Here is a 57,299-nt window from a genome sequence, read left to right as displayed (position 1 = left end):
CGGCGCGCCAGGACCGCCACCGGCACGACACCGCGACCACGACCAGCGCGCCGTGCGCGACGAGCAGCACCGCGCCGCGCGAATGGCAGGCGTAGGCGTACGCGACGAGCAGCGAAGCCCCCACCCCGGCAAGATGCACCCGAACCGCCGCCCGCCGCCCCGCCGGGGCAGGAGCGGTCAGCCAGCGGTGGACGAGCAGCAGCCAGCCCACCAGGATCACCGGCAGGATCGCGTCGGTCAGCGCGAACTCGGAGTAGAACAGCACGCACGGCAGCGCGACCGTGACGTGCGCGAAGACGTACGCCCAGCGCTTACGAACCTGGAACAGGCGCAGCAGCTGGAAGGCGAGCGGCAGCATCGCCGCGCTGATCAGCGCGTTCACGACCAGCGCGAACCGGTACACCGACACGGGATCGTCGCTGATCCAGAACGCCGGGGTCAGCAGGAGCGGGTAGCCGCCCCGGTAGACCGTCCCGTAGGACATGTCCGCGTCGGGGCCACCGGTCAGGACGCGGGCCGCGAACAGGTAGCCGGACTCGTCCGGCGTCGCGACCGGGACCGTCTGCCCCGACCCGAGCCACAGCCGGACGGCGACCTGCGCCGCCCAGCCGAGCATGAACAGCCACGCCCAACGGCGCCCGCCGCCGCGGCGGCGGCGCGGGGCATCGTCCCGGCCCGGCGACGCGACCGGCGGGCGCGCGACGCCCAGTGGCGGAGTGTCGGAGCCCGCCGGGATGCGCGTGCTCATCGGCGTACGGCTCCCCGGGCGCGGGCGTGCTGGGAACGGTGATCCATTGCCGGTCAAGCCTGTCACAGTGCCGCCGGACGGCGGGCCGGTGGCACGCCGGTGGTCAGTCCTCCGACGTGCCGTCCTCGCCGTCGCGCTCGGCCGCCGCAGCCTCCACGTTCCCCGCCGGGACCTTCCCGGTCGCCTTCGTGGCGCCCTTCTCGGCGTCGTCCTTGGCGGCCTTGCGGGCGGCGGCGTCCACCACGCCCGCGGCCTCCTCGGCCGGGTCGGTGAGCGGCGGGTGCTGGCGGCGGCGGATGCCGAGGATGCTGACGAACAGCGACGCGAAGATCGCCTGGAGGCTCATCACCAGCGCGGTCGCGGCCGGGACGACGATGCGCAGCGAGTGCCGCGGGTCGAGCTCGCCGAAGCTGTTGACCCGCCAGTGCAGCAGCGACGCGACGAGACCGCCGAGGCCCGCGACGGCGAGCAGCCCGCCGAGCAGCAGCCCGCGCTCCAGGCTCCACCAGTCGATGACCTTCTGGACCCGGCGGTCGTGCGGGAGGAACCCCTCCTGCATCGCGTACACCTTGGTGAGCAAGGCGAACAGCACCGCCTGGAAGCCGATGACCAGCGCGGCTCCCGCCCCGACCAGCGTGTCGACGTCGAAGGCGATCTCCCCGACCGTGACCGGTCCGGTGGACAGTGCGATCCCCGCGAGCAGTCCGAGCGTCATGAATACAAGGCCCGGGATGAGGAACAGCCACCGGGGACTGAAGAGCATGAGGAAGCGGAGATGACGCCAACCGTCACGCCAGGTGTTCAGATGCGGGGGACGCGACCGCCCGTCCGGGGAGAGGGTGGTCGGCACCTCGCGGATGTCGTAGCCGTGCAGGGTCGCCTTGACGACCATCTCGCTGGCGAACTCCATGCCGCCGGTCTGCAGGCCGAGGCGGAGGATCGCGTCGCGGTCGAAGGCGCGCAGCCCGCAGTGGAAGTCGCCGATCTTGCTGCCGAAGAACAGCCGCCCGACGAAGCTCAGCACCGGGTTGCCGAGGTAGCGGTGCAGCGGCGGCATGGCGCCGTCGGCGATGCCGCCCTTGAACCGGTTGCCCATGACGAGGTCGGCGCCGTCGCGCAGCTCGTCAAGGAACGGGCCGAGCGTGGTGAAGTCGTAGGAGTCGTCGGCGTCGCCCATCGCGACGTACCGGCCGCGCGCGGCGCGGATGCCGCCCATCAGCGCGTTGCCGTACCCCTTGTCGATCACCGGGACGACGCGCGCCCCCGCGTCCCGGGCGAGCTGCTGGCTGCCGTCGGTGCTGCCGTTGTCGGCGATGACGACCTCGCCGTCGATGCCCTTCTCCTCGAAGAAGCCGATCGTCTTGCGGACGCACGTCGCGACCGTCTCGGCCTCGTTCAGGCATGGCATCACTACGGAGAGTTCCACGCGATCTCCTTCGTTACCCCTCGTGACCGTCTGCGGGGCTGTCCGTTTGTCTCGGTTCTTCCGCGCGGCGGCCCGTCATCGTTCATGATGCCTGCCGGGGACGGGTAATGATGGTCGCTCTCGTCAAGAGCACCCGTATCGTGTTGCGCAGTTGCAACCGAAAGGCACTCACCGCCACGGTCGCGGGCGGCAGGCTAGGACGTCAAGCATACGGGCACGGCGGCCCGGAAGGGGTGGGACTGCTGTGACGCTGGCCGGAGAACGCGAACCGCGCTGCGACGGGGACCTCGGCGCCGCCGGGCCCGGCGGCGCCGCCGGGCCGGGGGCCCGGCGCGGAAGGGGAGGTACGGCAGTGGTGGGCGACTCGGCGGCCGCGCACGACACGCCCGGCGGGACGACCACCGCCCCGGATCCGGACGAGGTCTTTACCGACGGTCCGGAAATCGATACCAAGACTCGTCCGAAAAAGGACGAGCCGACGGAAGACTCGTCCGCGGACGACGCCGGGCCGGAGGAGTCGGCCGGTTCGCGGCGCGGCCGACGCGGCCGCGGCCTGTGGGCGCTCGCCCGCCGCCACCCCGCGTTCAGTGTGATCATCGCCACAGCCGCGCTCGTCCGCGTGATCGCGATGCTCGGCTACCAGCCGGTGATGTTCTTCAACGACAGCTTCGACTACCTCCACGTCGCGACCGACCCGTACCCGCACCCGCTGCGGCCGGACGGCTACGCCTTCCTGCTGTGGTTCCTCAAGCCGTTCCACAGCTTCGCGCTGGTCGCGGGCCTCCAGCACCTCATGGGCCTCGGCATGGGCGTGATGATCTACGCGCTGCTGCGCCGCCGGTTCCGGCTGCCCGGCTGGGGCGCCGCGCTCGCCGCCGCGCCCGTCCTGCTGGACGCCTACCAGCTCCAGCTCGAACACCTCGTCCTGTCCGACACGATGTTCACGTTCCTCGTGATGAGCGCGGTCACGCTGCTGCTGTGGCGGGACCGGCCGTCCTGGAAGATCGCGGCGGCGGTCGGGCTGCTCGTCGGGATGGCGTGGCTGACCCGCTCGGTCGGGATGCCGGTGCTGGTCGGCGTGCTCGTCTACATGCTGATCCGGCGCAGCGGCTGGCGGCTGCTCGCGGTCACGGTGGCGGCGTGCATGCTGCCGGTCATCGGCTACATGGGCTGGTACAAGGCAGAGAGCGGCAAGTTCGCGCTCACCGAGAGCAACGGGATCTTCCTGTACGCGCGGGTCTACAAGTTCGCCGACTGCCACCAGATGAAGGACCTGCCGGTCAGCGAGTACCCGCTGTGCACCGAGCCGGAGAACCGGTTGAAGACGTCCCAGTTCGGCATCTGGAGCGTCCAGTCCCCGCTGAACCGCTACACCGGGACGCGGTTCAGCCCCGACAACAACGCCCTCGCCAGCGACTACGCCAAGCGCGCGATCATCGCGCAGCCGCTCGACTACCTGGGCGTGGTCGCGCACGACTTCCTCCGCGTCTTCCGCTGGGACCGGACGGTCTTCCCCGACCCGGCGACGTACGCGCAGTACGAGTTCCGCACGACGAGCAGGCCGCTGCCCGACTGGCACATGGACGGCAACTCGATCGCGTCCGCGGAGGCCAGGGCGTACGAGCGCGGCGACGCCCGCACCCGCGTCGTCGAGCCGTTCGCCGGGGTCGCCCGCGGCTACCAGGACGTGTTCTACCTGCGCGGGTCGATGCTCGGCGTCGTGCTGCTGATCGGGCTCGCCGGGCTCGCCGGGATGTGGCGGCGGTTCGGCGGCGAGGCGCTGCTGCCCTGGACGCTCGCGACCGGGCTGCTGCTCGCGCCCGCCGCGACCGCCGAGTTCGACTACCGGTACGTGCTGCCCGCCGTCCCGCTCGCGGCGCTCGCGGCGGGGATCGCGTTCAGGCCCGCGTCGCGCGCGACGTTCCGGGGCTGGACGCGCCGACTCCGCCGGCGCGGGGACGGCCCGGAGCGGGAGGAGACCCCCGCCCCGGAGCGCCCCGCGCCGCGCGACGCGGCGGAGGTCCCGGCCTAGGCCCGTCCGCGGGTCACCAGGCGTGCATGCGGCGGAGGTGGTACACCATCGCCACGTCGCCGTTGCCGTTCACCTTCTGCGCCTCGCTCTGCCTGCGCCTGCTCGCCGACCGCGCCTTGACGTTCTGGCTCTGGCACTTCGGGCAGGAACGATCCATCCAGGGCGTGGTGCAGGGCTGGCCGCCGAACTCGTAGATGACGGCCTCGTTGCCGTGCCCGTCCCCGCAGTGCCGGACCTCCAGCTCCTCGTCCCAGGTAGTCGTGCAGTTCAGGCACTCGAAGACCCAGGATTCGTGGCTCGACCATGTGTCGCGCACGGCTGTCACCCCCTCCCGATGAAGTCCACCCACTACCCATGATGCGTCTCGCCGAGGCGCACCGATGCCTCTTATTCCCCGAAAGAACCGGTCGGATCGTTCTGATGCCGGTGACTATTTCCTAGCCTTCAGGACCGCGTCGTAGACCACCCGTTTCGGGGCGCCGTTCTCCTTCGCGACCTCGGAGATCGCCTCCTTGCGGGGCGTTCCGGCGTCCTCCCTGGCGGCGACGGCGGCGGCCAGGTCGGCGGGGTCGGTGAGGCCCGCCCGCTCGGGCGCGCCGCCGACGACGACGGTGATCTCGCCGAGCACGCCGTCCGCGGCCCAGGCGGCCAGCTCGCCGAGCGTCCCGCGGCGGATCTCCTCGTAGGTCTTGGTCAGCTCCCGGCAGACGGCGGCGGGACGGTCCGCGCCGAACGCGTCCGCCATCGCGGCGAGGGTGTCGTCCAGGCGGCGCGGGGACTCGAAGAACACCATCGTGCGGGGCTCGTCCGCGAGCGCGCCGAGCCGCCGGGCCCGCTCCCCCGGCTTGCGCGGCGGGAACCCCTCGAAGCAGAACCGGTCGGTGGGCAGGCCGGACGCGACCAGCGCGGTCGTGACGGCGGACGGTCCGGGCAGCACCGTCACCGGCGCGCCCTCCGCGACCGCCGCCTGGACGAGCCGGTACCCCGGGTCGGACACGCCGGGCATGCCCGCGTCGGTGATCACGAGGACGTCCCGTCCGGCGAGCAGCTCCGCGACCAGCCCGGCGGTCCGCGTCCGCTCGTTCGCGTCGTGGTAGGACACGACCTTCCCGGCGAGCGGCACGCCGAGGTCGGAGGCGAGCCGGCGGAGCCGCCTGGTGTCCTCGGCCGCGATCACCGGGGCGGCGGCGAGCGCGTCCCGGAGCCGGACGGACGCGTCGTCGGCCCGGCCGATCGGCGCGGCGGCGAGCAAGAGGGTCCCCATCACGCGCCCCATTGTTCCAGCGCTCTCACCTGGGAAAGGCCGCCAAGGCCCGAAGGAGGGGGGAAATGCAAATATGCTCGCAAGATGGCGACGACGGATCTCGCTCCCGCGGCGGCGCCCGGCTCTCGGCGGCGGCCTCCCCCGCTGCGGGAATGGCTGGCGCCCGCGCTCCCCGGCAGCCCGCTGCTCGGCTGGCTCGGCCCGCTGCTCGTGACGCTCTTCGCCGGCTACCTGCGCTTTCACCGGCTCGGGTCGCCGAACGCGGTGGTCTTCGACGAGACCTACTACGCGAAGGACGCGCTGGCCCTGCTGAAGTTCGGATGGGAGCACAACACCGTCCAGAACGCCGACAAGATGCTGATCGCCGATCAGCACGCGAACATCTGGGGCGACGGGCCCGCCTTCGTGGCGCACCCGCCCTTCGGTAAATGGATGATCGCGATCGGTGAATGGATGTTCGGCGCGACGCCGTTCGGATGGCGGTTCGTGCCCGCCGTCGCCGGGACGCTGTCGGTGCTGATCCTGTGCCGGGTCGCGCGGAAGATGACCGGCTCGACGCTCCTCGGCTGCGCCGCCGGGCTCCTGCTCGCCCTGGACGGCCTCCAGTTCGTCACCAGCCGGGCCGCGCTGCTCGACATCTTCGTCATGTTCTGGATCCTCGCCGGGTTCGCGTGCCTGGTGAACGACCGCGAACGGTCCCGGCGCATCCTCGCCGAGCGCATCGAGGGCGGCGACACGTCGGTGTACGGGCCGTTCCTCGCACATGGCTGGCGGTACGGCGCGGGAATCTGCCTCGGCCTCGCCTGCGCCACCAAGTGGACGGGCGTCTTCTACATCGCGGCGTTCGGGCTGATGGTCGTCCTGTGGGACTACGGCGCGCGGCGCGCGGCCGGGGTCAGGGCGCCGTTCACCGGGACGATGCTGCTGGAGGCGGTGCCCGCGTTCGTCCAGCTCGTCGTGGTGAGCCTCGTGACCTACCTCGTCACCTGGTGGGGGTGGATCTTCAAGCCCGGCGGGTGGGGGCGCGGCAAGGCGTCCGGCAGCATGCTGTGGCGCCCGTTCGAGGCCATGCCCGACCTGTGGCGCTACCACAAGCAGATGCTCGACTTCCACACCGGACTGGACGACAAGCACCCGTACCAGTCCTGGCCGTGGGACTGGCCGATCCTGCGGCGTCCGGTCGCCTTCTTCTACACCCAGCCCGCGGACGCCTGCGGCGCGGGCAAGCGCTGCTCCCGCGAGATCCTCGGCATCGGCACGCCCGCGCTGTGGTGGGGCGCGCTGATCGCGCTGGTCATCGTCGCGGGCATCTGGCTCATGCTGCGCGACTGGCGGGCCGGGGCGATCCTGATCGGCTTCCTCGCCGGGTGGCTGACGTGGTTCCCGTCCGCGTTCTCCGAGCGGACGATGTTCCTGTTCTACGCGACGCCGCTGATCCCGTTCATGGTGCTGGCGATCGTCCTGGTGCTCGGCTACCTGATAGGCCCGGCCCCCGCGGGGGCGGCGGGCGCGCATGCCATACGTCCGGGCCAGGCCCACGACTCCTACCCGAACTCCCCGGCCCCGTACGGCCCGGACCCCTACGAACCGGGCGGCGCCCACGCGGCCCAGCAGACCGCGAGCCTGCGCCGCCTGATAGGCGCCGCCGCCGCGGGCGCCTTCCTGCTGGTGGTCCTGGCGAACTTCGCCTACTTCTACCCGATCCTGGCCGCCCAGACGATCCCCTACACAGAATGGCAAGACCGAATCTGGTTCAAATCCTGGGTCTAACCCCACCCGGCCAGCACGCGGGCTTGGGGTCAGGCGGAGGCTTCGGCGCTCACGGGTGCGGGTTGGGCGGGGGTGGGGAGAAGCGTCCGGCCGCCTAGTAGGCAGAGGGTCAAGGCCAGCAGGCCACCGGCGCCCGCTCCGGCGAAGGCGCCGGGGACGCCCGCGACGTTCTGGCCGACGCCGGCGACGAACGAGCCGAGCGATCCGCCCGCGCCGACCGCCGCGACGACCCACGCGAACGCCTCGGTGACCGTGCCGCTCGGGGCGAGCCGGTCGACGAGCGTGAAGCTGCACGCCAGCACGGGCGCGAGGAACACGCCCGAGGCGAACGCCAGCACCGCCATGACCGCGAGGCCCGGCGCGAGGACGAGCGGCACGTACCCGGCGGCGAGCGCGGCCATCAGCCACGGCAGCCGCCGGTGCGGCGCGCCCGCCCAGCGCCGCGCGCCGTACACGATCCCGCCGGTCAGCGCGCCGCCCGCCATGCAGGCGAGCAAAAGCCCGGACGCGACCTCGCTGTCCTGCCGCTCCGCGTAGGCGACGACGGCGACCGCGTAGACGCCGAGCGCGATCCCGGCGCAGGCGAGCGACAGCAGCAGGACGCGCAGCCCCGGCGAGCGCAGCGGCCCGGCCCAGTCGGACGCGCGCGGCTCGCCCCGCCACCGCCGCGACGGCCCGGACAGCGCGACGATCAGCGTCCCGGCGATGCCGAGCGCGCCGGTGAGCAGCAGCGCGGTCTCGGTGTTCGCGACGGCCGCGGCGACGACGAGCAGCGGCCCCACGGTGAAGAGGAGTTCCTGCGCGGCGGCGTCGAGCGCGTAGGCGGCGTCGACCTGCTCGGGGCCGTCGAGGACGTCCTGCCAGAGCGCGCGGAGCCCGGCCTCCAGCGGCGGGGTCGCGAACCCGGCGGCGATCACGGCGGCGACGGCGACCGGCAGCGGGTCGGCCCCGACGGCGGCGAGCGCGGCGAACCCGGCGGCGGACGCCCACGCGGCCGGGATCAGCACGCGCGGCTGGCCGAGCCGGTCCATCGCGCGGCCGAGTACGGGCTGCCCCGCCGCCGTGGCCAGGCCGAGGATCGCGGCGAGCGTCCCGGCGAGCGGGTAGCCGCCGCCGTCCGACCGGACGTGCAGCACGACGGCGAGCATCCCCATCCCGTTGGGGAGGCGGCCGAGCAGGGTGGCGCCGAGCAGCCGCCCCGCGTACGGCCTCCGCAGAAAGACGACATAACCACGCATCGCGCCCCCGAGTTCCACGATGAAGTCATACGTATTACTCCGCCTTGACGTCATACGTACCACTTGACGGGCGTGCGATCTAGTCTGAATTTGTCCGCGATCAGTCCCGAGGAGGCGCAGGTGTCGGCACTCGGCCGTCCGACCAGCAAGGACGTGGCTCAGGAGGCGGGAGTCTCGCAGTCCACGGTCTCGCTCGTGCTGGGCGGCAAGTGGACGGGCCGGGTCTCCCCCGCCACCGCGCGGAGCGTCCGCAGCGCGGCGGAGCGGCTCGGCTACCGGCCGAACCCGGCGGCCCGGAACCTGCGGCTCGGCACGACGCGGACCGTCCTGCTGATGGTCCCGACGCTCACCGCGCCGTTCTTCGGCCCCGTCTACACGGGCGCGGCGCGGGTCGCGGCCCGGCACGGCTTCGGCGTCGTCGTCGCCACCTGGCCGGACGACACGAACGGCCCGGTCGAGGACGCCTGCCCCGGCCCGCCGTCCTACACCCCGCCGGACGGCCCGTTCGCGTCACCGGACGAGGCGATCGACGGCGTCCTCGCGTCCTCGATGGCGGTGGAGGCGCTTGCCCGGTTCCGCGAGACCCCCGCCGTCATGCTCGACAGCGGCCCCAGCATCCCCGCCGGCCCGACACCGCGCGGCGCGAGACCCGGCGCCCCAGGGCCCGGCGACCACGGGCCCGGCGACCACGGGCCGCACGGCGCGGGGCTTGTTCCCACGGTGGACTTCGGGGTCGCCGAGGGGATGCGGGGCATCGCCGAACATCTGGCCGGACTCGGCCACCGTCGGATCGGGCACGTCGCCGCCGCCGTCGACCAGTGGACGTTCCGCGCGCGGGCCCGCGCCCTCGCCGCCGCCGTCGCGGCCGTGCCCGGCGGGGTGCTGAGCCGGTCGATGTGCGCGATCGACGCCACGTCCGCCAAGAACGCGGCCGGGCGGCTGCTGGACCGTGCCGATCGGCCGACCGCGCTGGTCTGCGACGACGACCTGATCGCGGCGGGCGCGTACAAGGCGGCGCGGGCGCGCGGCCTGGACATCCCCGGCGACCTGTCGGTGACCGGGTTCGACGACGTGCTGCTCGCGACCGCGCTGGAGCCGGAGCTGACGACCGTCCGGCTGCCCGCCGAGGAGCTGGGCGCCCAGGGCATGACGGCCCTGCTGGAGCTCCTCTCCGGCCGCCGCCCGGCCCCCCGCGTCCTGCCCGGCGAACTGATCATCCGCGGCTCGACCGCCCCGCCCCGCACCTGACCCCGCGCCCCGTCCGGGCAGCGGAGTCGGGTATACAGCGGCGCATGGGATCGCATCCGTCTGAGACCGACATCGAGGCGCATCCGGAGAACCGGATCGGGACGGCGCCGCCGCGCACGCGGGCGTGGCGCGGTGGGGAGGTCGTGGCGGAGGGCTTCCCGGTCACCGAGATCAGCGACTACCTGGAGCGGGACGGCACGGTCGTCTGGCTCGACCTGTGCGGCCCCCGCCAGGAGGACCTCCGGATCATCAGCGACGAACTGGGCCTCGACCACGTCGCGGTGGAGGACGCCGTCTCCCGGCACGAGCGGACGAAGCTCGACCGCTACGACGGCTACATCTTCGTCAACATGTACGTCCCGGTGGTGCACGGGGCCGAGCTGACCCTGCGCGAGCTGTCCGCGTTCGTGGCCAAGGGCGCGCTGGTCACGGTGCGGCAGGACGGCGGCCTGGACGTCGACACGCTCATCCGCCGCTGGGACGAGAGCCCCGGCGCCGACATCGACGGCGCGGGCGCCGGTTTCCTCCTGTACGGGATGCTCGACCTCGTCGTCGACCTGCAACTGGCGGCCGTCCAGGCATTGGACGAGGAGGCCGACACGGTCGAGGACCTGGTGTTCGCCGACGAGTTCCCGGTCAAGGAGATCCAGCACCGCAGCTACCAGCTCCGCCGGAACCTCGCCGGCCTGCGCCGGATCGCGCTGCCGATGCGCGAGGTGCTGAACTCCCTGCTCCGCCGCGACAACCGCCTGGTCGATCCGAAGCTCGTCCCCTACCTCCAGGACGTCTACGACCACACCCTCCGCGTCGCGGAATGGACGGACGGCCTCCGCGACCTCGTCGCCGACCTGCTCGACACGCGGCTGGCGCTCCAGGGCAACCGGATGAACGAGGTGATGAAGAAGGTGACGAGCTGGGCGGCGATCATCGCGGTGCCGACCGCCGTCACCGGCTTCTACGGGCAGAACGTCCCTTATCCGGGGTTCTCGAACCACACGGGGTTCGTGGTGAGCACGGTCGTCATCATCGTGTTCAGCGTCGGCCTGTACCTGATCTTCAAGATGCGCGACTGGCTGTGACCGGGTGTCGGCGCAGGTCAGACGGCGTCAATATCAGGACACCTATCGAGCGCGCCCGATATCAATATTGGACATGACGTCGCCCGTCCTGGTCTGCTCTCCGGCATGACGAGACTCGCTCCCGGGCTCCGGACGTCGTTCGGCGCCTCGGTCCTCGCGCTCGCCGTCCTCACTCTCGCCGTCCTGTCCGGGTGCGGCGGGACGGCCTCCGATGCCTCCCCGAAGCCGCGGAGCAGCGCGTCCCACAGCGGCGCACCCGCGGAGGCGCCGTCCCAGCAGGCGGTCGCGGCGAAGCTTCGCGCGCTGGAGAAGGCCCGTGGCGTGCGCGTCGGCGCGTACGCCGTCGACACCGGCACGGGGAGCCTCGTCTCCTACCGGGGCGGCGAGCGGTTCCCGTTCGCGTCGTCGTTCAAGGCGATGGCCTGCGGCGCGGTCCTGCGGAAGGCGCGCGACTCCGACCCGGCGCTGATGGACCGCGTCATCCGCTACGAGAAGAGCGACCTGAGCGATTTCTCACCGGTGACGAAGAAGCACGTCGGCACCGGCATGAGCGTCGCCGACCTGTGCCACGCGACGATCACCCAGAGCGACAACACGGCCGGGAACCTGGTGTTGAAGCTGATCGGCGGTCCGTCCGGCCTGACCGCCTTCCTCCGTTCGCTGGGCGACACGTCCAGCAGGAGCGACCGCGCGGAGCCCGGCCTCAACCACTGGCGGCCGGGCGAGCAGCGCGACACCACGACGCCCGCCGCGTGGGCCGGTGACCTGCGGGCCCTCACGGTCGGCGACGCGCTCGCCCGGCCCGACCGCGCAAGGCTCATCGGCTGGCTGAAGGCAACGGTGACCGGGGACGAGCGCATCCGCGCCGGACTGCCGAAGTCCTGGACGGTCGGCGACAAGACCGGCACGGCGGGCGTCTACGGCAACGCCGTCGACATCGCGATCACCTGGCCGCCGGACAGGGCCCCGCTGGTCATGGCGATCCTGACGACGCGGCCGGGCGCGGGCGACGCGGCCGACGAGAAGGCCGTCGCCGAGACCGCCCGCATCCTCGCGGACGGCCTCGGCGGCTGATGCCTCAGAGCCCCTTCAGGAAGTTCGCGGCGATGGGCGCGGCGGCCTCCGCGCCCGTCCCGCCGCCCTCGACGATGACGGCGAACGCGACGTCCTTCCGGTAGCCGATGAACCAGGCGTGCGTGGGCGGGTTGTCGCCCTGCCCGAACTCGGCGGTGCCGGTCTTCCCGGCCGTCCCGGACGGGAACGCCACGCCGGACGCCGTCCCTTCGCTGACCACGGCGGGCATCAGCGTGTGCAGGGCCCGTTCGACGGCGGGTTCGAGCTTCTTCGGCGGCTCCGGCTTGCGTCCGCCCGCGTCGGCGGCCCGCGCGGCGTCGGCGGCGGCGACGAGGCGGGGCGAGCGCCAGGTGCCGTCCGCCGCCGCGGCGGCGACGCCCGCCATGTTGAGCGGGCTGGTCAGCACCTGGCCCTGGCCGAAGGACGCGGCGGCGAACGCGGTGGCGTCCTTGTTCGCGGGGAACGCGGCGCGGACGGCGGGCGACCCGGCGATGATCGGCGCGTTGAAGCCGAACTGGGCGGCGACCTGCGCGAGCCGCTTCTCCCCGAGCTTGTCCACGGCGAGGCGCGCGAACGTCGTGTTGCAGGAGTGCGCGAACGCCTCGCGGAGCGGGATCGACCCGAAGTCCTCGTGCTTGTAGTTGTGGAACGAGCGTCCGCCGACCGTGGTCGTGGCCGGGCAGGCGACCTTGGTCCGCTCGTCCATGCCGCCCGCGACGAGCGCCGCCGCCGTGACGACCTTGAACGTCGAGCCGGGCGCGTACTGGCCCATCAGCGCCCGGTTGTAGCCGCCGGGCTTGTTCGCCACGGCGAGGATCTCCCCGGTGGACGGCCGCAGCGCGACCATCGCGGCGGGCTTGCTCGCCTCGCTCAGGGCCTTGCCCGCCGCGGCCTGCACCTTCGGGTCGATGGTGGTCTGAAGGGGCTTGCCCTCGGCGCCGCCGAAACGCTTGAGCGTCTTCACCGGCGTGCCGTCCGCGCCGACGATCTGCACGGCGAGGGCCGGGGTCCCGGCGAGGCGCCGCTCGTACTGCCGCTGGAGGCCGTCCAACCCGACCGGGTCGCCCTTCCGGTAGGGCGGGCCGAGCCGCTTCGCGGCCTCCGCGGACGCGGCCCCGACCGGCCCGGCGACCTGCTGCGCGGACCCGGACGGCGAGCTGCTCAGATCGCTGCCGTCCGCCGCGAGGACGGCCGCCCGGTCGGGCCAGGCGCGGGCGGAGCGCAGCCGCTCGCCCTCCTTGAGCCCCGGGTACAGCAGCTCCGGCGACCACCGGACGCGCCACTTCCCGTCCCGCTTCACGAACGGGAGCGCGGCCTGGTACGTCCAGGTGCGGTCTCCGGCGAGCCGCAGCTCGGCGGTGTACGCGCCGCCCGCCGCGCCGTCCTTGACCTTGCCGACCGAGGCGACGGCATAGCGCTGGCCGGTCACCCCCAGGTCGTCGCGCTGCCGCGCGAGGCGCTGCTCGAAGTCGGCGGGCGGACGGTCGGTCAGCGCCCTCATCGCGGCGTGGTCGGACTTGCTCCAGGCCGCGAGGTAGAGCCGCGCGGTCTCCTTCGGGTCGTCGCCCCTGGTCAGGAACCACACCGTCCCCGTCCCCACGAGCACGACCGCCGCCACGGCGGCGACGGCGGCGATCACACGGGATCGGCGCATCGTCGGTTCTCCCTTCCCCCTCCGGACGAGGGGTCCCCCTTTGATTGAGTGCACAAGGAGACCAGGCTCGACGTGAAATGTCCAAGATTAATATCTATGTCAGATAGATATCCGTTTCGATATGATCGCTGCTCGTGAACGTCGTGGGGCATCTGCGGTGCTTCGTCATGGTCGCGGAGGAGCTGCACTTCGGCCGCGCGGCGGAGCGGCTCGGCATGGCCCAGCCGCCGCTGAGCCAGCGGATCAAGCGGCTGGAGCGGGAGCTCGGCGTCCGGCTGTTCGACCGGTCGAGCCGGAAGGTCGAGCTGACCGCGCCGGGCCGCCTCCTGCTGGACGAGGCCCGTGACATCCTCACCCGCGTGGACCGCGTCTACTCCGTCGCCGAGCGCGCCCGGCTCGGCGAGTCCCGCGCCGTGCGGGCGGGCGTGCCGAGCGACCTCGGCGGGCCGATCGTCGCCGCGCTGATCGCCGCGTTCCGGGCGCGCCGCCCGGACCTGCGGCTCGACCTGCGCGAGGCCGGGACGGCCGAGCAGGTCCGCGCGCTCGCCGAGGGCGCGCTGGACGCGGCGGTCGTCCGGCACCCGTGCGACGCCCGCGACCTGGAGCTCGGCCCGATGCTCGGCCGCCCGCTCGGCGTCCTGCTGCCCGCCGGTTCCGGCCTCGCCGCGTCCCCGGAGGTGCATCTCGCCGACCTCGCCGGGCGCGACCTCGTGCTGCCGCCGCGCGCGGAGGCGCCGGGCGCGCACGACGAGCTGCTGGCCGCCTGCCGCAGGCACGGGTACGCGCCGGGCGCCGTCCACGAGGCGCGGCATCCGGGGTTCGCGCTCGGGCTCGTCCTCGCGGGGACGGCGGTGGCGCTCGTCCCCCGCGCCGACGACACGGCCGGGACGGCGTGGCGTCCGCTGGTGGGCGAGCCGCTCGCGTGGCGGACGTCGTGCGCGTGGCGGCGCGCCCGCGACCCCGAGCACGCCCGCGCGATCGCCGACTTCACGGCCGTCGCGACCGCCGTCCTGCGCCGCGAGGCGGGCATGACCCCGCTGGACGCCGCCCCCGCCCGCAGGATCGTCCCGCGTCCTTCGTCGGGGTTCCTCGCATGAGCGAAGCGAACCGGGGGGCGTGGGGGGTCGCCCCCCACAGGGAAACGGCATGAGCGAAGCGAACCGGGGGGCGTGGGGGGTCGTCCCCCCACAGGGAAACGGCATGAGCGATATCACCGAGCGGATCGAGGGTGAGTTCAAGGCGGCCGGGGTCACCGGGTGGCTGCACGCGGTGGACGTCGACACCGGCCGGGAGGTGTCCGTAGGGGCCGATGGGCCGGTGGTGCTCGCGTCGGTGTTCAAGGTGCCGCTGCTCGTCGCGTTCCACCGGCAGGCGGCGTCCGGGCGGCTCGACCCGTCCGAGCAGGTCGTCCTCCGCGCGGAGGACCGCACGGCCGGGCCCACGGGGGTGTCGGGGATGCTGGACGACGTCCGCATGTCCCTCCGCGACCTCACCTTCCTGATGATCACCGTGAGCGACAACGCCGCCGCCGACCTCGTCCTGGACAGGGTCGGCCGCGACGCGGTCAACGCGACCTCCGCGGCGCTCGACCTCCCCAACACGGTCGTCGAGGACAGCGGACGCGAGCTGCACGAGAGCCTCCTCGCCGACGCGGGCGCGGCCACATTCGGCGAAGTGTGGGCAAGGCTGGACGAACCCGGTGTGCGGGAGAGGCTCCGCGTCCTCGACCCGCTCCGGACGAGCCGCAGCACCCCCCGCGAGATGACCCGCCTGCTGTCCCTGATCTGGCGGGACGAGGCCGCGCCCGCCGAAGGCTGCGCCGCTATGCGCCGCCTGTTCGGGCTCCAGGTGTGGCCGCACCGGCTGTCGTCCGGGTTCCCGTACGACGACGTCCTCGTGAGCGGCAAGACCGGCACGCTCCCGACGCTCCGCAACGAGGTCGGCGTCGTCGAGTACCCCGACGGCGGGCGCTACGCGGTCGCCGTGTTCACCAGGTCGCTGCTCCCGATCGCCGTCCTGCCGCAGGCGGACGCCGTGATCGGGACGGCCGCGCGCCTCGCGGTGGAGACTTTGCGCGTCCCGTAACGCTCCATAGCACGAACCCGGCAGGCCGATACCGGCGATTGGCCGTGCCGTCGACCCGGCACCTGCTCCGGAAACGTAGGCTGTACCCCGTCTTTGATCGTCCTTGGGAGAGTTCTTTGCGGCTGCCGGAGCATCTGGAGCTACTGCTCACCGACGAGCCGGTGCTCGACGTCTACTCGTACGGCCCGTGGCGCGTCCCCGACGGGCTGTTCGAGGAGATCTCGGCGCGGATCGACGGGCTCGCGGCCGACCCGCGCGCCGCCGACCTGACCACCGACGAGCACAAGCTCCTCACCCTGCCCGCCTCGCTGGTCACGGCGGAGATCTTCGGGATCCTCGCGTTCCTGCCCGGCGGCGGCGCGATCAAGGCGGGCTCGTACTCGCAGCTCCCCGAGCGCCTGCTGAACGGGCACCTCGTGAACCCGGGCCCGCTCAGCACCCGGATGACGCGCTGGGACGCGCCCGGCGGCCGATGGCGGCCACCGGTCGACTGGCTGATCGAGGCGCCCGAGCGGGAGCTGGCGATCGAGCTGGCCCGCGACTGCCTGGCCGCGCTGGAGGGCATCGAGCCGCTGGAGGAGCGGCGCAAGGCGCTGCTGCGCCTCTACGACGACGCGCCGACGTGCGACGTCAACCTGCCGAAGATGGAGCTGCGGGAGAACTGGCACGCGCACGCGGGCGACGACATCGTCACGGCGGTGCCGGAGCTGCTCGGCCCGGTCGGCTACCTGGAGTGGGCGTGCGGGGGGCTGCTGTCGTCCTTCGAGCACCTGATGGAGGCGGCTCCGAGGGACGAGAACGCCGAAGTCCACCTGATCCAGCTGCTCCTCCAGGGGAGCATGGAGCACGTCCCGGCGGAGCTGTCGGTCGCGCTGGGCGAGGACCGCTACCGCGAGTTGCAGCGCCGCTTCCCGGCCGAACGGCGCGGGTTCAAGCCGGGCGCGTGGCAGGAGCGGACGCGCGCATGGCTCGTCCGCGCGCTGGTCGCGGGGGCCGCCGACGCCTGCCGAGGCTGGCTCGACATGGCGATGCGGTTCATCGCGATCGTGCAGGGCCTGCCGGGCGACCCGTGGTTCCCGAAGGCCGAGTGGATCCCGGTCGGCCAGTTCCAGACCGACCTGCGCCGCCTGTACGCGCCGCGCCGCCGGGTCGTGAACCCGCTGACCGAGACGTTGAAGAGCGTCCCGGCGGACGCGGCGGAGGCCCGTCCCGAGCCGGGCGGCGGCCGGTCCGAGATCGCGACGTCGCTGGTCGGGCAGGGCGAGCTGGTCGCCGCGCTGGACGAGCTGACCCGCGGCGACGCGCCCGTCCGGCTGCTGGTCGCGGGCCCGGACGGCACCGGCAAGCGCGACGCCGCGCAGGAGCTGGCGAAGGCGCTGTCCCTCGGCCGCGACCCGCACTGGGTGTCCGACAACCTGTTCACCGGCCAGCGCCTCTCGGACGCGGTCGCGAAGCTGCACGCCGACGCTCGCGACTGCGCGGGCGACCGGCTGCTCGTCATCGAGGGCCTGGACGGCATCGTCACCGACCCCGGCAACGGGGAGGCCATCGCCGCCGAGCTGCACCGGCTGCTCGCCGTCCACCCCGACCTGCATCTCGTGGCGCTGTGCGACACGGGCGGGGACGAGCGGATCCGCGAGATCAACCCCGTCCTGCCGCAGCGGTTCCGGGTGGTGAAGACGCAGCCGTTCACCCCGGACGGGCACGCGGAGCTGTTCCGCCGGGCGCTGGACGCGCGCGGCGCCCGCGCGACCCGCCAGGCCGTGGACGCGGCGGGCGAGCTGCTCGCCGCGACGCCGCCGATGCAGACGCTCCGCAACGCCCGGCTCGCGCCGCACCTCGCCGACCAGGCCGTCGCCATCGCGCAGGAGCGGGCGGCGAAGAACGGCACGACGGAGCTGGTCGTCCGCAAGCAGGACATCCCGGAGACGCTCGACACGTCCCGCAGCGCCGGGAACCCGCTCGCCGAGCTGCACGACCTCACCGGGCTCGACACGGTCAAGCACGAGATCGCGCTGCTCGTCGCGGGGACGCACGCGGCGCGGCTGCGCGCCGAGTCCGGGCTGCGGATCACGCCGCCGACCCGGCACATGGTCTTCACCGGCAACCCGGGCACCGGCAAGACGATGGTGGCCCGGCTGCTCGGACGCATCTACAAGCGGCTCGGGGTGCTGTCGTCCGGGCATCTGGTGGAGGCGTCCCGCGCGCACCTCGTCGGCGAGTACATCGGGCAGACCGCGCCGCGCACCCGCCGCCTGGTGGAGCGGGCGCTCGGCGGCGTCCTGTTCATCGACGAGGCGTACACGCTGACGCAGTCGCCGCTCAAGGGCGACTACGGGCACGAGGCGATCGCCGAGCTGGTGAAGCTGATGGAGGACCACCGCGACGACCTCGTGGTGATCGTCGCGGGCTACCAGCAGGAGATGGCCGAGTTCCTCGCCGCGAACCCGGGCCTCGACTCGCGCTTCCCGAAGCAGATCCACTTCCCGGACTACTCCGACGACGAGCTGATCACCGTGTTCGGGCAGCTCGCCGCAGCGGACGGGTTCCGGCTCGCGGACGGCACCGAGGACGTCCTGCGCGCGATGCTGCGCCGGGCGCCGCGCGGACCGTCGTTCGGCAACGGCCGGCTGATGCGCAACATGCTGGACGTGGCCGTCGCGAACCAGGCCGACCGGGTCGCGTCCGTCGCCGTCGCGGCGAAGCGGATCACCCCGCAGGAGAAGGGCGCCAAGCCGGTCAAGCCGCCGACGAAGCGGGAACTGATCACCCTCACCGCCGAGGACCTCCCGCCGCTGCTCGAACACCCGGAGGAATTCTTCGGCTTGTACCTGTAACTGGGTATGACCTGAGATGGCTTCCCCGCCCGCCGACGGCGAGGAGGCTTCCATGGGCCGCGACGAGCGGCTGCTGCGCGGTGTCGCCGACCGGGAGACGGCCCGGCTCCGGGACGGGACGCTCCCCTGGTCCCGCTGGCTCGACCAGGCTGTGGTGCACGGCCGCCGCCACGACTACACCGGCATCCTGCTGATCGGCGCCCAGTGGCGGGGCGCGGCGGACGTCCGCTCCTACGAGGAGTGGCGGTCGGCGGGACGCCAGGTCAGGAAGGGCGAGACCGGCATCCGCGTCCTCGGCCGGACGGGCGCGCCGCGCGCCGTGTTCGACGTGACGCAGACCGAGGGCCTGCCGCTCCCCGCACCGGGCCCGCCGCCGCCCGGCGCGGGACGCCACGTCGCGGCACTGACGGCGAACGTCCCGGACCGGGTGGTGCGGCGGGTCGAGGCCGACTCGATCGCGTTCCTCGTCGCGTCCTGGCTCGGGCTCGAACCGGCGATGCCCGCCTTCCCGGACCGCGCGTTCTGGGCCGGGCCAAGCCTGGGCGACCGCATCCTGCGGACGGCGCGCCGCGTGCACGGGCGGGCGTCGGGATCGTCCAGGGACGGGATCACCGCCGACGCCGAACGCTTCTTTCGCACCAGCCTCGACGCGAGCTGGGTGCCCGCCTACCTGGCCGAACGCGGTTTCCCAGCGGGCGTGCAGGCGCGCTGGCGGATCGGGTACGCGCCCGCCGGACGGCGCGTCCTCACCGAGCACCTGCGCACGCGCGGCCACCCCGACGACGCGATCGTCGCCGCCGGGCTCGCCCGCCGCGACCAGGCCGGACGCCTCCGCGACACGTTCCGCGACCGCGCAGTCTTCGCCATCCGGACCGTGGACGGCGCGGTCGCGGGCTTCATCGGACGCCGCCGCGACGACGCCCCCGGCCCCAAGTACCTCAACGGGCCTGACACGTCCCTCTTCCACAAGGGCGAACTGCTGTACGGGCTGCACGAGGCGCGCGACCGGCTCGCGGCGGGCGCGCGTCCGGTGGTGGTCGAAGGGCCGCTGGACGCGATCGCGGTGACGCTCGCGGGCCCGACCGAGTACGCGGCTGTCGCGACCTGCGGGCTCGCGCTCACCTCGGCGCAGCTCGGCGCGCTCGCCGACACCGCCGACCTCGACCGGGCGGGCATCCTCGTCGCGCTGGACGGCGACCCGGCGGGACGCTCCGGCGCCGTCCGCGCGTGGGAGCGGCTCGCCGGGCTCGGCGGGCCGGTCGAGCTGGCGGCGCTGCCCGTCGGACGCGACCCCGCCGACGTCCTCCGGGCGGACGGACGCACCGCCCTTCTCCAAGCGCTCCGCGGCCGCGCGCCGCTGCTGGACGCGGCCGTCGACGCCGCGCTCGCCCGCGCGGGCGGGACGCTCGGTACGCCGGAGGAACGGCTCACCGCCATTCGTGCCGCGTCCGGGTTGATCGCGTCCCGTCCGGCGGAGGCGGCGCGTCAGGTCGTCCGGATCGCGTCGAGGACGGACGTGCCGCCCGCCCTCGTCACCGAGATCCTCCTCGAAACCGCCAGCCCGTGACCGCCGCCAGCCCGTGACCGCCGCCAGCCCGTGACCGCCGCCAGCCCGTGACGACCGTCAGCCCGTGACGACCGTCAGGCGGGCGGCGGCGTCGAAGAGGAGGCTCTCGGCGCCGCGCCGGGTGACGAGCTGCGCGCCGACCGGCAGGCCGCCGACCGTCCCGGCGGGAACGCTCAGCGCGGGCAGCCCGAGCACGTTCCACGGGCAGGTGAGGCTGACCAGCGTCGGGACGTGCGGCCCGAGCGGCCCCTCCGTCTCGCCGATCTTCGGCGCGGTGATCGGCAGGGTCGGCATGGCGAGCAGGTCGTAGCGGTCGAGGAGCCCGTCGACCCGGCGGGCGAACTCCTCCCGCTCCCGGAACGCCCGCACGTACCGCCAGCCGGGCGTCTCGGCGGCGCGCTCCAGCCGTTCGAGCGTCGGCCGCTGGTACAGCTCCGGCGCCTCGGCGACCCGCTCGGCGTGGACGTCGTACGCCTCGCTGTCCTGGATGAAGCGGAAGACGCGCCGCAGTTCGGCGAAGTCGAGCGTCTCGGGCGGCGCGTCCGGGAACAGCGCCCGGACGGCCGACTCCACCTCGGGGTCGATGGCCTGCGGCTCTATCCACGCGACGCGCCCGCCGTCCGACACCGGGTCGATCGGGGCGACGAGCGCCTCGTAGGCGACGCGGCAGTCGCCCGCCGACCCGGCGAGCAGGCCCACGTGGTCGAAGGACGTCGACAGCGGGAACACCCCGCCGGTCGGGATGGAGTTGTAGGCGGGCTTGAACCCGGCGATGCCGCAGAACGCCGCCGGGATCCGCACCGACCCGCCGGTGTCGGTGCCGAGGGCGAGCGGGACGGTCCCCGCCGCGACCGCGACGGCGCTGCCGCTGCTCGACCCGCCGGACATCCGCTCCCGGTCGTGCGGGTTGCGGACGGGCCCGTCCACCGTCACGTCGCCGCTCCCGCCGTAGGCGAACTCGTGCGTGCCGGTCTTGCCGACGATCACGGCGCCCGCGTCGCGGAGCAGCCGGACGCAGTCGGCGTCGGCGTCCGCGACGTGCCCGGCGAAGTGCGCGGAGCCCATGCCGGTCGGCAGCCCGGCGACGTCGATGATGTCCTTCACCGCGACCGGGATCCCGTGCAGCGGGCCCCGGTCGGCGCCGGCCGCGAGTTCCGCGTCCGCCCGCCGCGCCGCCGCCTCCGCGCCCGCGCGGTCGACGGTCACGAAGGCGTTCAGCTCCGGATCGACCGACTCCAGCGCGCCCGCGAGGAGCCCGGCCGCCGACTCGTCCCCGGACCGCAGCGCGCGGCCGAGGTCCGTCAGCGTCCGGCCGGTGAAGAACCCGCCCATGCCATCTCCCTGTGTACGACCCTTGTATACGGCCCGTGTATACGACCTTGTGTACGACCTGGCTGTTCCGCGTAGCATCGCAGAACCGCCGGGCCTGGAGGGGCGCACCGCCGGACGTGCCGCCGGTCGCGCTGCGTCGTCCGTTCGTCGCGGAGCGTGAGCCGGTCGTCGCAGGGACCGGACCGCCGGTCGACCGCGCCCCCGGACCCGAATACCTACGCGCCGGTAAGCGGCAGGCTTCAACGCACCTAGTGAGACGCTCCCACCGGTTCGCTGGGGGGCGGGGCGGTCGCCGCGCCGCCGCTCGGCGCGGCGACCGCCCCTGTAACCGGTGACGTCCTCGACCAGGTGGGAAGTGAGCCACGGCGGCGCAAGGCGCACCCACGCCGCCGTGGCTCCGTTACTCCGGTGCCCTTCCCGGACGGTTGAGACCGCCGATCGCGGGGACGTGCCTACGTCGTGACCGACGAAGAACCGCGACGGATCGACACGTACTGGCGAGCCGCGAACTACCTCTCGGTGGGCCAGATATACCTCCTGGGCAATCCGCTGCTCCGCGAGCCGCTCACCCGCGACGACATCAAGCCGCGCCTGCTCGGCCACTGGGGCACGACCCCCGGCCTGAACTTCTGCTACGCGCACCTCAACCGGGTGATCAAGAAGCGCGACCTGGACATGATCTACGTCATGGGCCCGGGGCACGGCGGCCCGGCGGCCGTCGCGAACGCCTGGCTTGAGGGGACCTACAGCGAGGTCTATCCGGACGTGTCGTACGACGAGGCGGGCATGCGGCGCCTCTTCCGGCAGTTCTCGTTCCCCGGCGGGATCCCGAGCCATGTCGCGCCGGAGACGCCGGGCTCCATTCACGAGGGCGGCGAACTCGGATATTCGCTCGCGCACGCGTATGGCGCCGCGTTCGACAATCCGGATCTCGTCGTCGCGTGCATCGTCGGTGACGGCGAGGCCGAGACCGGGCCGCTCGCGGCGAGCTGGCATTCCGGCAAGTTCCTGGACCCGGTGAAGGACGGCGCCGTCCTGCCCATCCTGCACCTCAACGGATACAAGATCGCGAACCCGACCGTGCTGGCGCGGATTCCGGAGGAGGAACTCGTCCAGCTTCTCGACGGGTACGGGTACATGCCGTTCCTGGTGACCGGCGACGACCCCGCGTCCATGCACCACAAGATGGCCGCCGCGCTCGACCAGGCCCTCGACGAGATCGCCGAGATCCAGCAGGGCGCGCGCTCCGGGCGGACGTCGGAGCGGCGGCGCTGGCCGATGATCGTCCTGCGGAGCCCCAAGGGCTGGACGGGCCCGAAGGAGGTCGACGGCCTCCCGGTCGAGAACACGTGGCGCTCCCACCAGGTGCCGCTGTCGGGTGTCCGCGACGACCCCGCGCACCTCGCGCTGCTGGAGGAATGGCTGCGCTCGTACCGTCCGGACGAGCTGTTCGACGGCGCGGGCCGCCCGGTCGAGGAGATCCGCGCGCAGGCCCCGGTCGGCGAGCGGCGGATGAGCGCGAACCCGCACGCGAACGGCGGGCTGCTGCTGAAACCGCTGGTCCTGCCCGACTTCTGCGACTACGCCGTCCCGGTCGATGCCCCGGGCAAGGCGGTCACCGAGCCGACCCGGCAACTCGGGACGTTCCTCCGCGACGTCATCCGGGCCAATCCGTCCAATTTCCGCATCATGGGTGCGGACGAGACGGCGTCCAACCGCCTCAACGCCGTGTTCGACGCGACCGACCGCGTGTTCCAGGGCGAACTGCTCCCCACCGACGAGCACCAGGCCCCGTCCGGACAGGTGATGGAGGTGCTGAGCGAGCACCTCTGCCAAGGCTGGCTGGAGGGATATCTCCTCACCGGACGGCACGGCCTGTTCAACAGCTACGAGGCTTTTGTGCACATCGTGGACGCGATGTTCAACCAGCACGCGAAATGGCTGAAGGTCACCCGCGCGCTCCCGTGGCGACGCCCGATCGCGTCCCTCAACTACCTTCTCTCCTCGCATGTGTGGCGGCAGGACCACAACGGCTTCACTCACCAGGACCCCGGTTTCCTGGACGTCGTCATGAACAAGAAACCGGAGATCGTCCGGGTCTACCTGCCACCGGACGCCAACACCCTGCTCTCGGTCGGTGACCATTGCCTGCGCTCCCGCGACTACGTGAACGTCGTCGTCGCCGGAAAGCAGCCCGCGCTCGACTGGCTGTCAATGGACGAGGCGATCGCGCACAGCACACGCGGAATCGGCATCTGGGAATGGGCGTCCACCGATGGCGGAGCCGATCCCGACGTGGTGCTCGCGTGCGCGGGCGACATCCCGACGCTGGAGACCCTCGCCGCCGTCGACCTACTCCGTCAACTGTTCCCGGAACTGCGCGTCCGAGTGGTGAACGTCGTCGACCTCATGCGGCTCCAACCGCCCAGCCAGCACCCGCACGGAATGCCGGACCGCGACTACGACGCCCTTTTCACCACCGACAAGCCCGTCATCTTCGCCTTCCACGGCTACCCATACCTGATCCACCGGCTCACCTACCGCCGCGCCGGACACGACCACCTGCACGTCCGCGGCTACAAGGAAGAAGGAACGACCACGACTCCGTTCGACATGGTCATGCTCAACGATCTGGACCGCTTCCACCTGGTCATGGACGTCATCGACCGCGTCCCCTCCCTGGGCGGACGGGTCGCCCACATCAGGCAGCGCATGGCAGACGAACGCCTCCGCCTCCGCGCCTACACCCGCGAACACGGCCAGGACGCCCCCGAAATCCAGAACTGGACGTGGCCGCATTGAGAGTCCTCACCGTCAACCCCGGCTCCAGCAGCCTGAAGATAAGCCTGCTAGACCACGACGACTCCGTCCTCTCCGAAGACTCCGGCGCGGGACACGAAATGGCGGACCTCGCCGCCGGAATGCCGAAGCCCGACGCGATCGGCGTCCGCTTCGTGCACGGCGGCACCGACTACACCGAGCCCGTCCCGATCGACGCGGCCGTCACCGAGCGGCTGCGCGACCTCGCCGATCTGGCCCCGCTGCACCAGCCCGCGTCCCTGCACGCGCTCGCGGAGATCACCGGCGCGCTGCCCGGCGTCCCCGCCGTGGCCTGCTTCGACACCGCCTTCCACGCCACTCTCCCCGAGGCCGCCTCGACCTACGCGCTGCCCGCCGAATGGCGCGAACGGTACGGGCTGCGGCGCTACGGGTTCCACGGCCTGTCGTTCTCCTACGCGGTCCGCCGGACGGGCGAGTTGCTCGGCGTCCCGCCGCCCTCGCTGCGGATGGTGGTGTGCCATCTCGGCTCGGGCGCGTCCCTGTGCGCGGTCGCCGAAGGACGCTCGATCGACACGACCATGGGCTTCACGCCGCTGGAGGGGCTGGTCATGGCGTCCCGGGCGGGCAGCATCGACCCGGGCATCCCGCTGTGGCTGATCAAGCACGGGCTCTCCGCGCAGGACGTCAACTCGGCACTGGAAAGCGAATCGGGGCTACGCGGCCTCACCGGGACGGGCGACATGCGCCGGATCCGTTCCCTGGCCGAGCAGCGCGACATCACCGCCCTCGCCGCCCTGGACGTCTACCACCATCGTCTGCGCGCCTGCGCCGCCGCCATGACGGCGTCCCTGGGCGGCCTGGACGCGCTCGTCTTCACGGGCGGAGTCGGGGAGCACGACGCGGCCGTCCGCATGCGCCTGGCGGGTGACCTGGCCTTTCTCGGTGTCGGCGTCGACCCGGACCGCAACGCGGCCGCGGACGGCGACACCGACCTCACCCACGCGGGCGCCACCGTCCGCACGCTGGTGATCACGGCTCGCGAAGACCTGGAGATTGCCAACGGAGTGCGCCGGTGTTGCGACCATTACAAACTGTACTAAGCAGACACTTTCCGACATACAGTTTCCCGGTGGAGCAGACGACCGAGCCCGAGGACGCCGTCGCCGACCGGCTGGCGGACATCCGGGCCATCACCGACCGGGCATTCGCCCACATGGACATCGACGAGTTCCTCGATGCCCTGCTTGAGCGCGTCCGCCAGTCGCTGGGCGCGGACACCGCCGTCGTGCTGCTTCTCGACCGGCAGAAGCGGTTCCTCGTGGCGGCGGCCGCCAAGGGGATAGAGGAAGAGGTCATCCAGGCCGCGCACGTCCCGCTGGGATACGGCTTCGCCGGGCGCGTCGCCGTCGAGCGGCAGCCCATCGTCATCCACGACGTGCGCAAGGCCAACGTCTTCAACCCGCTGCTGGTGCAGCGCGGCCTGCACTCGCTCCTCGGCGTCCCGCTGATCTGCGAGGGGACGCTCGTCGGCGTCATGCACGTCGGGACGGTGACCCCGCGCAGGTTCCGCCCCGAGGACGTCGAGCTCCTGCAGCACGCCGCCACGCCCGCCGCGATGGCGGTGCAGGTCATGCTCGGCCGGGCGGAGCGGGCCGGAGCCATGGAGCTCCAGCGCAGCCTGGTCCCGGCCGCCCTGCCGGAGATCCCCGGGATGGAGCTGAGCGCCCGCTACCGTCCGGGCAAGGAGACCGTGGGCGGCGACTGGTACGACGTGTTCACCCTGCCGTCCGGCGAGATCGGCGTCGTGATGGGGGACGTGGCGGGGCACGGCCTCCCCTCCGCCGTGGTCATGGGCCGGATGCGCAGCGCGCTCCGCGCCTACGCCCTGGACACGACCGACCCCGCCGAGGTCCTGCGCAAGCTCAACCGCAAGATGCTCCACTTCGAGCCGGACGCGACGGCGACCGTGCTGTACGCGGTCTTCGAGCCCGGCATCGAGCGGGTGCGGGTGTCCTCGGCCGGGCACTGCCCCCCGGTGCTCGCCGTACCGGGGTCCCCGGCGCGCTGCCTTCCCGCGGAGACCGACGTCCTGATCGGCCTGGAGGAGGTGCTCCCCCGCCGGACCACCACCATCGAACTCCCACCGGGCGCGCTCATGTGCTTCTACACCGACGGCCTGGTGGAACGGCGCGGAGAGTCCCTGGACGTGGGCATCACCCGGCTGCGCAAGGCGGTGTACGCGGGCCCGCCGGAGCAGGTCGGCGCGGCGGTGATGTCGTCCCTCATCGGCCGCGACCTGGCCGAGGACGACGTGGCCGTCCTCCTCCTGCGCCGGGCCGAGGCTACGGAGACCGGTTGAACGCGCGGTCGCGCAGGAGGTCGTCCAGGAAGTCGGCCACCTGCGCGACCGCGTGGCACGGATACTCGATCGAGTACAGGATCTGGTAGACCCACCGCCCGTCCTCCCGATTCGCCGTGACGCTCAACGCGGTGCCCTCGTGTCCCTTGGCGAAGACCCACAGCGTCGGGGGCCACTCCACGTAAATCTTCAGATGAGCCCATCCGCGATCGCTCATCTGGGACGCCAGTACGTCCAGATGGTGTTCCGCTGTGGTGTGGCCGTGCCGGATACGCCACCACCACACCACACCGGGCCAACGCGCCACCTTCATCCGCCGAGCCGCGCCCACGTCACCTTCCCGCCATCGGCCAGTGGCCGGACACCCCACTCCTGGACGAGCACACCCAACATCAGGAGCCCGCGACCCGATTCCGCAGTGTCGTCCCAAGCTTGGACGACCGGAAGCACAGCGGAACGGTCTTCGACCTCCACCCGGAGACCCTCCTCCAAGAGAAGTCGTACGGAAACACGTTTCGTGTCGGTGTGCTTATGGACGTTCGTCACCAATTCGGTGACGACGGTACGCGCGACGTAGTCGTCCCCTAGGCAACGCCTCTGATACAGAGCGGACACCCATTTCCGTGCAACTTCTGGCGCGCGCGCGGAAGATTCGATTGAGATCACCCCCAACACCATCCCGGTTTCGATCATGGAAACCTCCGAATTTTTTTTGGTTCGAGAATCCGGTGGCAGAAATGATGCATCCTGTGTAACGCTGTGCAATGAGAAAGCCACGATGCGTGTCCATGCGTGACACGGCCGTGGCCACTGCCGCCCATGACCGGCCATCGCCGGTCATTCGAGCCCAAGGGAGAGAGCGATGGGACAACGGCCGAACGACCTGCGCCCCTGGGAGTCGCCGAACGCGCTATTCGGCTCCGAATTGCGCCGATACCGGGAGGCGGCGGGCCTGAGCCTCGCCGCCCTGTGCGAGATGATCCGCGACCAGGCGCCCTACGCGAAGAGCACGATCGGCGGCATAGAGCGCGGCGAGACGCGCCCCGACCGCATCCTGGCCATCCAGGCCGACCGCGTCCTCGACACCCGCGAGGCCCTCGTCCACCTCTGGGACGGCCTCTACAAGGGCACCAACGTGGTCCCGGCCTGGTTCACCGACTGGGCCATCCAGGAGCCGGAGTTCAACGCCATCCGGAGTTACCAACCGCTGGTCATCCCGGGACTCCTCCAGACCCCGGCTTACGCCGCCCACCTGCTTGACAACGACGAAGCCGCCGTCGAGGCGCGCATCGCGCGGCAGGACGTCCTCACCCGTGACACCCCGCCAGACCTCATGTACGTGATGGATGAGAGCGTGCTCCACCGCGGCACCGGGAGCCCCGATTTGATGCAGGAGCAACTCCAGCGCCTCATAACGGCCTCCTCCCGTCGCGTCCGTATCCAGGTAGTCCCGCTCTGCCTGCACGAAGGCACTAGGGGAGCCTTCGCCATCGGAACGCTGCCGGATGGAAGCGAGGTAGGGTACAAAGACAACGCGATCTCGGGCGACACAACGACCGATCGCCTCGAAGTCACCCGGCTGACCAAACTGTTCACGTCGATTCAGTCCGCTGCGTACCCTGTGAGCCAATCCCTCGAACTCATAGCGAAGGTGACGACAGAAAAATGGACCTGAGCACCCCCACTTGGCGTAAGTCCAGCCACAGCTCCGGAAACGGCGGCGACTGCGTCGAGGTCGCCCGCATCAACGACACCGTCGCCATCCGAGACAGCAAGGACCCCGAGGGGCCCAAGCTCCTCCTCCCCCTTCCCGCCCTCGCCTCCCTCACCCGCCACATTAAGAACGCCTGACCCTCGCCGACGCCCCCCGTCTGCCTTTCCAGCTGAGAATTCGAACCCGCCTCCGTCCCTGGAAAACGGAGGCGGGTCCGCTGCGCGGCGGCGGTCCGCGCAGGCCAGTGGTCAGTGTTCGAGGACGATGGTCAGGACGGCTCCTCTGAATTGCCCGGACGCGAACCAGCCGCGGTGCCAGCTTTGCAGCGGGGTCGCGGCGCCGTACATCCGGAAATACCAGAGCGGGTCTCCGGAGTCGAGCGTGTCGCGGAGCTCGCCACGGGCGTAGTTCTCCATGGTGATGTAGTCCGTACCGCTTTTCGCGACGACTCCACCGAAGTGGTATTCGAATCCTTCCCATTTGCGCGCTCGCTCAGCCTCCTGCTCGGCGTCGCCATATCCGATCGTGCTGATGGACTGGCCGGGGTCGGGCGCGGGTGCGAACTCGTTGAATCCCAGGCGCCTGAGCGTGTTCTCCACCTGTTCGGGGTTGTCGCGCATCAGGTCCTGGAAGGCGCGGCTCATCGCCTGGCTGAGCTGGTCGTATGCGGCCCTGTTGTTCTGGTTCATGGCCGCCGTGATGCCGTCCTCGAAATTGTTGCCGGGGGCCAGCTCGTCGACCAGACTGCCAAGGATCTTGAAGTATCGGGTCGTGCCCATGGTGATGTTGTGGCTGCCGGTGACGAACTGCGCCATGGCGTTGCATCGCTGCGGTGTGCGCGCGTCGAGGCCCTTGGCCCTCGCGCCGCCGGTCCCGGGCACCTGGACATCGGGCATGACCTCGAACAGGCGCCTCTCCCGTCCGCCGCCCTCGATCCTGAGGTACTTTCCGGTCTTGGTCAGGCGCACTCTTCCCGCGCTTTCCGCAAGGAGATCGTTGGATTCCTTGATCTTGGCCTCGGTGGCGAAGAAATGTTTGGGCTCGGCCCCGTCGACGGGGTCGTGCGTCGCCAGATCGAAGTTGTCGGAGATGGCCAAGGAGACCGCGCCCTCATAAAGCAGGTGGGGTTCGGGTGGATCCGTGCTGTCGTAGTAGCTGTCGTTGGCATTGACGCCCTGCCGGATGAAGAACTCCTCGTCCCCTGACCGGTCCTCGCTGGAGCCGAACTTCCGCTTGCGCCATTTGCTCGGATAGTCGGCGGCCCCCGGCTCGACGACGTGATAGCGCTGGACGCTGGCCGTGTACGCGGCCGCCTTTCGAGCGATGGTCGCCTCCCCGCCCGCAGACGTCTCGGCGGCCGGACCGTGGCCGCCCATGACGCGTGCCGCGTTGAGTTCGGCTTCCCGCTCGAACCGGTCGGAGGGGTCGGAGAGTCTCAGCCCGTCGCCATTGTCCGTACCCGCCACGGGGCCGCGTCGCTGCTGGATGACATGGGTGAGTTCGTGGGCGAGGGTGTGCTTGTCAACGCCTCCCTTGCCGATGACCACGTCGTTTCCCGAGGTGTAGGCGCTGGCTCCGATCTCCGCCGCCGACCGCTCAGCGGCCGCGCCGGTGTGCAAACGGACATCACCGAAGTCCGCCCCCATGCGCGACTCCATCTCCGCACGCAGCGGCTCGTCCAGCGGCCTGCCGGGAGTGCGCAGAACCGCGTCCACCTGCGACCGCTGGACGGTCTGCCCAGCGCCAGGCCCGTGGCCATGCCGCGCGGACTGGATCATCCGGGTCACCGCGGTGTTCCCGGCCAATCCCTGCAATTCCGTGATTCCATGAAAGGAAGGGTTCGCCGGACCGGAAGCCTCGCCGTTCTTGGAGCGTGAGGGAACTCTTGTGCTCCGGTCGGCGCGCCGCTCATCAGGCTTCCGGGCATGCTGCATGCGGTCGTCTCCCCTAGGTGGACGCGTCCTGTTTCGGAGTCTGCCCGTCGCGAGAAACGCCGATCAAGGGACACGACCCGAGATCGCGAGATGTGCCCCTTTTCCTGTCCCTCCGGTCCCCCGCGGTTGCCCTAACGTCCCCCCTGCCCTGGGAAGGGGCTTATCACGACCTGGTTAGGTCGGGCGACGCGCTCCAACCTCTACTTTTGGGTTCACCACCGATCGCGCCTCGGCCGCCTGTCAGCGGGGGACGGCAGCCGAGAGGGAGAGGTGGTGATTGGCAAGTGAAGTATCTGTTCATCGTGGTCGCGACCCTGATGAGCACGATCGTCGCTCTCGTCGCGGCGCTGCTCAAGAGAGCGGACGGCGCTTCGGTCTCAGCGACGATCTTGTTCGGCGGCGCGGCATTCGGCGGAACGCTCGTCCTGGTTCTGTCGGTGCTGAGCCTGCTCGGAGCATTCGACCCCCGAGCAGCCGAACAAAAGAAGTAAGCCCGCCCCCACCCTCCCCGGGTGGGGGCCCACGGGCCAACACCCCCCGCCACCGCGGCTTCCCGCCCTGCTTCGTCATGGAGCGCCTCCCGTGATGTTGGTTCGGCGTCCGTGAGCCGGAATAGTCGCGAAGGCGACTTGACCGGCTCCTGAATCGGAGCGAACCTCGCCCCTGAGGCGCAACGATGCGTAACACGAGGCAGGAGGTCTCGATGACTGGTTTACGGTTGGTCGCTATCGACCCGGGCACCGATGGCGGGCACTGTCCCGCGCTGCTTGTGGACGACGCCACCGGCGACCTGCTGTTCCAAGGACCACAGGTGACGTCCGAGAGCGAGCTGGCGGAGGTCAACGGGCAGAGCCCCATTGGTCCCGGCGAGATCGTAGGACGTATCCCGGCACGGATGCGGGGCGTCCTGTTGAAGGCACTGACGGAGGAGGCCGATGCGGACACTGGAACTGAGAGGCTTTGACGAGCTGATCAGCGGATGTACGGCGCAGGCACTTCACCTGGAGATGCGCGATGCTTACGTGCCTTCCGATCCGTCCTTCCGCGCATTCACCGGCAAGGGCCCGGCCTTCGACCGCACACAGCGGGAGAACGATTGGCACGCCCTCATCGCTCCGGCCGTGGCCAGGGGCGTATCGGTCCGCCGAGCCCGCGTCGTTTCCGAGCCCGTGACGCCGTACATCAGGTTCGAGCATGCCGTCACCGAGTCGATGAACCTGGCCGCCGGCGAGCAGGTACGTTGGCTCCCCCGCCGCCAAGCTTCGGACCTGGCACTTCCCGGTAACGACTTCTGGTTGTTCGACGACCGCCTCATCCGCTTCCACCACTTTGCCGGCGATGGTGAACACATCGTGGACGAGCTGACCGACGATCCGGCGGCGATCAAGCTGTGCGCCACGTCCTTCGAGGCCGTCTGGGATCGGGCCGTCGACCACCGGGAGTACCGGATCGGCTAGACCGCTGCCATGCCCTCGTCACCTTCTCCATCGTCCAGCGTCCAGGCCGCCCGCCGGGCTCTCGCTGATCGCCTCCGTGAACTTCGCCTGGCCGCAGAGTTGTCCGGAACAGACCTCGCCGTCGCAGCCGGTTGGCACAAGAGCAAGGTCAGCCGCATTGAGAAGGCTGTTCAGCCGGTCACTCAAGCCGACATTCGGACATGGTGCGAAGCTTGCAGGACTGAGGACCAGATAGACGACCTCGTTGCGTCGTTGCGTGCCGCTGAGGGCGGCTATGTGGAGTGGCGGCGGCTGGAGCCGACAGGGCTCCGCAAACTCCAACAGTCGTACGTTCCGCTCTACGAGCGGACCCGTTGGATGCGGGTCTACCAACCTCACGTGATCCCGGGCCTGTTCCAAACGGACGAGTACGCACGAGCCCTACTCGAAGCCATCACAAGCTTTCGTAACATCCCGAACGACGTTGAGGCCGCGGTCAAAGCCCGGCTTGCCCGACGACGTGTGCTGACGACTGGCGGACATACATTCGTGTTCTTGATCGAGCAGTGCGTTCTCGATTATCAAATCGGTGGACCTTCAGTCCTGGCGGGCCAACTCCGCCACCTGCTCAGTGACATGTCTCTGCCCTCGGTGTCCGTGGGCGTCATTCCCTCCGACGCCGCCCGTCCGATGTGGCCGGTCGAGGGGTTCACGGTCTACGACACGACGCAGGTTCACGTTGAGTTGCTCACCGCGAACGTCACTGTCACCGCGCCAAGCGAGCTGGTCACCTACTTCAGGGCTTTCGATGATCTGTCTGCCCTTGCCGTCTACGGACCTGGGGCCCGTGAGCTGATCAACGATTCTCTGAGGAGGCTCGAAGCGGACTAGCGCGACTCGGGCGCAACAAAGCGCAACTTCGTGGACCGCTGCCCTCACAACAGGTCACCGTCGTGTGACACGGAGCTTTGCTCTTCACCACGCAGTGGGCCACACCCCGAGGAGGAGTCGATGACGGTCACGATCGAACGGGTCGAGCAGATCGGCCGGAACCCGCGTGAGCTGGTTCCGCCGTGGGCGTACGAGTTACTGGTGAAGGACTTCCGCAAGAAGCACCACAGCTCGCACCCCTACACCGAGCGAGTGATCGGCCAGAATCTCGTCTTCCTGAAGGCCGCAGGAAAGATCCGGCGCGAGTCGCGGCGTGACCCGCGCGCGTACGTCAGGATCGTCCCGACCCGGCCCGTGGACGAGGCGTGGCACGAGGCGCTCCAGCGCACCGAGGTGTACCTTCCGATGAGTCTCGCGTTCGCGGACTCGATGATCCACCACCGGCCCGTGATGGACGATGACATCCGGTCCGGGGCTGCGCTCGCCCGCACGATCCCCTACCTCAAGGCCACCGGCATGTACGTCGACCCCGAGTTCTGGGACGACGAGTCCGGATCCTCCTGCTGCCCGCCTGAGTGCAACGACCAGAGCGGCCGTGGGTTGCTCGGGAGTTGGGGAGACCTGATCCCCGACAGAGCGCTGACCATCCAGTTCTGAAGGAGCCTCATGCGGAGCGACTGGACGGACCTGCCCCAAGAGCTGCGGATCGAGATCGAAACCCAGACAGGCCCGATCAGCTCCATCGATCCGGCCCCGACGGGCAACCACGCGGACATCGCCTCTACCCTGCACAGTCCGGAGGGCCTCACCTTTGTCAAGGCGGCCCGGAAACTGGCGGACAGGGACGGTCCCGAAGTCATGTCGCTGCGCCGTGAGGCGGCCGTCAATCCGCACGTGTCCGGATTCGCTCCCCGGCTTCGATGGCAGGCCGAGGCCAGGGAGTGGGTCGTCCTCGGATTCGAGCACGTAAGCGGCCGACGCGCCGACTTCACACCGGGATCTCCGGACTTGACCGTCCTCGCCAAGACCATCCAAGCGATCCAGACCACTCCATGCCCCGACGTGGTCCGGATGATGGTCGAACGGCGCTGGCAGTCGGCCGCCGTAGACGTCTCCCGCCTGGCCGGCACCGCGCTACTCCACACCGACCTCAACGAGGAAAATTTGATCATCACGCCTGAGGGGCGTGCCTACGTGGTCGACTGGGCGTTCGTTTCCCGTGGCCAGGCATGGATCGAACTCGGCCTCCTGATCCCTTGGTTGCTCAAGGCAGGCCACAGCCCACGAGAAGCAGGCGAGTGGGTCTCTCAGTTCGATTCGTGGAACGACGCGGAGCCATCCCACGTCGACTTGTTCTCCGAGATCTTCGCCGAGAAGTGGCGGGGCCACAGCGAGACCAACTCCGCCGCCTGGGTCGCCGAACACGCAGCGCTCACCAAGCAGTGGGCGACCTACCGGCTGAGAAACCGAAAGTGACCGACTGGACCTTCGTCCTGCCATGAACCCGGTGCCGACGACTGCGAACCCTGATCATCACCGCCCACCTGGCTCGAAGTAGGTCGTTTGGGACCAAAGGATTTGGGTCGAGGGACGAAGGTCCCTACTTGGCGCAGGTCAGTGGGCCGACCATCGTGTTACGGCGCTCCGTGACGAGGCGGACGCGCGGCGGCGAACGCCCTTCGCTTCTGTGTGCAGGAGGAATCATGAGTGCAGCCCCCGATGTCGTCCGGTCCGCCTACGTGCAGCTCGCCGTCACCGATCTGGCCGCGTCGCGCTGGTTCTGGGTCGACATGCTCGGCATGCACGTCCAGCACGAGGACGAGGACGCGCTCTACCTGCGCGGCTCCGATGAGCTGACCCATCACTCCGTCGTGCTGCGCGCCGCGCCCGTGGCGGCGCTCGACCACCTCGCCTACCGGGTCCGCACTCCCGAGGACGTCGACCGGGCAGAACGGTTCTTCACCGAGTTGGAGTGTCCCGTCCGCCGTGTTCCGGCGGGGACCGGGACGCGCGGCGTCGGGGACGCCGTCCGCGTCGTCGACCCGCTCGGCGTCCCCGTCGAGTTCTTCCACGACATCGCCCGCGGCGAGCGCCTCATCCAGCGCTACGACCTGCACCGAGGCGCCCAGATCGCGCGGCTGGACCACTACAACATCTGCACCCCCGACATCCCCGCCGCCTACGAGTACTACAAGTCGCTCGGGTTCGGCTGCTCGGAGACCATCGAGGGCGACGAGCACGAGCTGTACGCGGCGTGGATGTTCCGCAAGCCGACCGTCCACGACGTCGCGCTGACCCACGGCCCCGGCCCCTACCTGCACCACATCGGGATGGCGACGCACGAGTCCCACCAGGTGCTGCACACCGCCGACGTCTTCGGGGCGCTCGGCAAGGAGCACCACATCGAGCGCGGGCCAGGACGACACGGTGTCTCCAACGCCTTCTACGTGTACCTGCGCGACCCCGACGGGCACCGGGTGGAGGTCTACACGTCCGACTACTTCACCGGCGACCCCGACTACGAGACGCACCGGTGGAACGTCAACGACGACCGCCGCCGCGACTTCTGGGGCAACGCCGTCATCACGTCCTGGTACAAGGAGGCCAGCCCCGTCCACGACCTGGACGGCCACCTCCAGCCGATCGCCGAGGGGAACCTGGACGAGTCCTCCATCAAGGTCGGCGCCGACGGCCTCGGCATCGTCAAGCCTTCCTGACCAGAAGGCCGAGACCCCGCGCGTATCCCGTCGAGTGCGTCGTGTCATGGGTGATGGCTCGGATTCGCCAGAAGGGCCGCGCGTTACAGGCCGGAACGCGCCAATGTCGAGGGGAGGTGATCTTCGGGCGTCTGGGCGGGTGCCGGCGTGTGGCTTGAGGGGGCGCGGCTGGATCGGTCCGCGGGGCCGGGAGGCGTGCCGCCTTGCTGGTCATCGCGTTGCGGGACGGTCTGGTGCCGCGGTCGAGCGTCGGACCGATCCACGGTCGGGCCGCGCAACCTGGCCATCCATGATCGTTTTTGTCGGGTTTCCACCGGGAAACGCGCTATGGGCCGCTAGCCTGGAATGCTGGATAATCCGCTTGTATGGACGCTCAGGAGTACGCCGTGGCAGCAGCCGAGGACATCCCCACCGAGATTCACCACGACGTGCCCACGGCCGCCCGCATCTACGGCTGGGCCCTTGGCGGCAAGGACCACTACGAGGCCGACCGGCACTTCATGTTGCAGAACCTGCCGGAGTTCCCCGAGTTCATCGACCTGGCCAGGCAGAACCGGTTGTTCCTTTACCGGGCCGTCCGGTACTTGGCGCAGGAGGCCGGGATTCGGCAGTTCCTCGACATGGGCTGCGGGTTGCCGACCAATGACAACGTGCACCAGGTCGCGCGGAGGTTCGCGTCCGATACACGCGTCGTCTATGTCGACATCGACCCGATCGTGCTCGTGCACGCCCGCGCGCTGCTGGCCGACGACGACTCCACCGCCGTGATCACCGCCGACATGTGCGACCAGGAGACGATCCTCGCGCACCCGGACGTGGAACGTCTCATCGACTTCGACGAGCCGCTCGCCGTCCTGTTCCTGTCGGTCGGCCACCACCTGCTCGACGAGGACGACCCGGGCCGCATCCTGAGCACCGTCATCGACCGCGCCGTCCCCGGCAGCCACCTGGCGTTCACGCAGATCGTCTGCTCCGACGCCGAGCGCGCCGCCGACATCGACGCCCGCTCCAACGGCGCCGGTCTCCGCTGGCGGACCCGCGACCGCGCCGAGACCGACGCCCTCCTCCCGGCGGGCCTGGAGCCCGTCGAGCCCGGCCTGGTCGACGTTGTGAACTGGCGCCCCGACCTGGAGCAGCCGCGCCTCGCGCCCGTCCCCTCCGAGCTGAAGCGCTACGCGGGCGCCTCGAAACTGGGCCGCGACCTCACCGAATACGGCGGCGTCCTCCGCAAGCCGTAGCGCGCGTCAGTGGGGGTCGGCTTTCCGGCCCAGGGTCTCCACGGGCGTCGCGCCGGGGCGGCTCCATTGCGGGACGGGACGGCTCGTCGGGCCGTTGGTCGGGTTCCCATCCGCGTCGGAGCGCCAGTACCAGCACGCGTGACCGCCCTCGGGCCAGCCTTCGGGGACGTCCTCCCACGCCTCGCCGCGCCCGTAGGGCGTCAGGTCGAGCAGGCCGAGGGAGGGGTTCACCCGCTCGTTTCCGCGTCCGGTCGTGGAATAGGTGAGGAAAGTGCGGTCGCCGTCGCGCAGATAGGCGGTGATGTATCCCATCGGCCCGCCTGCCGGGCCGTTTATTCCGCGCACCGAATACCAGGGCTCGGTGTAGCCCATGAATTCGAGGTACGGGGCCACTTCGTCCCATGGGCCCGTGGTCAGGACGGAGTACGAGACGCCGCGTGCGTTGAGGTAGACGGCGTCCTTGATAGACCAGGCCGTGGTGGTGCAGCCTTCGCATTGGCCTTGGTGGGGCGCTCCGTCCCACCACATGTGCTTGTAGACCACCAATTCGTCGCGGCCCTGGAACAGGTCGAGGAATGGGACGGGACCGTCCGCGCCGACGACTTCGACCGTCCCGTCGAACTCGACCATCGGGAGGCGGCGGCGGGCTGCGGCGATGGCGTCGCCCTCGCGCGTGTGGGCCTTCTCGCGGACGAGCAGTTCGTCACGCGCGGCCTGCCAGGTGGCCAGGTCGACGATGGGCGGGCGGCCGGGCTCCGGGGTGTTCGGCATGGCGTCCTCCGTGGTGTCTCCAGCGGTCATGGAAACAGACCCGCCCTCCGCGCGGAACTCATCGCGGCGAACGGGGTTAGGGTCGGGCGCGTGGCGGGGAACGTGTGTCGGACGTGCGGGAAGAGTCTTGCGGCTTCCGGTGGGAAGCCGGGGCGGGCGTCGGTCTACTGCTCGGCGGCGTGCCGCCAGAAGGCGTATCGGACGCGGCAGGCCGCCGGCGGCGGAGGCGTCCAACAACTCATCTCCGAGATCGAGCACCAGGTGAAGGGGCTCGTTCCGGAGAAGCCGGAGCCGTTCTATTCGGGTGTGGAGAGCCTTTCGTCGTCGGTCCGCAGGCTTCGGAGCATCGCCCGGGTCGCGCGGGATGTCTCACGAACCGTCACGCCCGAGCCCGTGACGAATTCCGCCGTCACGGAACCCGGCGTTACGGAATCGGAGGATGAGGCCGCCGCCGTGCGGAGCGGCGACGAATGGTCGTTCGCCGATCTCGTCGAGCCGTACCGGCGGGAACTCCAGGTCCACTGCTACCGCATGGTCGGCTCGTACGACGACTCGGAGGACCTTGTCCAGGAGACGCTGCTCAAAGCCTGGCGGAACCGCGACGGGTTCGAGGGGCGCGCCAGCCTCCGCGCCTGGCTCTACAAGATCGCCACGAACGCGACCCTCGACTTCCTGCGGCGGAACGAGCGGAGGCCGCAGCGGTACGGGCCGTCGCCCGTCCCGCCGAGCGACGGGGTGGAGGCGCCCACGTTCCTGCCCTGGTTGCAGCCCTTCCCGGACGAGGACCCGGAGGCCGCGGCCGAGTCGGCGGAGACGCTGGAGCTGGTGTTCCTCGCCGCGATCCAGCATCTGCCGCCGCGCCAGCGCGCCGTCCTGATCATGCGGGACGTGCTCGGCTGGCCCGCCGCCGACACCGCGACGGCCCTCGACCTGACCGTGGCCTCGGTGACCAGCGCGTTGCAGCGGGCGCGTCCCGCGCTGCGCGAGCGGCTCCCGGAGCGGCGGCACGAGTGGGCGCGCGGCGCGGACCCGTCCGAGGCGGAGCGGGACCTGCTCGACCGCTACATGCGCGCCGCCGCGGACGGCGACGTCGGCGCGATGGCCGGGATGCTCCGCGCCGACGCGCGGATCACCATGCCCCCGAACCCGCTGTGGTTCGGCGGCCGCGACGCGATCGTCGCGATGCTCGGGCCGACGTTCGACCCGGCGTCCCCCACCTGTTTCGGACGCTGGCGGCACCTGCCGACGCGGGCGAACGGGCAGCCCGCGCTCGGCGGGTACGTGCAGCGTCCGGGGACGCGCGTGTACCGGGCGCAGGTCCTCGACGTCCTCCGCGTGGAGGACGGCCTGATCGCCGAGATCACGTCGTTCGAGCCGCACCTCTTCCCGGCGTTCGGGCTGCCGCTGACGCTGACCGATTAGTTTTCCGCGGGCCTGCGTCTCAACATCCGTTCGCAAGCGACGAAACGGAGCAGACCATGCTGGAGAACAAGAACGCGATCATCTACGGCGCCGCCGGCTCGATCGGCACCGCCGTCGCCCGCGCCTTCGCCCTGCACGGCGCGACCGTCCACCTGGCCGGGCGCACCCGCGAGACCCTGGAGGCGGTGGCCGCCGACATCGCGGCGGCGGGCGGGCACGCCGAGGTCGCCGTGGTCGACGCGCTGGACGAGCAGGCCGTCCAGGCGCACGCCGAGGGCGTGGTCGACAGGGCGGGCAGCCTGGACGTGTCCTTCAACCTCGTCTCGCGCGGCGACATGCACGGCGTCCCGCTGACGGAGATCCCCGCCGACGACTTCCTGCGCCCCGTCACCACCGCGATCACCGCGAACTTCCTCACCGCGCGGACCGCCGCGAAGCTCATGGCGGCGCAGGGCTCCGGAGTGGTGCTGGCGCTGAACAGCGGGTCCGCGAAGGGCAGCCCGATGATGGGCGGGACGGGCCCGGCCGACGCGGCGATGGACGCGCTCGTCCGGAACCTGGCGCAGGAGGCGGGGCCGAGCGGCGTCCGCGTCGTCGGCATCTGGACGGCCGGGCTCCCCGAGACGCTGACGCGCGAGAAGCTCGCCGCCACCGGCATGGACCTGGACGACGCCGCCCGCGAGGGCCTGTTCAAGCAGCTCGCCGAGATGCGGATGCTGCGCCGCTCCCCCACCCTCGACCAGATCGCCGGGACGGCCGCGTTCCTCGCCTCCGACGCGGCGGGCGCGATCACGGCGACGTTCGTGAACGCGACGTCCGGCGTCTTCGGCGACTGAGCGGCTACCGGTCGGCGGAACGGGCGCGTCTCTCTTCGTCCTCCAGGAGGGGTCCGATGCGGAACGGGACCTGGTGGGTGAGCACGATCGACGTGTGGCTGCGCCGGACGCCGGGGCACGCGAGGATCGAGTCGATCACCTCGTGCAGCTCCTTGGCGCTCGGCGCGGCCGCGCGGACCAGCAGGTCGCCCTCCCCGGTGATGCCGAGCACCTCCAGCACGCGCGGGATCGCGGCGAGCGCGACGGCCGCCTCCCGCAGCCTGCCCTGCGCGACCTCCAGGGTGACGAACGCGGTCAGCTCGAACCCGAGCGCGGCGAGGTCGACCTCCCGGCCGCGGTGCCCGATGACGCCGTCGCGTTCGAGCCGCTCGACGCGGGCGTGCGCGGTGTTGCGGGCGATGCCGAGCTTGGCGGCCAGCTCGGTGACGCCGATCCGCGGCTGCTCCACGAGGCGGCGGAGGACTTGCAGGTCGAGCAGGGTGGGACGGGTCACAATGCGCAACCCCTTTCGGCAGGCCGGGGCCGATTTGAGCAATCTGCTCAATTATCGTCCGGACATCTTGCACACCGCTCACCGGGGCGGGCTAATGCAGGAATGAGCACCCTCGCATCTCCTCTCCGCGACCGGCTGGAACTCGACCGGGGACGGATCGCGATCGGCGGTGTCCACGCGCTCGTCCGGCTGCTGCTCGACCAGCGGCGCGCGGACGCCCGGCGCGGCTGGACGACCGCCGGGTTCGTGTCCGGGTACCGGGGATCGCCGCTCGGCGGCCTCGACCAGCAGCTCATGCGGGACGCGGAACTGCTGGGCGCCCACGACATCCGGTTCGTGCCGGGCGTGAACGAGGAGCTGGCGGCGACGGCCGTCTACGGGTCGCAGCTCGTGGAGCACCTGCCGGGCCCGCGCTTCGAGGGCGTCTTCGGCCTCTGGTACGGGAAGGCGCCGGGCGTCGACCGGTCGCTGGACGCGTTCAAGCACGCGAACTGGCTCGGGACGTCGGCGCGGGGCGGGGTGCTCGCCGCGGTGGGGGACGACCCGTCCTGCAAGTCGTCCACGCTGCCGTCGGCGACGGAGGGCGCGCTCGCGGAGGCGTTCATGCCGGTGCTCGTCCCCGCGTCGATCGGGGACGTGCTGCGCCTCGGCCGGCACGGGTTCGAGATGTCGCGGTTCAGCGGCGCGTGGACGGGCTTCAAGCTCGTCACCGACGTCGCCGACTCGCACGAGACCGTGGACGTCGAGCCCGTCCCCGACCCGGTGCTCCCCGAGTTCACCTGGCAGGGGCGCCCGTGGAAGCCGACCCGCCGTCCGGGCGTGGACCTCAAGGACACGACGTCGCTGGAGAGTGAGGTCCTGCAGGGACGGCTGCAGGCGGCCACAGCCTACACCGCCGCCAACGGGCTCGACCGGATCGAAGGCGCCGCCGGGGACGCGGCGATCGGCCTGGTCGCGGCCGGGCGCACCTACCTTGAGCTGCGCGAATCCCTCGACCGGCTCGGGCTGGACGACGCGGCGCTGGAGCGGCGGGGCGTGCGGCTGCTGCGGCTCGCGCTGATCCATCCGCTGGACGCGGGCCGGGCGCGGGAGTTCGCGCGCGGGCTCCGCGAGATCGTCGTGGTGGAGGAGAAGCGGGCGTTCGTGGAGACGCAGTTCCGGGACGTCCTGTACGACCTGGCGGAGCGTCCGGCCGTGTACGGGAAGAACGGGCCGGACGGGGCCCCGCTGATCCCGGCGGACGGCGGCCTGGACGCCGACCGGATCACCAAGGCCCTGGCCCGCCTGCTCGCCGACCGCGTCGGCGAGGAGCACCTCGACCTGCGCGACCCCGTGCTCCGGCCCCGCAAGCCGAAGATCGACCTGCTGGGCGCGGCCCGGACCCCCTATTTCTGCTCGGGGTGCCCGCACAACCGGTCGACGGTCGTCCCGGACGGCTCGATCGCCGCGAGCGGAATCGGCTGCCATGTGATGACCGTGTTCCAGGACCGCAGCATCGGCACCACGCAGATGGGCGGCGAGGGCGTGATGTGGGTCGGCGCGGCGCCGTTCAGCGAGACCGAGCATCTCTTCCAGAACCTGGGCGATGGAACGTTCTTCCACTCGGGGAGCCTCGCCGTGCGGCAGGCCGTCGCCGCCGGAACCAACATCACCTTCAAGATCCTCTACAACGCGGCCGTGGCGATGACCGGCGGGCAGGACGCGGACGGCGGCTCCGACCCGGCGGCGGTCACCCGGATGCTGGCCGCCGAGGGCGTCGCGAAGATCGCCGTGGTGGCGGACGACCCGTCCCGGTACCCGCGCGGGACCGGCTGGGCGCCCGGCGTCCGCGTCCGGCACCGCGACGACCTGGACGCCGTCCAGCGCGAACTGCGCGAGATCCCCGGCGTGACCGTGCTGCTCTACGACCAGGCGTGCGCGGCGGAGACGCGGCGCAAGCGCAAACGCGGGCTCGTCCCCGACCCGGCGACGCGCGTGCTGATCAACGAGGCGGTGTGCGAGGGCTGCGGCGACTGCGGCGTGAAGTCGAACTGCCTCAGCGTGGAGCCGGTCGAGACGGAGTTCGGCCGCAAGACGCAGATCAACCAGACGTCCTGCAACAAGGACTACTCCTGCGTGGACGGCGACTGCCCGTCCTTCGTCACCGTCACCCCCGGCACGCGGGCCGCGAAGGAGCGCCTGCCGGAGATCGGCGAACCGCCCGAGCCGGTGCGGCGGCCGGAACGCGCGGACGTCCTGCTCGTCGGCATCGGCGGGACGGGCGTCGTGACCGTCAGCCAGGTGCTCTCCATGGCGGCCCTCCTCGACGGGCGGCACGCCCGCGCGCTCGACCAGACCGGGCTCAGCCAGAAGGCGGGCGCGGTCGTGTCGCACCTGCGGATCGGGTCCGCCGGCGCGGACCGTCCCGGCATGGTCGGGGCGGGCGGCGCGGACGCCTACCTCGTGTTCGACTCGCTCGCCGGGACGTCCGAGCCGAACCTGCGCCGCTGCGCGCCCGGCCGGACCGCCGCCGTCGTGTCGACCAGCGAGGTCCCGACCGGACGCATGATCACCGACACGGCGGCGGGGCTGCCGCCGACCGCGGCGCTCGTCCGGCGTATCGCGGACCGCACCGACGCGGACCGGCTCGTCGCGCTCGACGCCCTCGCGCTCGCCGAACGCTGGTTCGGCAGCACGACGACCGCCAACTTCGTCGTGGTCGGCGCTGCCTACCAGGCGGGCCTGCTGCCGCTGTCGGCGGACGCGATCGAGCGGGCGCTCGCGCTGAACGGCGTCCAGGTGGAGGCGAACGTGCAGGCGTTCCGGGCGGGGCGGCGGCTCGTCCTCGAACCGGACTGGGCGGCGGAACCGGCGGCTCCGACCGCGGTTTCGCGTCCGCTGGACGGCACCGCCGAGGCCGCGATGCGCCTGGTCGACATGTCCGGCGCGGACGGGGACTTGGCCCGCGTGCTGCGGATCCGCGTCCCGGACCTCGCCGCGTACCAGAACCTGGCCCTCGCCGAGCGGTACCTCGCCGCCGTCATGCGCGTCGCCACCGCCGCCGACCGCGCTGCGGGCGCGGACGGGCAGCCCCTCGCGGTCGCCGTCGCGCGCAACCTCTACAAGCTGATGGCCTACAAGGACGAGTACGAGGTGGCCCGCCTGCACCTCGATCCCGAGCTGGCGCGGCGGGTGGAGGAGCAGTTCGGGACGGGCGCGTCCGTCCGGTACATGCTGCATCCGCCGCTGCTCCGCGCGGTCGGGGTGGACAAGAAGATCGCGCTCGGACGGACGGCGCGTCCGGCGTTCCGCGCGCTGCGCGCCATGCGGCGGCTGCGCGGCACCCCGTTCGACCCGTTCGGCGCGACCGCGCAGCGCCGCGCCGAGCGCCGTCTCGTCACCGGCTACGTCGCCGTGGTGAACGAGCTGGTCGCCGGACTCGCGGACGGCCCCGGCAGGCTCGACGTCGCGGTGCGGATCGCGGAACTGCCCGACATGATCCGCGGATACGAGGACGTCAAGACGGCGAACGTCGTCCGGTACGAGGAGCGGCTCGGCGAACTGCTGGCCGAATGGCGCGCGGAGCGCTCCCCGGCGGGCGTGTGACCGGTCGAACCGGCGGGCGGCGTCCGCCCGTATCACCTGGCACGCCGGAGACGGAGCCCGGCCTGGACGTGCGACGCGGTCGGTTCGAGACGAGGTTGGTTCGAGTGGAATCGGGCGTGCGGCTGACGGAGCGCTACCTGCTCGTGGAGCGCCTCGACCGCGGCGGGACGACGGAGGTCTGGCGGGCCCGCGACGAACTGCTCGGCCTGACCGTCGCGGTCAAGCTGCCCGCGGCCCGGAGCGCCGCCACGCACCGCGCGTTCCAGCAGGGCGTGGGCCGCGCCGCCGGGCTCACGCACCCCGCGCTGGAGACCGTCTACGACAGCGACCGGGCGCGCGGCCGGGCCGGACGCGCCGTCTCCTACGCCGTGACCGAGTTCCTCGACGGCGGGACCCTCGCCGACCTCCTGCGCCACGGCCCGCTCTCCGTGGCCGAGGCCGCGGACGTCGCCGAACGGGTCGCCGGGGCGCTCGACGCCGCGCACGCCGCCGGAATCGCGCACGGACGCCTGTCCCCCCGCAAGGTCATGCTCGTGGACGGCGACGCCAAGGTCATCGGTCTCGGGGCGGGCGGCGGGCCCGCGTCCGGCGCGGACATGGCCGCCGACGTGCGCGCACTAGGCGCGCTCATCTCCGCGTGCCTGCCGTCCGGGACGTCCGGCGGCCCGGCCCCGGTCGCCGCGCTGTGCCTGGACGCGACGCCGGCGGACGGCCCGTCCGCCGCGAAGGCCGCCGCCCTGCTCCAGCGCGGTCCGAGACCGGTGAACGCCGCGTTCGGCCCGCCCACCGCCTTCGCCGCGACCCAGCGCATCGACTCCCTCCCCGACCAGCGGCCGTCCCGCGACCACCGGACGCGGGTGCTGCGCCCACCCCGGCGCAAGCACGGCGCGGGGGCACGACTCGCCGCGTTCGCCGTCGTGGCGGCGATCCCGGTCACCGCCGGTGTGGCCGTCCTCGCGTCCGGGCCACGGACACCGGTGGTCGTCCCGGCGACGACGGCGAGCGTCCAGACGCCGCGGCGCGGGACGGGCCGGGTCGCGTCCGCGCTCGGCCGGATGCGCCCGATCGTCAGCCGCGGCTACGCCGCCGGGGAGATCCGCTCCGACGTCGCGATCGACCTCGACGCCGCGATCGCCGACCTCGCGAACGACCTCGCCGCCGACCGGAAGGTCGACGTGAACCGGCGGGTCGGACTACTCCGCGCGCGGATCGACGCCCGGCGACGCGAACGCGGCCTCTCCCCGGACGTCGCCGACCAACTGACCCGCGTCCTCGCCACCGCGCGGGCCTGACTTGACCCGCCGCTGGGACGACACTCGATTTCGCAATTCTTCGACGCCGATCTGACCACGCGCAAGGCAGCGGTTGTGATCATCCGCAAGCGCCTTGATATGAGCGTGAGAGGGGATGCGATTCCCCGTCGATCCGGAAGAAAAGAGCGAAGGCAATGAGACAAGGGATATCCCGCGCCGTCGCGGGGGTCGCGGCGGTCGGCGTCGCGGCGGCGCTGGCCGCGTCAGCGGGGCACACGTCCGCGGCCGAGCGGCGGCAGGGCACGGAACTGGTCGGCGAGTCGTTCACCGGGGCCACCGCCGACCCGCGCTTCATCGGGTACGGCTCGGCGTGCCTGACCGGCGCGCCGCGCGGCGCTACACCGGGACCGGGGGAGCACACGCTGGCGGGCTGCCGCCTGGACCCGGTCGGCCCGGTGCCGCCGGGCAACGGGGCACCGCACGGATACCTCCAGCTCACCGACGCCCACAACGACCAGTCCGGCGCCGTGCTGTTCGACTCGCCGATCCCGGCGACCGACGGGCTGGACGTCACCTTCGAGCAGTGGCAGTACGGCAACACGACGCAGGTCGCGGCGGACGGGATCTCGTTCTTCCTCACCGACGGCGCCACGCGACTCACCCAGCCGGGTGCTTTCGGCGGAAGCCTCGGATACGCGCAGAAACTGCCCGACGACGATCCCAACGCCGAATTCATTCCGGGCGTGAACGGCGGATATCTCGGAATCGGGCTCGATGTCCTCGGAAACTACTTCGGCGACTGGGAGCACCGCGGAAACGGCTGCGCGCAGCGTTCTCCGGCCGGGACGGGATTCCACGTCCCGGGGCCGGGGGCGAACATGGTGACCGTCCGCGGGCCCGGGAACGGCACCGAAGGCTACTGCTGGCTGGACGCCACCACCAGCAACAAGACGACCACCGGGCCGTGGCCGTCCACGCTGCCGGGAACGCTCCAGGGGAACCTGGCCTCGATCCCGCCCGACGCCACGCCCGCGCAGGCCGAGGCTCTCCTCGAACCGGTGAAGCGGACCGTCCACGTCGTCGTGTCGCCCGCGCCGAACCCCGTCGTCACCGTCGACATCGACTTCCAGGACGGGCGCGGGTTCCAGCGGGTGCTGAGCTTCGCCGCGCCCGAACCCGTCCCGGACACCTACAAGTTCGGGTTCGCGGCCTCCACCGGCCTGTTCACCGACGTCCACCTCATCCGCCGGGTCGTCCTGAACTCCGAGCGCCCGCTCGGTGAACTGGAGCTCAAGAAGGAGTTCGCCGGGTGGGGCGAGCCCGGCAAGCGGTGGAACATCATCAGGTACCGGTTCATCGTCACCAACCGGGGCGAGGAACCGCTGAACACCATCACCATCAACGACCGGCTCGCCGAAGGGCTTCACTGCCCGCCCGGGATCCTCGCCCCGGGCGAGTCGGTGACCTGCACGGGCTCGCACACCGTCACCCAGGAGGACCGGGAGCGCGGATTCGTCGAGAACACCGCGATCGCCACCGGCCTCCGCGAGGACGACGGCTCCACCGTCACCTCCAACGAGTCCAGCCTGACCGTGGAAGTGAACGAGAAGCCCAAACCGAAGCACGCCGTCCAGCCGAACCACGCGGCCCAGCCGAACCACGCGGTTCAGCCAAAGCACGCGGCCCAGCCGAACCACGCGGCGAGGCCGTAGGCGCGGCTCGGTCGCGGGCGCGGGCCCGTCCGGGCCCGCGGGCCGTCCGAGTCTCCTGGCGCCGCCGCGCGGGCGGCGGCGCCAGGCCGACCGGGGCTAGTCGCAGCCCTCGAACTGGGGGACCTCGACCTTCGAGACGTTGAGGCCGGTGCCGCCGAACCACTTGCTCATCAGCTTGGCGGCCGTCCCGTCCTGGTACATGCGGGTGATGGCCCGGTTCAGGGCCTCGCAGCCGCCGAGGTCGCCGCGGCGCAGGCCGATGCCGGTGTTCTGCTCGCTGATCCGCGCGTCGACCAGCCGGAGCCCGCCGCCCTCCCGGCGGATCAGCCCGGCCAGGATCACGTCGTTCGTGGTGATCGCGTCCACCCGGCGCTGCTTGATCAGCGCCATGCACTCGTCGTAGTCCCTGGCCTTGACGATCTGCGCGGTCATCCCGTTGATCGCCAGCAGCCGCTTCACCGGGTCCGAGCCCTCGACCCCGCAGAACCTGCGGCCCTTCAGGTCGCGGACGCCCTTGACGGCGCGCTCGTCCGACCGCACCAGGACGTCCTGGAAGGACATCGAGTACGGCCCGGCGAACGCGACCTGCGTCTTGCGCTCGGGCGTGACCGACAGCGTCGCGAGCACCATGTCGGCGCGTCCCGACGTCAGCGCCGGTATCCGCTCGGCCGACAGCACCTGGACGAACCGCACCTTCTTGCCGAGCCGGTCGGCCATGTACCGGGCGACGTCGATGTCGAAGCCCTCGAAGCTTCCGTCCGCGCGGCGGAGCCCGAGTCCGGGCAGGTCCGGGCGCACGCCGACGACCAGGGTCGACTTGTCCAGCAGCGATTCGCCGCCGTCCCGCCCGCACGCCGCCAGCAGGCCGCCCGCGAGGACGCACGCGGCCGCGATCCGCCCGGCCCGCCGCCCCGCTACCCGCACGGCCGCGCCCCGTCCGGGCCGATCCGGCGGGACGGGCGCGCGTCGCCGGGACGAGTCCGGCATTCCGCAGAAACCTTCACGCCGTAACCATAGAGCGGCCGGGGCCGCGCCGGGCAGCCCTCGCGGCCGAGCGCGGGTTCCCCATCCCGGTCGTGATGGGGAACGGCCTGTTCGCGGTGGCGACACCGGTCCTCATCCTGATCACCGCCGTACAGGGCTGAGATGTAGGGAAATGCACAACAGGCACCTCCTCCGGATGGAGGTGCCTGTTGTGTGTGCGGGGTCGTCCAGACGAACCGGGCCATGAAGGTCCGGGTCAAGGTTTCGCCTGGCTCCCCGTGTCAAGGCGAGGAATCATGAAGTACCGGCGACCACTTCCGTTTCTGTCTCGGGGACGGGGGATGGGGAGGGCCGTGGTCTGCGCGGGGTCATGCCAAGGGCGGCGATCGCTGCGATCGCCATGAACCCGCCGACCATCAGCCAAGCGTCGACGTAGGCGTCGTGGACGTCCGGGTAGCCGCGCGGGACGCCGAGGACGGCGACCGCGAGGCTCACGCCGAGGACGCTCCCGATCTGCCTGCTCATGTTCAGCACCGCGCTGCCCGTCGCGTACCGGTGCGGCGGCAGCTCCACGGCGGCGGCGGACAGGATGGTGGGAAGGGCGAGGCCGACGCCCGTCCCGCCGATGAGCCAGCCCGGCAGCAGCTCGGACGCGTAAGCGGGCGCCGGGCCGAGGCTCATCGCGATCATGACGACGCCGAACGCGCAGAGCATGCACCCGGCGGCGGTGATCAGACCGACCGGGACGCGCGCGGCGGCCAGCCGTCCGGCGACCAGCGCCATGATCGGGACCATCAGCGGGCCGGGCGCGACGGCGAGCCCGGTCGTGATGGCGGAGTAGTGCCAGACCTGCTGCATCCACAGCACGCCGAGCAGGAGGTTCGCGGCGAACGCGACGGTGAACAGCAGGATCGCGGCGTTCGACCAGGTGAAGGTGCGCACGGCGAGCAGCGACGGCTCGATCACCGGCGCCGGGTGGCGCAGCGAGCGCAGCCAGAACCAGGCGAGGCCGAGCAGCGCGGCGCCGCAGGCGAGCACGGTCTGCTCCCCCGGCCAGTCGTTGATCTTGACGACGGCGAGCGCGAGCAGCGCGATCGCGGCGGTGAGGACGGCGGTGCCCGGCAGGTCGGGGACGCGGGCGGTGGCGCCCTCCCGCGAGTCGGGGACGAACCGCCACGCCAGCAGGATCGCGAGGATCCCGATCGGGACGTTCACCTCGAACACCCACCGCCAGGACAGCTCGACGAGCACGCCGCCGACGGCGGGCCCGGCCGCGGCGGCGAGCGCGGACGCGGCCGACCAGATCCGCACGGCGCCGCCGCGCCGCTCGGCCGGGTAGGCGGAGAGCAGGAGCCCGAGGCTGGTGGGGATGAGCGCCGCCGCGCCCGCGGCCTGGAGCACGCGGAAGGCGACCAGCCACCACAGGGACGGCGCCATCGCGCACGCCTGCGACGCGAGCGTGAACACGGCGAGGCCGAGGAGGAGGCCGGGCTTGCGGCCGTACCGGTCGGCGAGCCGGCCGAGCGGGACGAGCAGTGCCGCGAACACGATCGCGAAGCCGTTCAGCACCCAGGACAGGTCGGCCATGGGCCGGCCCGCGAAGTCGCGGCCGATGTCGTTGAAGGCGACGTTGACGATGAACAGGTCGAGGCCCGCCATGAAGGACGCGACGGAGAGCACCGCGAGCACCAGCCCGGGCCGCACCCGCCGGCCCCCGAGAGCGGGTACCTGACTTTGTTCCACCATAGTCAGCGAGGCTAGCGAGCGGGCTGACTTTGGTCAAGCAAAGTCAGCAGGTTTATAGTGGTCGCGTGACAATCGCACTTGAGGGGCATTTCGCCGACCGCGACGCCTGGTCGATGCAGAACTGCCCGGTCGCGCGGACGCTGGCCGCGCTCGGTCCGCCGTCGGCCGTCCTCGTGTTGAGCGAGGCGTACTTCGGGACCAACCGCTTCGGCGACTTCGTCCGCAACCTGGAGATGACCGAGTCGGCGGTGACGGCCCGGCTGCGGCACCTCGTCAAGGCCGGGCTGCTCAGCCGGGAGCCGTACCAGGAGCCGGGGCAGCGCACCCGCTACGAGTACCACCTGACGAAGATGGGGCAGGACCTCGCGCCCACGCTCGTCGGCCTCATGGAATGGGGCGAGACGTACCTGCCCGGCGACGAGGGGCGCCAGGTCAGGCTCACCCACGCGGGCTGCGGCGAGGCCGTGACGTCGCAGGTCAGATGCGCGGACGGGCACGCCGTCGCGGTCGACGAGATCGTCATGGGGCCGCCGCGTCCGGGCGAGGAGTAGCCCCCTCGCCCGGACGCTCCGGGCCGCGCCGGGCCCCGCCGCCCGGGCGGCTAGCCGCGCCTGCCGGAGCCGCCGGCGAGCCGCAGCGCGTGCTCGACGAGGGACACCAGCACCTCCTTCGCCGAGCCCGTCCGGCGCGCGTCGCACAGCAGGACGGGGACGTGCGGGTCGATGTCGAGGGCCGTCCGGATCTCCGGCGGCTCGTAGCGGTCGGCGTCCTCGAAGCAGTTGACGGCGACGACGAACGGCGTCCCCTTCCGCTCGAAGTAGTCGATCGAGGCGAAGCTCGCCATCAGCCGCCGCGTGTCGGCGAGGACGACCGCGCCGAGCGCCCCGCGCGACAGCTCGTTCCACATGAACCAGAAGCGCTCCTGGCCCGGCGTCCCGAACAGGTAGACGGCGACGCCGTCCCGCAGGGTGATGCGGCCGAAGTCCATCGCGACGGTCGTGGTGGTCTTCGCGGCGACGCCGTCGAGGTCGTCCACGGCGCTGCCGACGTCGGTCAGCGCCTCCTCGGTGCGCAGCGGCCGGATCTCGCTGACCGCGCCGACCAGCGTCGTCTTCCCGACGCCGAACCCGCCGGCGACGAGGATCTTCAGCGCGACGCGCGGGCCGTCCAGCCGCTCGTCGGCGGGGGCCTCGGGGGCCTCCGGGGAGTTAGAGCGCGCGGAGCTCATCGAGCACCCTCCTGAGCAGGTTCTGGTCCAGATGCGGCGGGACGGTGGCGGGCGGCGGCGCGGCGGCGTCCGCACCGGGGGACGGCACGGCGGCGGGCGCGGACCACCGCTGGACGTCCAGGAGCCCCGAGTCGAGCAGGTCGCCCGCCAGCACCCGGATCACGCCGAACGGCAGGTCCAGGTCGGACGCCAGGTCGGCGAGGGCGTAGGGGCGGCGGCACAGCGCCAGCATCCGGCGCTGCGGGCGGGCGAGCCGGCCGGGCTCGGCGGGCCGCCGGCCGGTCGCGACGAGGATCGTCACGATGTCCAGCGGCTCGCCGCTCGGCCGGGTGCGCCCGCGCGTCACCGCGTAGGGCCGGACGATCGGCCCCGCGGCCGCGTCCAGCCACCGCTCCCGGCCGGGCGCCCCGTGGTCCCGCGCGGGGACGCCGTGATCCCGCGCGGGGGCGCCGGGCGTGTCGCCGGGGTCCATGGCGGGTCACCCGGCTCCCGGTCCGGGCCCGCCCCGCCGCAGGCCCGTGGAGAGCTGCCGGCCGACCCGCTTGACCAGCATCGTCATCTCGTAGGCGACGAGGCCCGCGTTCGCGCCGACCTCGCTCAGCAGGGCGAGGCAGCTGTTCGCCCCGGCCGGGACCACGAAGAACAGCCCGTTCTCCATCTCCACCATCGTCTGCCGGATCTCGCCGGAGGCGAGCTGCGGGCGCGCCCCGGCGGCGAGGCTGTGGAACCCGGCCGCGAGCGCGGCGAGGTACTCGGCGTCCTCGCGGCCGACGCCGCGCGACATGCCCATCACGAGGCCGTCCCGGGACAGGACGACCACCTTGCGGATCTGCGGCACCCGGTCGACGAGGTCGTCCAGGAGGAAGTTCAGCTCGGCCGCGACTCCCTGCTGCTGCGTCATGCTCTCTCCTCCGTGTCGTCGGCGGGTCCGCCTGGTCGTTCGTCGTCGTCCCGGCCGCGCAGCCAGCCCGCCTGGAGGGACGCGAACAGGTCGCGGGACGCCTCCGCCGAGCGCTCCTCCCACGCGGCGACCGCGTCGCCGGCCGGGGCCTCGCCGGGCGGCGGGTCGGCCGGCGGGGCCCCGAAGGGCCCGTCATCCGGCGGCAGCGCGTCCCGGAGCTGCGGCGCGAGGTTGCCGCCGCGCACCCGGCGCGGCAGCGGGGCCCGCCCGCCGTTGCCCGCGTGGGCCTGGGTCTCGCCGAAGGACGCGGGCGCGTGGCCCGTCCCGCCGTACGGGTCCTGGCCGGGGCCCTGCGGGCCGGACGCCAGGAACGGGCGCGTCGCGTCGAACGCGGGGACCGGCCCCGGCTCGTACGACGGCTCGTACGGCTGTTCGTACGTCGGCCCATACGACGGCCCATACGACGGCGACGGTGGGGTCTCGTACGTCGGCGGGGTCTCGTACCGGTCGTACGAGGGCCGATCCTCTTGCGAGAACGGCGCATCGAACCCCACCGTCGCGTCGTACTCCGGCAGTCCCTCTGGGACGACCGGCGTCTGGGGCGCCGTGTCACGAACGGACGTGTCGCGAACGGACGTCTCGCGGACGGGCGTGTCGTACACGGGCGCGTTCAGCATCGCCGTCGACGCGGACGCGTCCGGCGTGGGCCAGTTCCGCAGCCCGGTCCGCGCCAGCGAGCCGTTGGTCGGGGCGGCGCCGTTGCCCTGCGCGGCGGGCGCGGCGGCGGCGGGGGCGGGGGCGGGGGCGTCCTCGTCGTCGGGCTGCTCGACGTCCACGATCAGGCGGCGCGGGATCAGCACGACCGCGCTGACTCCCCCGTACAGCGACGGCTGCAACGCGACCTTGAGGCCGTGCCGCCCGGCGAGGCGGCCGACGACGAACAGGCCGAGCCGGTCGGTGACGGCGAGGTCGAACTCCGGCGGACGGGCGAGCCGCAGGTTCAGCGCGTCCAGCTCGGACTGGTCGAGCCCGATGCCCCGGTCGACGACGTCGACGGCGAACCCGTTCGCGCCCATCTCCCCGCGGACCAGCACCTCGGTCGGCGCGGGCGAGAACACGGTGGCGTTCTCGATCAGCTCCGCGAGGAGGTGGATGATGTCCGCGACGGCCTCGCCGATCAGCGCGGCGCCGCCGCCGAGCACGACGACCTCCACGCGGGTGTAGTCCTCGACCTCGGCGACGGCGGCGCGCAGCACGTCCTCGACGTGGACGGGACGGCTCCACCCGCGCCCCGGCGACGTCCCCGACAGGATGACGAGGCCCTCCGCGTGGCGGCGCATGCGCGTGGTGAGGTGGTCGAGCCGGAACAGGTCTTCGAGCGCCTTCGGGTCGGACGCGCCGCGCTCCATCTCGTCCAGCATGCGGAGCTGGCGGTGCAGCAGCGACTGGCTGCGCCACGCGACGTTGAGGAACACGCGGCTGATGCCCTGCCGCAGGTACGACTCGCGGACGGCCGTCTCGATCGCGGTGTGCTGCACCTTCGTGAACGCGTCCCCGACCCGGGCGACCTCCTTGGTCCGGCCGATGACGAGCGGCGGGGCCTCCGCGCTGACGTCCACCTCCTCGCCGCGCCGCAGCCGGGACACGACGTCCGGCAGCCGGTCGTCGGCGAGGTGCAGCGCGGCGCGCTGGAGCCCGCGCAGTTCGCGGGACAGGCTGCGCGCCGCGAGCAGCGACAGCACGATCGACGCGACGACCGCGAGCAGCCCGAACCCGCCCGCGAGGACGAGCCGCATCACGATCCGCTTGCCGATCGGCTCGGCCATCTCGTTCAGCGCGAGGCTCGCCTGCGTGACCTTCTGCGCCCACGCCTGCGACAGCAGCTGGGTGGTGGCCTGCCAGTCGGCGGCCGCGGCGGGCAGCCGGTCGTCGCGCGCGTTGACGATCGCGGTCTCGGCCGCGCGGTAGCGGCGGAACCCGTCGGACGCGGCGAGCTGCCGCAGCGGCCCGCTGATCTGGTCGTTCAGGTCGGCGAGCCCGGCGTCGAACTCGCGCCGCCCCTCCGCCGCCCACTGCACGAACGCGATGTGCTCGGCCGGGGTGAGCCGCCCGTTCCGCGCCATCGCGGCGGTGACGAGCGAGTCCTCGCGGAGCATGTAGGCGCGGGCGTTGCCGAGGCTGATCAGCGCCTTGCCCTGGGTGAGGATCGCGACGTCGTTCACCGACACCAGGCCGTTGAACACCGCGATGACCTGGTCCAGGACGGTGCTGTAGGAGTTGATCACGTCGAGCGGCTCGGCCGTGCCCGAGTCCACTTCGGCGCGGAGCTGCGGCACCCGGTCCAGCGCCCTGATCGCGGCGGCGAGCCGCTGCTTGGTCTCGGGACGGGCCGCGTCCTGCGCCTCCGCCGACAGCGACGTCCGGCGGAACGACGCCTCCACGCCGCTCACCTTCGCCCGCAGGCCGGTGAGCTTCTGCCTCGCGGCGTCGTCGCGGGTGGTGAGCGCGACGACGCTTAAGGACCGCTCCGCCTGGAGCAGGTTCACCAGGTTGATGCCGGGGAGGCCCACCTTCTCGTACGTCGTCGAGAAGTCGTACTTGTCGAACGCGTCGCCGAGCGTGATGTTCGCGGCGAACGCCCACAAAGCAATGAGGGACACCAGCGGGACCAGCAGCAGCGCCGTGATCCGCAGCCGGATCGGACGCCTGCGCCGGGGCCCGCGGCCGGGGTCCGCCGGGACGTCGGGGCCAGGGGGTGCACTGTTCGGGGCGGCCGCGTGGGGGTCCGCCGGCCGGCCTTCGCCAACCATCAGATCACAACCTTGTGCGGGGGACGGGCCCGGCTGTGCGGCCCGCTCATGTCGGTCGTTGCGGTTTGTGGGCACGGGTCGTCCAGGACACGGCCCACCCGGGCGCGTCGCGGCAGCGACGGTCAGGGGTGCGCCTCGTCCAGGGCGGCGCGGGCCACCAGGCCGCGCAGGCGGCCGGTGATCATCTCGACGGCGCGCGCGTGCCCGCGCGCGGCGCCGTCCCGCGTCGTGTACTGCCCGATGTCGGCGTGCATGGACGTGTCGGACACGATGGTCTGCCAGAGCAGCGGCCTGCCGTTGGCGGCACGGCCGAGATCGACCACCGTGAACCAGGTCGAGACGACCACCACGACGGCGCCGACGCGGATGACGTCCTGCGCTAGCAGGCGTCCCCGCACGTCCAGCAGCATCTGCTGGGCCTCGGCGGCCGTGGCCTGTCGCCCGTCCGCGTGGAAGTACTCAACGGGCATGATGCATCCCATCGCCGTTGAACAGCGGGGCGGCGATGAACCGCTCAGTGCCCGGGACGCTCGTCCCGCGGCCAGGCCCGGATCTCACACCAGACCGACTTGCCGGACGGTGTGTGGTCGGTGCCGTGCCGGTCGGCGAGGACCGCCACGAGGAACCAGCCCCGCCCGGTCTCCTCCATCAGGTCGACCTCGCGCCGCCGGGGGACGGCCGCGCTCTGGTCGTGCACCTCGATGCGGAGCCGGGACCCGGCGCGCAGCAGCCGCAGCCGCAGCGCGGCGCCGGGGATCGGCGCGTGCCGGACGGCGTTCGTGACGAGTTCGGAGACCAGGACCTCGGCGTCGTCGCCGGTGTGCCCGGCGCCGGAGTTCGCCGCGACGGACCGGCCGAACCGCCGCGCCCGCGGGACCGACTCCCGCTCGGCGGGCAGCGTCAGCTCGCCCAGCAGGACCGCGGGCTCGTCCATGGCGCGCAGGCCGTTCGGCCGGGACGCGCCGTTGACCTGGCCCGCTCCGTTCGCCTCGGTGGTCTCGTGGGGTGGGGGAAGGGTGCTAGGGAGTTCGATGGTGTGGTGTTCGCCCGACATGGTGAACGCCTCCTTGACTAAGGCGTGTCGGCCCGGTCCGGTGCCGCGGGGACGCGGCGCCGGGGTGGGCGCGGGGGGTTGGCGCCGTGGCCGCCGCCGTCCGGGCATGCGGCGGCACGGTGCCGGGCGAGGACGGGCGGGCGGCCATGACGGCTCTCATGACGGCTCCCCCTCCTCGGCATGGGTGCCCGCCCGGGTGCGCAGCAACCGGGCGGTGCTGGTGAACCACTCGTAGTTCTCCTGCTCGAAGCGCAGGCCCCGCAGGCAGGTCAGGTACGGCCCGACCGGGGTGCCGACGCGCAGGAAGGTCTCTTCGTCGAGGTCGCCGCGCAGGTGCTTCAGGGTGCGTTCGAAGACCTCGATCTTGGCGGCGGACGCCACCGCCCGGTCTTCGAGTTGCGCGATGACGGACGGCGCGGAGATGTGGTCGACGGCCTGGACCATCACCAGCAGGTTCTCGCGGATGATCCCCGGCTTCGCCGGGGCCGTCGCGAACCGCTCAAGCTCGTCCACGCCGGCCTTGGTGACGGTGTAGACGCGCTTGTTGGGACGGTCGTGCTGGATGACCTGCCGCCCGCTGATGAGTCCTTCGGTCTCCAACCTCGACAGCTCCGAGTAGAGCTGCTGCGGTACGGCATGCCAGAAGTTGGAGACCGACAAATCAAAGATCTTCGCCAGCTGGTAGCCGCTGTACTCGCCATCGAGCAGCGCCGCCAGCACCGCGTGACGTAGCGCCATCGGCCTTCTCTCCCCGCCTTGACTCAGGGTGAGGCCGACGTTAGCAGACAACGACATGATTAGTCATGCTTTTGACTAGTATTGGTAAGGGCAGATTTTCGGGTTCACCGTTTGTTCACCTCCGGGTCAGGCGGGCGTGGCCCGGCCGGGGACGAGCGAGGGGAAGAGCTCCGCGAGCGCGGGCTCCAGGTCGCCCGCCAGGGCGGCGGCGTCCCCGCCGAGGAACGCCTCCCTGGTCAGGCCGCGCTGCATCTTGCCGCTCGTCGTCCGCCGGACCGTGCCACGTCCGGCGAGGACGACGCTCAGCGCCGGCAGGTCGAACGCGCGGGCGACCTTCGCCTTGACGAGGGACGCCAACTCGTCCAGGGGCGTCCCGGCGGCGGCCCTGGTGCTGATCTCCTGGACGAGCACGACGTGCTCGGCGTCGCCGCCGTCGACGGTGAACGCGGCGGTGGCGAGGACCGCCGGGTGCACGTCCTGGGCGACCTCCTCGACGTCGTGGGCGTGGATGTTGCGGCCGTTGACGATGATGAGGTCCTTGATCCGCCCGGTGACGTACAGCTCGCCGTCGAAGCGGAAGCCGAGGTCGCCCGTCCGCAGGTAGGGGCCGTCGCCGCCGGAGGTGCGGGCGCCGAACGCTGCGCCGGTGGCCGCCGGGTTCGCCCAGTACCCGGCCGCGACGCTGCCGCCGCGCACCCAGATCTCGCCGACCAGCCCGTCGGGGAGGCGGGCGCGGGTCTCTGGGTCGACGACGCCGACGTCCAGGGTGACGGGACGTCCGCAGCTCACCAGCCTGCGGGCCGTGTCTTCGGTCGCTGGGACGGCGCGGCCCAGGGCGAGCGCGCCCGCGTCGAACCCGCGCACCAGCGGCCCGCCGCCGAGCGGCGCGGCGGTGATCAGCAGCGTCGTCTCGGCCATCCCGTAGCAGGGCATCCACATGGCCGGACGGAACCCGGCCGGGGCGAACCGCTCGGCCATCCGCTCCAGCGTCGCGGCCCGGACCGGCTCCGCGCCGTTCTTCACCACGCGCAGCGACGACAGGTCGAGACCGTCCATCTGCGCGTCGGTGACGCGGCGCAAGGCAAGCTCGTAGCCGAAGTTCGGGGCGACGGTGATCGTGCCCCGGTACCGGCTGATCAGCTCAAGCCACAGCACGGGACGCTTGATGAACGTGATCGGCGAGGTGAACACGTACCGGCAGCCGAGATACAGCGGCTGGAGGAACTGACCGATCAGACCCATGTCGTGGTAGTGCGGCACCCAGCCGACGCCCACCGTTTCGGACGTCCCCTCGATCCTCCGCTTGATCTCCTCGCCGTTGCTCAGCAGGTTGCCGTGGGTG

General features: G+C 71.8%; 50 protein-coding genes (2 of these 50 running past the window's edge). 28 read left to right on the top strand and 22 right to left on the bottom strand.

Going from position 1 to position 57,299, the window contains the following annotated elements; all coding sequences use genetic code 11:
- A protein-coding gene (locus tag FXF65_RS22825) for a hypothetical protein (RefSeq protein ID WP_148352016.1) crosses the window boundary here: on the bottom strand, positions 1–748 show its 5' portion. Its footprint begins 1,079 nt before the window's first position; 748 of the gene's 1,827 nt are visible here — the first part of the coding sequence; the start codon lies at positions 746–748; its stop codon lies off the left edge, out of view.
- 103 nt (positions 749–851) lie between these two features.
- Entirely contained in the window at positions 852–2,174 is a 1,323-nt protein-coding gene (locus FXF65_RS22820; protein ID WP_246199009.1) for a glycosyltransferase family 2 protein, read from the bottom strand.
- A 244-nt stretch (positions 2,175–2,418) separates the two neighbouring features.
- Here FXF65_RS22820 and FXF65_RS22815 point away from each other — a divergent pair, with 244 nt between their 5' ends.
- Complete coding sequence (locus FXF65_RS22815) at positions 2,419–4,206, top strand: AzlD domain-containing protein (protein ID WP_246199008.1); 1,788 nt, start codon at positions 2,419–2,421, stop codon at positions 4,204–4,206.
- 13 nt (positions 4,207–4,219) lie between these two features.
- On the opposite strand, the gene FXF65_RS22810 is transcribed toward FXF65_RS22815, so the two are convergent.
- Positions 4,220–4,522, bottom strand: a complete 303-nt coding sequence (locus FXF65_RS22810) for a hypothetical protein (RefSeq protein ID WP_148352015.1) — start codon at positions 4,520–4,522, stop codon at positions 4,220–4,222.
- Positions 4,523–4,636: 114 nt separating this feature from the next.
- The gene (rsmI, locus tag FXF65_RS22805; RefSeq protein ID WP_246199007.1) at positions 4,637–5,470 is read right to left on the bottom strand and encodes a 16S rRNA (cytidine(1402)-2'-O)-methyltransferase; all 834 of its coding nucleotides are present in this window, start codon (positions 5,468–5,470) and stop codon (positions 4,637–4,639) included.
- An 84-nt stretch (positions 5,471–5,554) separates the two neighbouring features.
- Between rsmI and FXF65_RS22800 the strand changes: the two genes are divergently transcribed.
- Complete coding sequence (locus FXF65_RS22800) at positions 5,555–7,240, top strand: dolichyl-phosphate-mannose--protein mannosyltransferase (RefSeq protein WP_148352013.1); 1,686 nt, start codon at positions 5,555–5,557, stop codon at positions 7,238–7,240.
- A 29-nt stretch (positions 7,241–7,269) separates the two neighbouring features.
- Here the strand turns inward: FXF65_RS22800 and FXF65_RS22795 are convergent, their stop codons facing one another.
- The gene (locus FXF65_RS22795; RefSeq protein ID WP_246199006.1) at positions 7,270–8,496 is read right to left on the bottom strand and encodes an MFS transporter; all 1,227 of its coding nucleotides are present in this window, start codon (positions 8,494–8,496) and stop codon (positions 7,270–7,272) included.
- A gap of 72 nt (positions 8,497–8,568) precedes the next feature.
- On the opposite strand from FXF65_RS22795, the gene FXF65_RS22790 reads away from it, so the two are divergent.
- The 3 genes from FXF65_RS22790 (at position 8,569) to bla (ending at position 11,879) form a co-directional block, all read left to right on the top strand.
- Positions 8,569–9,726 (top strand): LacI family DNA-binding transcriptional regulator, encoded by a 1,158-nt coding sequence (locus FXF65_RS22790; RefSeq protein WP_246199005.1) that lies wholly within the window; start codon positions 8,569–8,571, stop codon positions 9,724–9,726.
- 44 nt (positions 9,727–9,770) lie between these two features.
- Positions 9,771–10,805, top strand: a complete 1,035-nt coding sequence (locus tag FXF65_RS22785; RefSeq protein ID WP_148352012.1) for a magnesium transporter CorA family protein — start codon at positions 9,771–9,773, stop codon at positions 10,803–10,805.
- Positions 10,806–10,910: 105 nt separating this feature from the next.
- Positions 10,911–11,879 (top strand): class A beta-lactamase, encoded by a 969-nt coding sequence (gene bla / locus FXF65_RS22780; RefSeq protein ID WP_148352011.1) that lies wholly within the window; start codon positions 10,911–10,913, stop codon positions 11,877–11,879.
- Between the two features lie 4 nt (positions 11,880–11,883).
- On the opposite strand, the gene FXF65_RS22775 is transcribed toward bla, so the two are convergent.
- Positions 11,884–13,533, bottom strand: a complete 1,650-nt coding sequence (locus FXF65_RS22775; protein WP_148352010.1) for a penicillin-binding transpeptidase domain-containing protein — start codon at positions 13,531–13,533, stop codon at positions 11,884–11,886.
- Between the two features lie 134 nt (positions 13,534–13,667).
- Here FXF65_RS22775 and FXF65_RS22770 point away from each other — a divergent pair, with 134 nt between their 5' ends.
- The 4 genes from FXF65_RS22770 to FXF65_RS22755 all read left to right on the top strand — a co-directional run bounded on the left by FXF65_RS22770 (position 13,668) and on the right by FXF65_RS22755 (position 20,022).
- Positions 13,668–14,630, top strand: a complete 963-nt coding sequence (locus FXF65_RS22770) for a LysR substrate-binding domain-containing protein (RefSeq protein ID WP_148352009.1) — start codon at positions 13,668–13,670, stop codon at positions 14,628–14,630.
- Positions 14,631–14,733: 103 nt separating this feature from the next.
- A complete protein-coding gene (locus FXF65_RS22765; protein ID WP_148352008.1) occupies positions 14,734–15,618 on the top strand; it encodes a serine hydrolase in 885 nt (294 codons plus the stop codon).
- 116 nt (positions 15,619–15,734) lie between these two features.
- A complete protein-coding gene (locus FXF65_RS22760) occupies positions 15,735–18,455 on the top strand; it encodes an AAA family ATPase (RefSeq protein WP_148352007.1) in 2,721 nt (906 codons plus the stop codon).
- Between the two features lie 52 nt (positions 18,456–18,507).
- Complete coding sequence (locus FXF65_RS22755) at positions 18,508–20,022, top strand: toprim domain-containing protein (RefSeq protein WP_148352006.1); 1,515 nt, start codon at positions 18,508–18,510, stop codon at positions 20,020–20,022.
- Between the two features lie 57 nt (positions 20,023–20,079).
- Here the strand turns inward: FXF65_RS22755 and FXF65_RS22750 are convergent, their stop codons facing one another.
- A complete protein-coding gene (locus tag FXF65_RS22750) occupies positions 20,080–21,354 on the bottom strand; it encodes an amidase (RefSeq protein ID WP_148352005.1) in 1,275 nt (424 codons plus the stop codon).
- A 459-nt stretch (positions 21,355–21,813) separates the two neighbouring features.
- Between FXF65_RS22750 and FXF65_RS22745 the strand changes: the two genes are divergently transcribed.
- The 3 genes from FXF65_RS22745 to FXF65_RS22735 are packed head-to-tail and all read left to right on the top strand — an operon-like array spanning position 21,814 to position 26,494.
- Positions 21,814–24,156 carry a phosphoketolase family protein gene (locus FXF65_RS22745; RefSeq protein WP_148352004.1) on the top strand — a complete coding sequence of 781 codons (2,343 nt, stop codon included), beginning with the start codon at positions 21,814–21,816 and terminating at the stop codon, positions 24,154–24,156.
- The gene (locus FXF65_RS22740; RefSeq protein WP_148352097.1) at positions 24,153–25,235 is read left to right on the top strand and encodes an acetate/propionate family kinase; all 1,083 of its coding nucleotides are present in this window, start codon (positions 24,153–24,155) and stop codon (positions 25,233–25,235) included. The genes FXF65_RS22745 and FXF65_RS22740 overlap by 4 nt, the downstream gene beginning before the upstream one ends.
- Positions 25,236–25,264: 29 nt before the next feature.
- Positions 25,265–26,494, top strand: a complete 1,230-nt coding sequence (locus FXF65_RS22735) for a PP2C family protein-serine/threonine phosphatase (RefSeq protein ID WP_222868684.1) — start codon at positions 25,265–25,267, stop codon at positions 26,492–26,494.
- On the opposite strand, the gene FXF65_RS22730 is transcribed toward FXF65_RS22735, so the two are convergent.
- Together FXF65_RS22730 and FXF65_RS22725 are read right to left on the bottom strand one after the other, a co-directional pair.
- Positions 26,478–26,675 carry a hypothetical protein gene (locus FXF65_RS22730; protein ID WP_148352003.1) on the bottom strand — a complete coding sequence of 66 codons (198 nt, stop codon included), beginning with the start codon at positions 26,673–26,675 and terminating at the stop codon, positions 26,478–26,480. The genes FXF65_RS22735 and FXF65_RS22730 overlap by 17 nt on opposite strands.
- A gap of 128 nt (positions 26,676–26,803) precedes the next feature.
- Positions 26,804–27,187, bottom strand: coding sequence for an ATP-binding protein (locus tag FXF65_RS22725; protein ID WP_148352002.1), 384 nt, complete (start codon positions 27,185–27,187; stop codon positions 26,804–26,806).
- Between the two features lie 169 nt (positions 27,188–27,356).
- On the opposite strand from FXF65_RS22725, the gene FXF65_RS22720 reads away from it, so the two are divergent.
- Positions 27,357–28,169 (top strand): helix-turn-helix domain-containing protein, encoded by an 813-nt coding sequence (locus FXF65_RS22720; protein WP_148352001.1) that lies wholly within the window; start codon positions 27,357–27,359, stop codon positions 28,167–28,169.
- On the top strand, positions 28,160–28,345 hold the full coding sequence (locus FXF65_RS22715) for a DUF397 domain-containing protein (protein ID WP_148352000.1): 186 nt from the start codon (positions 28,160–28,162) through the stop codon (positions 28,343–28,345). Before FXF65_RS22720 ends, FXF65_RS22715 begins: the two co-directional genes overlap by 10 nt.
- 111 nt (positions 28,346–28,456) lie before the next feature.
- Here FXF65_RS22715 and FXF65_RS22710 read toward each other — a convergent pair whose 3' ends face one another.
- Positions 28,457–30,142, bottom strand: a complete 1,686-nt coding sequence (locus FXF65_RS22710) for an eCIS core domain-containing protein (protein WP_148351999.1) — start codon at positions 30,140–30,142, stop codon at positions 28,457–28,459.
- 284 nt (positions 30,143–30,426) lie between these two features.
- Between FXF65_RS22710 and FXF65_RS22705 the strand changes: the two genes are divergently transcribed.
- The 8 genes from FXF65_RS22705 (at position 30,427) to FXF65_RS22670 (ending at position 36,424) form a co-directional block, all read left to right on the top strand.
- Positions 30,427–30,633: a hypothetical protein gene (locus FXF65_RS22705; protein WP_148351998.1), complete on the top strand. Its 207-nt coding sequence runs from the start codon at positions 30,427–30,429 to the stop codon at positions 30,631–30,633.
- 185 nt (positions 30,634–30,818) lie between these two features.
- On the top strand, positions 30,819–31,106 hold the full coding sequence (locus tag FXF65_RS22700) for a hypothetical protein (protein WP_222868683.1): 288 nt from the start codon (positions 30,819–30,821) through the stop codon (positions 31,104–31,106).
- A complete protein-coding gene (locus tag FXF65_RS22695; protein WP_148351997.1) occupies positions 31,078–31,599 on the top strand; it encodes a DUF6879 family protein in 522 nt (173 codons plus the stop codon). The genes FXF65_RS22700 and FXF65_RS22695 overlap by 29 nt, the downstream gene beginning before the upstream one ends.
- Before the next feature lie 9 nt (positions 31,600–31,608).
- On the top strand, positions 31,609–32,469 hold the full coding sequence (locus tag FXF65_RS22690; RefSeq protein ID WP_148351996.1) for a helix-turn-helix domain-containing protein: 861 nt from the start codon (positions 31,609–31,611) through the stop codon (positions 32,467–32,469).
- A gap of 120 nt (positions 32,470–32,589) precedes the next feature.
- Positions 32,590–33,126: a hypothetical protein gene (locus FXF65_RS22685; RefSeq protein WP_148351995.1), complete on the top strand. Its 537-nt coding sequence runs from the start codon at positions 32,590–32,592 to the stop codon at positions 33,124–33,126.
- Positions 33,127–33,135: 9 nt separating this feature from the next.
- Entirely contained in the window at positions 33,136–33,945 is an 810-nt protein-coding gene (locus FXF65_RS22680) for a phosphotransferase (protein WP_148351994.1), read from the top strand.
- Positions 33,946–34,172: 227 nt separating this feature from the next.
- On the top strand, positions 34,173–35,186 hold the full coding sequence (gene hpaD / locus FXF65_RS22675; protein ID WP_148351993.1) for a 3,4-dihydroxyphenylacetate 2,3-dioxygenase: 1,014 nt from the start codon (positions 34,173–34,175) through the stop codon (positions 35,184–35,186).
- 365 nt (positions 35,187–35,551) lie between these two features.
- Entirely contained in the window at positions 35,552–36,424 is an 873-nt protein-coding gene (locus FXF65_RS22670; RefSeq protein WP_148351992.1) for an SAM-dependent methyltransferase, read from the top strand.
- A 6-nt stretch (positions 36,425–36,430) separates the two neighbouring features.
- On the opposite strand, the gene FXF65_RS22665 is transcribed toward FXF65_RS22670, so the two are convergent.
- Positions 36,431–37,195, bottom strand: a complete 765-nt coding sequence (locus tag FXF65_RS22665; RefSeq protein ID WP_148351991.1) for a DUF899 family protein — start codon at positions 37,193–37,195, stop codon at positions 36,431–36,433.
- A 393-nt stretch (positions 37,196–37,588) separates the two neighbouring features.
- Here FXF65_RS22665 and FXF65_RS22660 point away from each other — a divergent pair, with 393 nt between their 5' ends.
- Together FXF65_RS22660 and FXF65_RS22655 are read left to right on the top strand one after the other, a co-directional pair.
- Positions 37,589–38,617, top strand: a complete 1,029-nt coding sequence (locus FXF65_RS22660) for a sigma-70 family RNA polymerase sigma factor (RefSeq protein WP_222868682.1) — start codon at positions 37,589–37,591, stop codon at positions 38,615–38,617.
- Between the two features lie 56 nt (positions 38,618–38,673).
- A complete protein-coding gene (locus FXF65_RS22655; RefSeq protein ID WP_148351989.1) occupies positions 38,674–39,453 on the top strand; it encodes an SDR family NAD(P)-dependent oxidoreductase in 780 nt (259 codons plus the stop codon).
- A 4-nt stretch (positions 39,454–39,457) separates the two neighbouring features.
- Here the strand turns inward: FXF65_RS22655 and FXF65_RS22650 are convergent, their stop codons facing one another.
- The gene (locus FXF65_RS22650) at positions 39,458–39,946 is read right to left on the bottom strand and encodes an Lrp/AsnC family transcriptional regulator (protein WP_246199002.1); all 489 of its coding nucleotides are present in this window, start codon (positions 39,944–39,946) and stop codon (positions 39,458–39,460) included.
- A 102-nt stretch (positions 39,947–40,048) separates the two neighbouring features.
- On the opposite strand from FXF65_RS22650, the gene FXF65_RS22645 reads away from it, so the two are divergent.
- From FXF65_RS22645 to FXF65_RS22635, 3 genes are all read left to right on the top strand, one after another.
- Positions 40,049–43,531 (top strand): indolepyruvate ferredoxin oxidoreductase family protein, encoded by a 3,483-nt coding sequence (locus tag FXF65_RS22645; protein ID WP_148351988.1) that lies wholly within the window; start codon positions 40,049–40,051, stop codon positions 43,529–43,531.
- A 116-nt stretch (positions 43,532–43,647) separates the two neighbouring features.
- Positions 43,648–44,823, top strand: coding sequence for a protein kinase family protein (locus FXF65_RS22640; protein WP_148351987.1), 1,176 nt, complete (start codon positions 43,648–43,650; stop codon positions 44,821–44,823).
- A gap of 155 nt (positions 44,824–44,978) precedes the next feature.
- Positions 44,979–46,496, top strand: coding sequence for a DUF7507 domain-containing protein (locus FXF65_RS22635; RefSeq protein ID WP_148351986.1), 1,518 nt, complete (start codon positions 44,979–44,981; stop codon positions 46,494–46,496).
- Positions 46,497–46,592: 96 nt separating this feature from the next.
- Here FXF65_RS22635 and FXF65_RS22630 read toward each other — a convergent pair whose 3' ends face one another.
- Positions 46,593–47,483 carry a transporter substrate-binding domain-containing protein gene (locus FXF65_RS22630; RefSeq protein WP_148351985.1) on the bottom strand — a complete coding sequence of 297 codons (891 nt, stop codon included), beginning with the start codon at positions 47,481–47,483 and terminating at the stop codon, positions 46,593–46,595.
- 291 nt (positions 47,484–47,774) lie between these two features.
- Positions 47,775–49,184, bottom strand: coding sequence for an MFS transporter (locus FXF65_RS22625; RefSeq protein ID WP_246199000.1), 1,410 nt, complete (start codon positions 49,182–49,184; stop codon positions 47,775–47,777).
- Between the two features lie 107 nt (positions 49,185–49,291).
- On the opposite strand from FXF65_RS22625, the gene FXF65_RS22620 reads away from it, so the two are divergent.
- The gene (locus FXF65_RS22620) at positions 49,292–49,777 is read left to right on the top strand and encodes a winged helix-turn-helix transcriptional regulator (RefSeq protein WP_222868681.1); all 486 of its coding nucleotides are present in this window, start codon (positions 49,292–49,294) and stop codon (positions 49,775–49,777) included.
- A gap of 50 nt (positions 49,778–49,827) precedes the next feature.
- Here FXF65_RS22620 and FXF65_RS22615 read toward each other — a convergent pair whose 3' ends face one another.
- From FXF65_RS22615 to FXF65_RS22580, 8 genes are all read right to left on the bottom strand, one after another.
- Complete coding sequence (locus FXF65_RS22615) at positions 49,828–50,454, bottom strand: GTP-binding protein (protein WP_148351983.1); 627 nt, start codon at positions 50,452–50,454, stop codon at positions 49,828–49,830.
- Positions 50,435–50,926 carry a DUF742 domain-containing protein gene (locus FXF65_RS22610; RefSeq protein WP_148351982.1) on the bottom strand — a complete coding sequence of 164 codons (492 nt, stop codon included), beginning with the start codon at positions 50,924–50,926 and terminating at the stop codon, positions 50,435–50,437. Before FXF65_RS22610 ends, FXF65_RS22615 begins: the two co-directional genes overlap by 20 nt.
- A gap of 6 nt (positions 50,927–50,932) precedes the next feature.
- On the bottom strand, positions 50,933–51,355 hold the full coding sequence (locus FXF65_RS22605; protein ID WP_148351981.1) for a roadblock/LC7 domain-containing protein: 423 nt from the start codon (positions 51,353–51,355) through the stop codon (positions 50,933–50,935).
- Positions 51,352–54,165 carry a sensor histidine kinase gene (locus FXF65_RS22600; protein WP_148351980.1) on the bottom strand — a complete coding sequence of 938 codons (2,814 nt, stop codon included), beginning with the start codon at positions 54,163–54,165 and terminating at the stop codon, positions 51,352–51,354. The genes FXF65_RS22605 and FXF65_RS22600 overlap by 4 nt, the downstream gene beginning before the upstream one ends.
- Positions 54,166–54,287: 122 nt before the next feature.
- On the bottom strand, positions 54,288–54,635 hold the full coding sequence (locus FXF65_RS22595; protein ID WP_148351979.1) for a hypothetical protein: 348 nt from the start codon (positions 54,633–54,635) through the stop codon (positions 54,288–54,290).
- Positions 54,636–54,679: 44 nt separating this feature from the next.
- Positions 54,680–55,219: an ATP-binding protein gene (locus tag FXF65_RS22590; RefSeq protein WP_187412457.1), complete on the bottom strand. Its 540-nt coding sequence runs from the start codon at positions 55,217–55,219 to the stop codon at positions 54,680–54,682.
- Between the two features lie 156 nt (positions 55,220–55,375).
- Positions 55,376–55,957, bottom strand: coding sequence for a PadR family transcriptional regulator (locus FXF65_RS22585; protein WP_148351977.1), 582 nt, complete (start codon positions 55,955–55,957; stop codon positions 55,376–55,378).
- A gap of 126 nt (positions 55,958–56,083) precedes the next feature.
- Positions 56,084–57,299, bottom strand: the 3' portion of a protein-coding gene (locus FXF65_RS22580; RefSeq protein ID WP_148351976.1) for a fatty acyl-AMP ligase. The gene runs 554 nt beyond the window's last position; the window shows 1,216 of its 1,770 coding nt (coding positions 555–1,770); the start codon falls outside the window, past its right edge — the gene reads right to left on this strand; it ends in the stop codon at positions 56,084–56,086.

It is taken from the genome of Actinomadura syzygii, assembly GCF_008085905.1.
Classification (GTDB): domain Bacteria; phylum Actinomycetota; class Actinomycetes; order Streptosporangiales; family Streptosporangiaceae; genus Spirillospora; species Spirillospora syzygii.
This window is presented reverse-complemented; position numbering and strand designations above follow the sequence as displayed.

Bases quoted from the DNA above. Each gene is read 5' to 3' on its own strand.
- rsmI (WP_246199007.1), bottom strand. From the start codon at position 5,470: ATGGGGACCCTCTTGCTCGCCGCCGCGCCGATCGGCCGGGCCGACGAC.
- FXF65_RS22800 (WP_148352013.1), top strand. From the start codon at position 5,555: ATGGCGACGACGGATCTCGCTCCCGCGGCGGCGCCCGGCTCTCGGCGG.
- FXF65_RS22785 (WP_148352012.1), top strand. From the start codon at position 9,771: ATGGGATCGCATCCGTCTGAGACCGACATCGAGGCGCATCCGGAGAAC.
- bla (WP_148352011.1), top strand. From the start codon at position 10,911: ATGACGAGACTCGCTCCCGGGCTCCGGACGTCGTTCGGCGCCTCGGTC.
- FXF65_RS22775 (WP_148352010.1), bottom strand. From the start codon at position 13,533: ATGCGCCGATCCCGTGTGATCGCCGCCGTCGCCGCCGTGGCGGCGGTC.
- FXF65_RS22765 (WP_148352008.1), top strand. From the start codon at position 14,734: ATGAGCGATATCACCGAGCGGATCGAGGGTGAGTTCAAGGCGGCCGGG.
- FXF65_RS22755 (WP_148352006.1), top strand. From the start codon at position 18,508: ATGGGCCGCGACGAGCGGCTGCTGCGCGGTGTCGCCGACCGGGAGACG.
- FXF65_RS22750 (WP_148352005.1), bottom strand. From the start codon at position 21,354: ATGGGCGGGTTCTTCACCGGCCGGACGCTGACGGACCTCGGCCGCGCG.
- FXF65_RS22725 (WP_148352002.1), bottom strand. From the start codon at position 27,187: ATGATCGAAACCGGGATGGTGTTGGGGGTGATCTCAATCGAATCTTCC.
- FXF65_RS22720 (WP_148352001.1), top strand. From the start codon at position 27,357: ATGGGACAACGGCCGAACGACCTGCGCCCCTGGGAGTCGCCGAACGCG.
- FXF65_RS22715 (WP_148352000.1), top strand. From the start codon at position 28,160: ATGGACCTGAGCACCCCCACTTGGCGTAAGTCCAGCCACAGCTCCGGA.
- FXF65_RS22710 (WP_148351999.1), bottom strand. From the start codon at position 30,142: ATGCAGCATGCCCGGAAGCCTGATGAGCGGCGCGCCGACCGGAGCACA.
- FXF65_RS22700 (WP_222868683.1), top strand. From the start codon at position 30,819: ATGCGTAACACGAGGCAGGAGGTCTCGATGACTGGTTTACGGTTGGTC.
- FXF65_RS22695 (WP_148351997.1), top strand. From the start codon at position 31,078: ATGCGGACACTGGAACTGAGAGGCTTTGACGAGCTGATCAGCGGATGT.
- FXF65_RS22690 (WP_148351996.1), top strand. From the start codon at position 31,609: ATGCCCTCGTCACCTTCTCCATCGTCCAGCGTCCAGGCCGCCCGCCGG.
- FXF65_RS22685 (WP_148351995.1), top strand. From the start codon at position 32,590: ATGACGGTCACGATCGAACGGGTCGAGCAGATCGGCCGGAACCCGCGT.
- FXF65_RS22680 (WP_148351994.1), top strand. From the start codon at position 33,136: ATGCGGAGCGACTGGACGGACCTGCCCCAAGAGCTGCGGATCGAGATC.
- hpaD (WP_148351993.1), top strand. From the start codon at position 34,173: ATGAGTGCAGCCCCCGATGTCGTCCGGTCCGCCTACGTGCAGCTCGCC.
- FXF65_RS22670 (WP_148351992.1), top strand. From the start codon at position 35,552: ATGGACGCTCAGGAGTACGCCGTGGCAGCAGCCGAGGACATCCCCACC.
- FXF65_RS22665 (WP_148351991.1), bottom strand. From the start codon at position 37,195: ATGCCGAACACCCCGGAGCCCGGCCGCCCGCCCATCGTCGACCTGGCC.
- FXF65_RS22655 (WP_148351989.1), top strand. From the start codon at position 38,674: ATGCTGGAGAACAAGAACGCGATCATCTACGGCGCCGCCGGCTCGATC.
- FXF65_RS22645 (WP_148351988.1), top strand. From the start codon at position 40,049: ATGAGCACCCTCGCATCTCCTCTCCGCGACCGGCTGGAACTCGACCGG.
- FXF65_RS22635 (WP_148351986.1), top strand. From the start codon at position 44,979: ATGAGACAAGGGATATCCCGCGCCGTCGCGGGGGTCGCGGCGGTCGGC.
- FXF65_RS22630 (WP_148351985.1), bottom strand. From the start codon at position 47,483: ATGCCGGACTCGTCCCGGCGACGCGCGCCCGTCCCGCCGGATCGGCCC.
- FXF65_RS22615 (WP_148351983.1), bottom strand. From the start codon at position 50,454: ATGAGCTCCGCGCGCTCTAACTCCCCGGAGGCCCCCGAGGCCCCCGCC.
- FXF65_RS22610 (WP_148351982.1), bottom strand. From the start codon at position 50,926: ATGGACCCCGGCGACACGCCCGGCGCCCCCGCGCGGGATCACGGCGTC.
- FXF65_RS22605 (WP_148351981.1), bottom strand. From the start codon at position 51,355: ATGACGCAGCAGCAGGGAGTCGCGGCCGAGCTGAACTTCCTCCTGGAC.
- FXF65_RS22600 (WP_148351980.1), bottom strand. From the start codon at position 54,165: ATGGTTGGCGAAGGCCGGCCGGCGGACCCCCACGCGGCCGCCCCGAAC.
- FXF65_RS22595 (WP_148351979.1), bottom strand. From the start codon at position 54,635: ATGCCCGTTGAGTACTTCCACGCGGACGGGCGACAGGCCACGGCCGCC.
- FXF65_RS22590 (WP_187412457.1), bottom strand. From the start codon at position 55,219: ATGTCGGGCGAACACCACACCATCGAACTCCCTAGCACCCTTCCCCCA.
- FXF65_RS22585 (WP_148351977.1), bottom strand. From the start codon at position 55,957: ATGGCGCTACGTCACGCGGTGCTGGCGGCGCTGCTCGATGGCGAGTAC.